The sequence below is a fragment of the Mycobacterium neglectum genome (assembly GCF_002591975.1).
GTDB lineage: Bacteria > Actinomycetota > Actinomycetes > Mycobacteriales > Mycobacteriaceae > Mycobacterium > Mycobacterium neglectum.
Genome location: NZ_NVQE01000006.1, coordinates 112606 through 167018, shown reverse-complemented (window position 1 = coordinate 167018; position 54413 = coordinate 112606). Strand labels below are relative to the sequence as shown.

Genomic DNA, 54413 nt, shown 5'->3' with positions numbered 1-54413 from the left:
CTGGTGATGACGACACCGGTGATCGAATCCTTCTCCGCGACAAGTCGTTCGACGGCGTTGTGCATCGACTCGGAGTAGTGCTCGTTCATCACGTTCGCCGAACCGGTCGGGTCGTCCAGCGTCAGGGTGACGATGCCGTCGGCATCCTTGTCCCACGCAATGGTGTTCTCTGCCATGGTCTTAAACCCTCTCGATGATGGTGGCCACGCCCATGCCGCCGCCGATGCACAGCGTGACGAGCGCACGCCGCGCATTGCGACGCTCGAGCTCGTCGACCATGGTTCCGGTGATCATGGCGCCGGTGGCGCCCAGCGGGTGGCCCATCGCGATGGCGCCACCGTTGACGTTGAGCTTCTCGTCGGGGATGTTCAGGTCCTTCTGGAACTTCAGCACCACCGAGGCGAACGCCTCGTTCAGCTCGAACAGGTCGATGTCGTCGACGGTCAGCCCGGCGCGGTCCAGCACCTTCTTGGTGGCAGGCGTCGGGCCGGTCAGCATGATGACGGGATCGGCACCGCTGGTGGCCGTGGCCACGACGCGCGCCCGCGGGGTCAGGCCCTGCGACTTGCCGGCTTTCTCGGAGCCGACGAGCACAAGGGCCGCGCCGTCGACGATGCCGGAGCTGTTGCCGCCGGTGTGGACGTGGTTGATCCGCTCGACGTTGTGGTACTTCTGCAGCGCCACGTCGTCGAATCCGCCCATTGCGCCGACGCCGTCGAACGCGGTCTTCAGCTTGCCAAGACCCTCGAGGGTCGTGTCGGCGCGCATGTGCTCGTCATGATCGAGGATGACCAGACCATTCTGGTCGCGCACCGGGACGACGGACTTGGCGAAGTAGCCGCCCGACCACGCCGCGGCCGCCTTCTCCTGGCTGCGCAGCGCGTAGCGGTCGACGTCCTCGCGGGAGAAGCCCTCGATGGTCGCGATCAGGTCGGCGCCGATGCCCTGGGGGACGAAGCCGATGCGGTAGTTGGTCTCGGGGTCGGTTGCCCAGGCGCCGCCGTCGGAGCCCATCGGAACGCGGCTCATCGATTCGACGCCGCCGGCCAGCACCAGATCGTCCCAGCCGGAGCGCACTTTCTGCGCTGCGGTGTTCACGGCCTCGAGCCCCGACGCGCAGAAGCGGTTGAGCTGGAATCCGCCGGTGGTCTCGGGCAGCTTGGCCACCAGCGCCGCCGTGCGGGCGATGTCGCCACCCTGGTCGCCAACGGGCGACACGACGCCGAGGATGAGATCGCTGATCAGGTTCTCGTCCAGGTCGGGAAAGCGGGTGCGCAGCTCGTCGATGAGGCCGACGACCAGGTTGACGGGCTTGACCTCGTTGAGGGCGCCGTTCTTGTTCTTACCGCGAGGCGTGCGAATGGCCTCGTAGATGAAGGCTTCTTCAGACATGAAGATATTTCCTGTTCAGATGGGGTTATGGGATGCCTGCCCACATGGGCGGTTGTCCTCTGCGCGCCAGCCTAACAGCCCCACCCAACCGGGTGGTTGGGAGGTTGGTCACTCCTCCGGCGCGTCACCGGTCAGCTGCGTGATGCGGATTATCGCGAATTCAGCAGGCTTCACCGCCGCCGCGCCGACAAGGCAGACCAGCCGTCCGTTGTCGATGTCTTCCTGAAGTCATTGTGGTGCGATCACAACGCACGAAAAATGCCTCTTCTTGTTTGGTGCCCATCAGTGCCCCGGTCCTCCAAACGGTGATCAGGAAATCTTGGATGGTGGTCCGGATCGAGGCCCACAGCCGCTCATCGTTCGGCTCGAACACCGCCCACTGCGTCCTCGTCTCGATCGATCGCTCAAGGTATGCGAAGAGGCGCCGGACGTTGGCGTATTTCCACTCGGGATCGGGACCCACGCCTCCATCCTGGCCTCGGGGTCAGGCGACGTCCAAGGAATCGAGCTCGTCGAGTGCCGGGTAGTCGATGTAGCCGACGGGCTCGGGCGCGTAGAACGTCGCGACGTCGGGCTCGTTGAGGTCGGCGCCCCGGATCAGGCGATCGATCAGGTCCGGGTTCGCGAGGTAGGCGCGGCCGACCGCGACGGCCCCGACGACGTCCCAGTCGACGAGGTTCTCCAGCTCGCAGAAGTTCGTCTCGACGCCCCGCGGGGTGTTGAGCACGAGCGTGCCGTCCCACAGCGAGCGGACGACGGCGAAAGCGGGCTGCGTCGGCTCGACCACCAGATGCAGATACGCAAGGCAGAGCGGCGCGATGCGGTTCAGCAGCGCCTCGTACGCCGACACCTGGTCGACCTCCCGCATATCGCCCGCGCTGTTTCCCGGGGAGATCCGCAAACCGACACGGCCTGCGCCGATCTCGTCGACGACTGCTTCGACCACTTCGGCCGTCAAGCGGGCACGGTTGTCCGCCGAACCGCCGTAGATGTCGTCGCGGCGATTGGTCACATCAGAGAGGAACTCGTGCAGCAGATAGCCGTTGGCGGAATGGATCTCGACTCCGTCCATCCCGGCGTCGACAGCACGGCGGGCAGCGGCGCGGAAGTCCGCGACGATACCGGGAAGCTCATCCATCCGCAGCGCGCGCGGAATGGGAAGCGGCTTCTTACCTGTCGGCGTGTGCGTGGTCATGTCGGCGGCGATCGCCGACGGCGCGACGGTTTCGCCGCCGCTGATGTCGGGGTGGCCCATCCGGCCGACGTGCCACAACTGCACGAACATGCGACTGCCCTCGGCGTGCACCGCATCGGCGATCTCCGCCCACCGCCGCTGATGCCGATCGGTGAACATGCCAGGTGTGTTCGGGTAGGCGCCGTTGGCTGCCTGCGAAACCGCCGTCGCCTCGCTGACGATCAGACCGGCGGATGCGCGCTGGGCGTAGTAGAGCGCGGCCAACTCCGACGGCGTCGCATCCGACTCTGCGCGTGAACGGGTCAGCGGGGCCATGAACAACCGATTGGCGGTCGAAACCTCGCCGATCATCGTGGGACGCAGCAGTGCCGAATTCTCGTCGAGAGTGAACGCCATGCCCGCCACAGCGTCGCGAGCGGCGGAATCATTCCCCGCCACGTGCTCAGGTGACAGTCAGCGCCGCGCGCATCATTTCCTGATCACCGCCCTGACACGGATCTCGACGTGCATGTCGGGCGCCCCGAGGACCGTCACCCCGGTCTGGGTCCAGATCGGCGACCGATCCCCCATCCGCGCACGGTACTGCTCGGCGAAGACGTCGTTGTGTTCCGCGCCTATGGTGTCGGCGCCGGCAGCGACCTTGTGATAACTGTTCACGTGGACGACGTCACGCCAGGTGGCACCGGCAGCCGCAAGCACCGTCTCGACGTTGTCAAAGGCCTGGACGATTTCGGCCTCGAGGTTCGCGGCGATGTTGATGTCGTCATCCCAGCCGCCCTGGCCGGAGATCTCCACGACGTCTCCGATTCTGACGGCCTGGCTGTAGTGCAGCATCGAATGCAGCTTCGCGCCGGCACCGGGTGTCACGAAGAACTTCACTGGCGTCTCTGATTTGACTTCACTCATGAAGTCAAACGTACATGCAATCACTTCACGCGTAAAGTAATGCGGATGGCGAGGACGGACGAACCGCGCTGGCTCACGCCAAGCGAGAAGGAGGCGTGGACCGGGCTCGTCTCGCTCGTGCTGCTGCTACCGAGGGAGCTCGAGGCGCCGCTGCGTAAAGTCGATCTGACGCTCTTCGAGTACTTGACGCTGAGCCACATCTCCGAGGCGCCAGATCGCCGAATCAGGATGAGCGAGTTGGCATTCCTGGCAAACGGCTCGCTGTCGCGGTTGTCCAACGTCGTCAAGCGGTTCGAGCAGCGCGGCTGGGTGACGCGCTCGCCCGACCCGGACGACGGCAGGTACACGATCGCCTCGCTCACCGACGCGGGCTACCGACTCGTCGTTGAAGCGGCCCCAGTGCATGTGCGAGCCGTCCGGGAACTGGTGCTCGACCCGCTGACCGATGCCGATCAGCGGGCGTTGACGCGCATCGCCTCGAAGTTGCGAGCCGTCCCGCCTGAATTCGCCTGAGAGAGGACCGAGAACATCACGATATTTTGATCGCGATGCGGATCCTCCAACATGTCGCAGGACAGGCTGAGGTGGCCGAGTTCGGGGTGGTCGAGCTGCTTGATCATGTGCGTCTTGGTGACGATCGCGGCGTCATCCCAGAGTGCCGCGAACTCGGCGCTCTCGGCGAGCAACTCGTCGACCAGATCGCGGGTGAGCGGGTCCCGCGGGTAGCGGGCGAGCGTCGCGCGGAGTTGGCCTGCCACCACTCGCGAGAACTCCTCCGCCTCGGTCATGCCGTAGTGCGGCTGCACTCCGGGCGGAGGCAGGAAGTGCCGTCGCGCGACGTTCCGCTCTCTCGGCGCGAGCGCGCCGAAGTCCTCCATCAGGACGACGGCCTCCGCGTTCCACGCCAAGACGTCGAAGCGCGCGCTCAGCACGATCGCGGCGGTCGAGCCCAAGCCCTCGACGAGCTTCGCAACACTCGGCGCGACCTCCATGCTGGGCGCGCTGTCGAGCGGCACGCTGCGTCCCACCAGGTGGAAGAGGTGGCGGCGCTCGTCGGCGCTCAGGCGAAGAGCGTCGGCTATCGCCGCGATCACCTGCTCTGACGGCGCAGCGCCTCGTGCGCGTTCCACGTTGGTGTAGTGCTCGACCGAGATGTGCGCCAGCTCGGCGACCTCGGACCGTCGCAGCCCAGTGGTGCGGCGGCCCTGCGCGCTCAGGCCGAACTCCCGCGGATCACGACCGTCCCGAACCGCGCGCAGGAACCTGCCCGCTGCCTGTCCGTCCATCACTCGATGGTGGCACGCCGGTCACCATGCGACGAGTTCTCCCTGATCGCTAAGGAATTGACCGGTGGGTACCTCGTCCGCGAGTGCCAGCGCGACGATACCCGCGGCACCCTCGGCCGGATCCCCTGCGCCCGGGGTGGGAGCGCCGCGGCTGAGGCCCGTCTTGCGATAGCCCGGGCTGACCGACAGGACCGGAATGCCTTCTACTGCAAGCTCCTTGGCATACATGACCGTGAGCATGTCCAGTGCCGCCTTTGACGCCTGGTAGGCCGCGGCGGCGACGTCGCTGTGCGGCCAATCGGGATCGTTGACCAGTCGGGTCGATCCCAATTCGCTCGACACGTTCAGGATCCGTGGCCGACCCGACGCCCGCAACGAGGGCAGTAGTGCGTTGGTGAGGGCGACGACGCCCGCGACATTGGTGTCGAAGGTCGCCAGCATCTCCGCGCGGCTCGCCTGCGAGGGCGGCAGACCCTCGCCGACGATTGCGGCGTTGTTGACCAACGCGTCGAGCCGTCCGTAGGTGTCGGCGATGTGCTTGGCCGCGGCGGCGATCGTCGCGTCGTCGGTGACGTCGAGCGCGATGGTGTCCACCTCGAGGCCGTCGTCGGTCAATTGGGCCGCGGCGGCGGCACCGCGCGCCGGATCGCGTGAGCCCAGCACTACGCGGGCGCCGGCGCGCGCCAGCTGCTGGGAGACGTGGAAACCGATGCCCGCGTTGCCGCCGGTCACCAGAACGATGGATGAGTCAGTGTTTGTCATGCCTCGAGCACACCGCAGAATCGGCTGCTTCGGGAGGCATGAGATGTACCCCCTCGGCGCGGAATAGGCTTGCGACCCATGACGGTGAAGCGGCTGGCGCCCTATGCGGTCACGATCTTCGCGGAGATGTCAGCACTGGCCGCGCGCATCGGTGCCGTCAACCTCGGCCAGGGGTTCCCCGACGAGGACGGACCGCCCGCGATGCTCAAGGTCGCCGAAAACGCGATCGCCGAGGGCGTCAACCAGTACCCGCCCGGCCTGGGCATCGCGCCACTGCGCGAGGCGATCGCCGCGCAGCGCGAGCGGAACTTCGGAACCGAGTACGACCCCGACACCGAGGTCCTGGTGACGGTCGGCGCCACCGAGGCGATCGCCGCCGCGGTCATGGGTCTGGTGGAACCCGGCTCCGAGGTGTTGTTGATCGAGCCGTTCTACGACTCGTACTCCCCCGTGCTCGCGATGGCAGGGTGTGAGCGGCGGGCAGTGCCGATGATTCAGGACGGGCGCGGCTTCGCAATCGACGTCGACGGCCTGCGCCGCGCCATCACGCCCAAGACCAGGGCGCTGATCGTCAATTCGCCGCACAACCCGACGGGCATGGTCGCCTCGGATGCCGAGCTGCAGGCGCTGGCACGCCTCGCTGTCGACAAGGATCTACTGGTCATCACCGACGAGGTCTACGAGCACCTGGTATTCGACAATCACAAACACCTCCCGCTGGCCAACTACCCCGGCATGGCCGAGCGCACCATCACCATCTCCAGCGCGGCGAAGATGTTCAACGTCACCGGCTGGAAGATCGGTTGGGCATGCGGCCCAGCCGAACTCATCGCGGGGGTGCGCGCAGCCAAGCAGTACCTGACGTACGTCGGCGGGGCGCCGTTTCAGCCGGCGGTGGCCCACGCACTCAACACCGAAGACGCGTGGGTGGCCGCGCTGCGAGATTCGTTGCAGGCCAAGCGCGACAAACTGGGTTCGGCGCTGGCCGACATCGGCTTCGAGGTCCACGACAGCTTCGGCACCTATTTCCTGTGCGCCGACCCGCGCCCATTGGGCTTCGACGACAGCACGCAGTTCTGCACGCAGCTTCCCGAGAAGGCGGGGGTGGCCGCGATCCCGATGTCGGCGTTCTGCGACCCAGAGGGTCCGCATTTCGCGCAGTGGAACCATCTGGTGCGGTTCGCGTTCTGCAAGCGCGACGACACCCTCGACGAGGCGATCCGCCGGTTGTCGTCGATGCGACGTGAGGGGCGCCATCTGTGACGATGGACGGGTGGTACAACCCGGCAGGCCGATAGCGCCGACCCTCCTGGCCCGGATCGACGATCTGTTGGCGGGCGTAGCGGCCGACCTCGAGACCCGATACCCCGGTGACGGCGACGCTCCCCAACCCGTACACACCGTGTATGTCAGCGCCGCCGATGCCACCGTCGACTCCCCGGCACAGTGGGGTGCGGCCGCCGGCGAACTGCTCGACGCCCACATCGACCTCCTTGTGGAACTCGGCGGCGAGGGCCCAGTCGCGGCCGTGCGACGGCGGTTGTCGTCCGCGCCGATCCAGGACCTGCGACTGGATTTCGAAGACGGTTACGGACGCCGGCCCGACGACACCGAAGACAGTGACGCTCGGCGCGCGGGGCATACTCTCGCAGCGCTGGGCACCGATCTGTGCGGTATCCGCATCAAGGGCCTGACCTCCGCCGAACGCAAACGCGCCATCCGCACCCTCGAGCTGGTACTCGACGCCGCCGGACGTGTCCCGTCGGGCTTCGTGTTCACCGTGCCCAAGGTGCGGGCCGCCGAACAGGCCACCGCCGCGGTCTGGCTCTGCGAGGCGCTCGAGCAGGCGCACGGGCTTGCCGACGGCACCCTGCGATTCGAGTTGCAGATCGAGAGCCCGCAGGCGATCCTCGGCGCCGACGGCACCGCCACCATCGCAAAGGCGCTACACCGCAGCGGCGGTCGATGCCTCGGATTGCATTACGGCACTTATGATTACAGTGCCGCATGCGGCATTGCGCCGCAGCAGCAGGCGCTCGATCATCCGGTTGCCGATCATGCGAAGGCCGTCATGCTGGCCGCTGCGGCACAGACCGGCGTGCGGGTGGCCGACGGGTCCACGCAGGTAATGCCCGCGGGCACCGGCGAGCAGGTCCGGTCGGCACTCCGTCGCCACCACCACCTCGTCACCCGGTCGCTGGAACGCGGCTACTACCAGGGCTGGGATATGCATCCAGGACACCTCGTCACCCGGTGGCTGGCCACGATCACGTTCTTCCGGGCGGCGCTCGCGGCGGCCGGACCTCGTCTGCAGGCCTACCTCGACCGCCGCGGCGGCGCGATCGTCGACGAGCCGGCCACGGCGGAGGCGCTGGCGACCGTCGTGCTGCGCGGGCTCGGCGTCGACGCGTTCACCCTCGACGACGTGCTCGCCGTCGCTCCTGGCGCCGACATCACCGTCCTGCGAAAGCTGAAGGAACGCACACTGTCATGAGCGACTCGGCACCGGATTTCACCTGGCTCCCCGACCTGGCGCTGCGTACGGCGGGCGGCGCGGTCGTCTGGGCCAACGACGATTCGTTCGCCGAGAAGGAGAACCTGATCAAGCCGGGGCCGGCGAAGTATCAGCCGGCCACGTTCGGACATCGCGGGCAGATCTATGACGGCTGGGAGACTCGACGCCGCCGCGAACCTGGCTTCGACGAAGCGATCGTGCGTCTCGGCGTGCCAGGGTTGATCCGCGGTGTGGTCATCGACACGGCGTGGTTCAAGGGCAACTTCCCACCGGAGGCATCGCTGGAGGCACTGGAGGTCGACGGTTATCCGACCGCGGAAGAGCTTGCCGCTGAACCGGGTTGGGTCAGCCTCGTCGAACGCGTCAAGATCTACGGCGACAGCCGAAACCCGTTCGAGGTGTTATCCGATCGGCGTTGGACCCACGTGCGGCTACGCATCTACCCCGACGGCGGCGTGGCACGACTGCGCGTCCACGGCGAGGGCAGGCCGGATCGGCGATTCCTCGGCGTCGGCCCCGTCGACCTGGCTGCACTGGAAAACGGCGGGCTGGTGCTTGATTGTTCGAACCGGTTCTACAGCTCGCCGCAGAACCTGATCTTCCCCGGGCTCGCCAAGGTCATGGGCGACGGCTGGGAGACCGCGCGCCGACGCGACGGCGGCAACGACTGGGTGCACTTCCGGCTGGCGGGGCCCGGCCGGGTACGGCTCGTGGAGATCGACACCTCCTACTTCACCGACAACTGCCCCGCAGCGGCAGCACTGAAGGGGCTTGACTCCCAAGGCGAATGGGTGGAACTGCTCCCCCGCACCGCGTTGCTGCCAGACACCCGGCACCGTTTCCTGGTCGATGTCGAGGCGACCGTCTCCGAAGCCCGACTGGATATCTACCCCGACGGCGGCCTGGCCCGGCTACGGATGTTCGGTGATCTGCTGTGATCGATTATCCCCGCGATATGGTCGGCTACGGTGCGCACCCACCCGACCCGCAGTGGCCTGGCGATGCCTTGATTGCCGTCCAGTTCGTGCTCAATTATGAAGAAGGGTCGGAGAACTGCGTCCTCGATGGTGATCCGGGTTCCGAGACATTCCTGTCCGAAATCACCCCCGCCGAGCCGTACGGCAATCGGCACATGAGTATGGAGTCGCTCTACGAGTACGGCTCGCGCGCCGGGTTGTGGCGGGTGTTGAGGATTTTCGAGGATCGGGGGCTGCGGCTGACGATCTTCGCGGTGGCCCGCGCCATGCAGCGCAACCCCGAAGCTGTCGCTGCCTTCCTCGAACTCGGCCATGAGATCGCCTGTCACGGGCTGCGGTGGAAGTCCTACCAGCTGATCGGCGAGGACACCGAGAGGGCGCACATGGCCGAAGCGGTCGCCATCCTGACCGACCTCACCGGCACCCATCCGCTCGGCTGGTACACCGGCCGCGACTCGCCGCACACCCGCGACCTGGTCGTCGAGCACGGCGGCTTCAGCTACGACTCCGACTCCTACGCCGACGACCTGCCCTATTGGGTGCAGGTACGCGATAGGGACCACCTCGTGGTGCCCTACTCGTTGGACACCAACGACATGCGCTTCGCATCCCCGGCGGGATTCGCCAACGGCGACGAGTTCTTTGCGCACCTCCGCGACGCGTTCGATGTGCTCTACGCCGAAGGTGTTGCGGGCCAACCGAAGATGCTGTCGGTCGGCCTGCACTGCCGTATCGTCGGACGCCCCGCGCGCTCTAAGTCACTCGAACGTTTCCTCGACCATGTGCAGTCGCACGACCGGGTATGGGTGGCGCGGCGCATCGAGATCGCCGAGCACTGGCGCGCTACTCACCCGCCGAAGGTGTAATCCTTCGGTAGCGGTGCGGCGAACTCGCCGCGCTTCGAGGTACCCAGGCCCATGGCGACCAGCGACTGCACGGTCAACGTCGCGGCCGTGACACCGTCGACCACGGGCACGCCCAATTCGGCAGAGATCGGCGCGCACATGTCGGCCATTCCCGCACATCCGAGCACCACGACGTCGGACCCGTCGGATTCGACCGCGTCCCGGCACGCCTCGGTGATGATCTTGCGGGCGTCGGGATCGGTGTCGAGATCGAGCACCGCAATCTCGCACGCGTGGATGCCCCGGCAGAACCGTTGCATTCCATAGTGTCCGGCGAGATCGGCGGCGCGCCCCAAGGTGCGGGCCAGCGTGGTCACCACGCTGAACCCTCGGCCGAGGTGACTTGCGGCGTGCATGGCCGCCTCCGCGATGCCGATGACCGGACCTCGTGCGATCTCCCGGGCGGCATCCAGGCCAGGATCACCAAAGCAGGCGATCACGTACCCGTCGACACCCTGCTGCTCGCCGCGCTCGATCGCCCGCAGGAGCCCGGGCACACTCATCGCCTCGTCGTAGTGACTCTCGATCGACGGCGGGCCGCATTCGGAGGTCACACCGGTGACCGAGGTGCCGGGTGCGACGACGGCGCGCGCACACTGCTCGATCGTGGCCGTCATCGCCTCGGTGGTGTTGGGGTTGATGGCCCAGATCTGTGTCACGACACCGATTCTGCAACCAATGCGTCCCGCCGCGCCACCAGGTAGTAGAGCACGAACGCCACCCCGCACCCGATGAACCAGCTGTACTGCGCCGCGGTGTGCATACCCGTCACCGAACCACCCAGCAGAACCGGGATCATGGCCAGCACCGCGCCGACGACGGTGGCGAGTACAGCGACTCTGTTGAAGCCCTTGGTGTACCAGTACTTTCCGCCCTCGTCCATGGTGAAGAGGTCATCGACGACCACCTTCTGCTTGCGCACCAGGTAGTAGTCGGCGATCAGCACGCCGAACAACGGACCGATGAACGCACCGAGGGTTTCCAGCGTGTAGTGGATGACCTCGGGATTGTTATAGAGGTTCCACGGTGTGATCAGCACTGAACCGACGGCGGCGATCATGCCGCCCGCACGCCAACTGATCCGTTGCGGGCTCACGTTGGAGAAGTCGAATGCCGGGCTGATGAAGTTGGCCACGATGTTGATGCCGATGGTAGCGATGGTGAATGTCAAGGCCCCCAACACGATTGCGAATGTGCTGTCGATGCGGGCCACCGTCTGGACCGGGTCGGTGATCAGTTCGCCGAACACGGGCAGGGTCAGCGATGCGGTGACGACCACCAGGACCGAGAACACCAGGAAGTTGACCGGAAGGCCGAGGAAGTTGCCGCGTTTCACCGCCTCGAACGACTTGCCGTACCGGGAGAAGTCACCGAAGTTGAGCATCGGCCCGGAGAAATAGGACACCACCAGTGCGATGGCGCCGAGCATCACCGGCAGGGACGACCATCCGGTATAGGTGACATCGCCCAGGTTGAGGTCGATTGCACCCCATCCCGCTTTGACTATCAGATAGCCACACAGGATGAACATCACGACGTAGACGGCGGGCCCGCAGAAGTCGATGAACTTGCGAATCGACTCCATACCGCGCCAGAACACGCAGGCCTGCAGTACCCACAACAGCAGGAAGCTGGACCAGCCGAGCAGCGAGAGGCCGGCGAACCCGTAGTTCTCGACCTCCGCATACGGCATGAGCCCCGGAAACAGCTTGAGCAGCACGATATCCAGGGCCGCCGACGCCAGGTAGGTCTGAATGCCGTACCACGCCACGGCGATCAGGCCGCGAATGATTGCCGGGATATTGGCGCCAAGGACGCCGAACACTGACCGGCAGATCACCGGATAGGGCACGCCCGCGACCTGGCTGGGCTTGGCGACCAGGTTGCAGAAGAAGTACACGATCGTGATACCGACCAGCAGCGCCACTAGGACCTGCCAACTGGCAAGGCCGAGGGCGAACAGGCTGCCCGCCGTCACGTAGCCGCCGACGCTGTGGACGTCGGACATCCAGAACGCGAAGATGTTGTAGGAGGTCCACGTCTGCTTGCCGAGAGGCGCGAGGTCCTCGTTCGTCAGGCGTGGGTCGTAGCCCGGTTTGATGACGCCGCCGCCGACCGGGTGGCCGGATGCTTCGACGAGATCACCCGCGCCGATAACCGCGCCCGGCGGCAGGTCCTTCGAAGTCTGTGGTGTGTCGAGGTCGGTCATGCGCGGACGCTATCCACGACGTATTGCACAGGTATTTCCTGCGAACTACCTGGCTATTGCGCAGAAGATATATTCGGCGAGACCAGCAGGCCCGTGTCGGTCGGCAGAGTGGCGATCACGGAGTTGAGTCGCTGCGCATGCAATTCGGCTGTGGTGAGCAATTTCTCGACGTCGCCGGCGAGGAACAGCTCGACCATCCGGTCATGGTCGGTGTGCAGTGCCGTCCGCTCATCCGGCGTGACGTGGACCATCGACTGCACGGGTTCAGTGACGTTCCAGGCGGACTCGAGCATGTGCAGCAGCCGGTATATGCGTGACGGGCGAGTCAGCGCGAGATGAAACTGCCGGCTCTGCCGGTGGTAGGTGACTGGATCGTCGTCGTGAATGGCCCGTTGCAGAACGTCGTGAACGGCCACGACGGCGGCGCGGTCCTCGTCGGACGCGTTGGCCACCGATGCGGCCAGCGCCGCCGCCTCCAAAGTCTCACGCACGATGTACATCTCGCGCAGTTCCTGCGGGGTCAGCTGGGCGACCGCGTAGCCGAAGTTACTTCGGTGAGCGACGAGTCCCTCGCCGATCAACGTCTTCAACGCCTCTCGCACCGGGATCTGACTCACGCCGAACAGGTCGGCGACCTCAGCGAGTGGAATCGGCGTGCCGGGCAGGACGGCGCCGTCGAGGATCACGCGGCGCAACTCGTCGAGGATCGCCTGTTGTGACCGGCCCGGGGTGTCGACGGTCAACCGGTCGACCAGTACCGAATGGCGCCGCATCCGATCACGGTAGGCAGTGCTTATTGCGTCGATGTTGCGTGCGGCAGGGTTAGACGGCGCCGCCGGTCGTCACGCGCTTGCGCAGACATTCGGTGGCGACGTCGAGCACCATCTTCTTCGCCCGCCGGATGAGGAACGCGGGAACCGGCGCCGCCAGATCGAGAATGATGTCGAAACGAACCCGCGTCCGGTCCTCGCCCACCGGAGTGAGGTTGTACTCGACGTGCTGACCTCGCTGCTGCACGGTTTCGGTCGCGTCCCAGACCATCCAGTCGTCGCCCCAGTGGTACTCGAGGAGTTCCTTCTCGGTGATGCCCATGATCCGAAACGTCGCCTTGACGTGGTGCGGCCTGCCGTCCGGATAGCGATCCAGGACTTCGGTGTGTTTGTGCACCGGCGACCACGACGGGACGTCTTCGACGTCGGCCAGCGCCTCCATGATCGCCTCGCGCGGTGCCTCGAACACCACCTCTCTGGATGCGCGAACAGTCATAGTGGCAAATCATAGCTACCTTGTGTGCCTTATGTAATGGAATTTGCAGCAAATTTTACTACCAGCCGATCCCATCGAGGGGCGTGGCGGCCTGCGGCGGCATTCCCACCGGACCTGCCGGGGTTCGGGAAAAGCGCGGTGCCGGAGCCGCCTGCTCGACGCCGTGGGCCGTCAACACCGTCGAGCGCGCCAGCAGGTGCTCGTTGCGGGCCGCTTCTGTCCAGGTGAGCACGGGTGTGACACATGCGTCGGTGCCCGCGAAGACGGCGGTCCATTCGTCGCGGGTCTTGCTCGCGAACCGATCGGTGAAGATCCTGCGCATCTCGGGGTAGGCCCCCGTATCGAACTGGTTGGGCACCTCATCGGGCGACAACCCGAGGCCTTCGAGCAGATGCGCGAAGAACTGCGGCTCGATGGAACCGACGGCCAGGTAGCCGCCGTCGGCGGTTTCGTAGGTGCGATAGAACGGTGCGCCGCCGTCGAGCATGAACGATTCGCGCTCGTCTTTCAGTGTGCCCCCGGCTTTTATCGTCCACATCATCTGGGCCAGGATGCTGACGCCGTCGACCATCGCGGCATCGATGACCTGACCCTGGCCTGATCGCTCGCGTTCGTAGAGCGCGGTGACGATGCCCAGCAGCACGAGCATCGACCCGCCCCCGAAGTCGGCCACCAGATTCAACGGTGCGACCGGCGGCCGGTCACGAAACCCGATGGCGCTCAGTGCTCCGGTTTGCGACAGGTAGTTGATGTCGTGGCCCGCGGTCATCGCCAGTGGGCCATCCTGGCCCCAGCCGGTGATCCGCGCGAAGATCAGTCGCAGGTTGACGGCAGCGCAGTCGTCCGGCCCGATGCCGAGACGTTCGCAGGTGCCGGGGCGGAAGCAGTCGAGCAGCACGTCGGCCTTGGCAGCGAGGTCGAGCAGCGCCTGCGGATCCTTCTTGACGTCGAGGTCGACCGTCCGCTTTCCGCGGTGCATCAGGTCGATGTTCTCCGCAGGCATCTGAAGTCCGCCGGGACGTCGCACCCGAACGACGTCGGCACCGAGATCGGCGAGCACCATCCCGGCGTGTGGTCCCGGCCCGATACCGCCGAGTTCAATGACCTTCACCCCGGCCAGGGGACCCGTGTTCGTCACGGGTGGACGGTAGCTCAGCCGCCCTTTTTCACCTTGAGTACCTGCTTGCGCAGGCCATCGGTGGCGGTTTCCATCGCACCCTTCATCGCCCGCTTCAGCACGAACCCGGGCATCGGCACCGACAGGTCGATGGTGATGTCGAACTTGACCTTGGTCTTGTCCCCGTCAGGCGTCAACGTGTACGACGCGTCCTGCGCCTTCAGCTGACCCGCGGAGATCAGGGTCCAGCTCGCCTTGTTGTCTGTCCAGGTGTACTCGACGACCTGTTCGTCGGAGATTCCTGCCGACTTCACCTTCATTTTGACCCGCCGCGGCCTGCCGTCGTCGTATGACTCAAGGATCTCGGCGCTCTGATACTGCGACGACCAATCTGGTGTCGACTCGACGTCGGCGATGACGTCGAGGATCTCCTCGGCGCTTGCTTCGATCACGACCTCGCGGGAATCGCTGGTAGCCATGGCGTGACCATAGCCGGATACGGTTGACCACATGGAACTTTGGGAGCTTTCTGCGCGCGAACGCATCCGCGACAGCCTGGCCCGCTACAACTGGTCCGGCGACGCGATGCGACTGCCCGAGCTCGCCGAATCCTTCTGCGAAGACGGCGAGCTCGAGCTTCGGGGCGGTGTGCCGGTTCGGGGCCGAGCGGCCATCGTCGAGTTCCTCGGTGGCGCAGTCGCTTCACCGAATGCGGTGGCCCGGGAATCGGGCATGCGGCGCATCGTTCGCCACAACGTGACGAACATCCGGTTCACCGAGATGACGTCCCAGCGGGCGCGGGTCGCCTGCTACTTCACCGTGTTCACCGAGGTCGGACTCGACCACTACGGCCGCTACCGGGACCTCTTCGTGCCAGTCGGCGAGCACTGGCTGATACAGCACCGTTTCGTCTCGACCGACTGGCACGCACCGGATTCGACGATGGCCGGTTAGGCCGAACTCGGTAGGCTCACCAACTATGAGTGATGCCGTCGATCCGACCGTCCCGCCGAGCGGCACCGGGTGTGTGGAGTGCGATGAGCACGGCGGGTGGTGGGTACACCTTCGCCGTTGCGCCGCGTGCGGCCACATCGGTTGCTGTGACGACTCACTGGCCCGCCACGCTTCGGCGCACTGGCGCACTACCGGGCATCCCATCATCAGGTCCTTCGAACCGGGCGAGGACTGGTTCTGGAACTACGACACCGACCAGTATTACGACGGGCCCCAACTGGCGGCGCCCGAGTGCCATCCCGAGGACCAGCCCGCTCCCGGGCCGGCGGATCGAGTCCCCGCGGACTGGATGACTCAGCTTCAGAGTCGGTCCGACTGAGTTTGGGTATCCGGCGGGCATGAGCAAAACGAACCCCGAAAAGCCCGACACCGCCGAAACCGACTCCGGCCCCACCGGTGCGGACGACGATGTTGAGAGCGACCCGGCCAAGGGTGCCGATGAGGCTGCCGACTGGTCGGATGAAGGCGGCGCGACGCCCAGCGGACCTGCCGCCGAGGACTAGAGCGCTCGACCCAGCATCGTGACCGTGCGGATTTCTCCGCCTATGTGGCGTGTTGCGCCCGAAACCGCACAGTCGCCAGCCGGACGTCCTACTTCGCGTCGGCCAGCGCCTGCTTGGCAGCGTTGTAGCCGGGTACGAATGTGATGCCGGGTCCGCCGTGGCAGCCAGCACTGGCGAGGTAGAGGCCGTCGATCGGGATCGGTTGATCGACATAGCCTTTCGGCCCGGGTCGGTTCGGCCCAATCTGGTCGGGGTGGATCAGCCCGTGGCAGTAGTCGCCGCCAGGCGCACCGAACATGGTGCCCATGTGCTTGGGAGTGAAGGTGGTGTGCTTGAGGATCAGGCGCTCGAAATTCGGCGCCAGCCGGGTGATCTTGTCGATCACCCGCTGCCCCATGTCGGCCTTCATCTCCCCGTAGCTCGACTCCGACTCCTCGATCGGGAACCACAACGAGAACGCCGACGCCGCGTGCTTGCCCTCGGGCGCCAGACCCGGATCGTTCACCGACGGTATCTGCAACGCAATGGACGGATCGGCCGGCACGATTCCGCGCCTGCAGTCCTCCCACTGCTGTTGCAATTCCTCAGGAGTGGAGAAGATTCCAATGTTCGACTGCATCACCGGATCGTTGAGCAGTTCGTAGGGTGCGGCGAATTCCGGTATGCCGTCGAGCGCGAAGTGCATCTGCAGATAGCTGCCGCGGTGGTCCTGGCCCGAGAAGCGTTCCCGAACGTCGGCGGGCAGCGCGGAAGGGTCGACCATTCCGTTCACGGTGAGGTCCGGCGCGATGCCGGAGATGACGATGGGCGCGGTGATGATCGAGCCGTCCTCCAGCCGAACCCCGCTCACCCTGCCGTCAGCGACCTGGATCTCCTCGACCTTTGAGCGCAACCGCAGTTCGCCGCCCGCTGAGGTGAACAGGTCAGACAGGTGTGACGTCAACGCGCCGATGCCACCCTGCAGTTTCTTGACCAACAAGGCATTCTCGTCGGGGACAGCGAACCCGTAGGCCAGCGCCGCCGCGGTGCCCGGTGTCGCAGGTCCGCGGTAGGTGGTGTTGCAGGCGAGCAGCGAGAGCATGCCTCGCAACGCGCCGTGCTTCTCCCTGTCTGGCAGGTAGCGATCGATCACATCGGTGACCGATCCGAAAAGGAGATCCGTGATGGTCGAGCGTTCGAATTCGTTTGTCGCACAGGCGTACATCTCGTCAAGCGTCTTGGGCGGCTGGCCGGCCTCGAATCGGCCCAGGGCACGCGTCGGCGCCTGGCACCACGCCAGCAGACCGGCCATCCCGTTGACAGCCTCGGCGCCGTGCACCTCGTTGATATGCGTCATCAGCTTCATCGGGTCGGTGTAGTAGACGAGCGGCTCGTCGCCGACGCCGCGCAGCGACACCGACATCACATCGAGGTCGACGGTCGGCAGTTCGTCGAGTCCGAGTTCGCGGCTGACCACGGCCGAGGTCGGAATCTGCACCGAACCCGCGATCTCGAAATGGAACCCGTCGAACAACTCGACGGTGGAGGCCATGCCGCCCGCATAGAGCTTGAAATCCAGGCAGAGCGTGCGCAGCCCAGCCTTCTGGAGCAGTGCGGCCGCGGTCAATCCGTTGTGACCCGCGCCGACGACGATCGCATCAAAGTCAGCCATGCGCTGAGGCTGGCACGCACTCCACGTTTTGTCAATATTGACAAAACTTTCAGCCAATCCCCTTCGCCAAGGTGTCGAGTGCCGCCCGGGTCAGCCTCGACAGCTCGGGCAGCGAGCGTTCCTGGCTCAGCATCCAGACCTCCATCGCACCGAAGACCGCCGCCGCGATGCACCGCGCAGTGACGGCGATCTGCATGCGTTCGTCGGTGCCGGGCTCCGGCGGGTTCTCCTCGCCGAGGCGGCTCTCGATCACCGCGGCGAAGTCGGCCTCGACCTGCCGCATGTGCCGCACGATCCGGTCGGGTTCGATCTCCTCGGCACGAAGGGAGGCGGTCTGCGCGACGGCCCAATCGTCGTACGGCCGAGCCATCATCGCCGAGTGCACCGAGTCGAGGATCGACTCATCGGGAGTGCGCGCCGCCAATGCCGTCCTGAACCACTGCAGACCCGCGTAGTCAGCGAACAGCAGATCGTCTTTGGACGCGAAGTGCCGGTAGAACGTCCGTAGCGATACCCCGGCGTCGGCCGCGATCTGCTCAGCCGACGTGTCCTCGACCCCTTGCGCGAGGAACCGCACCACCGCCGCCTGCCGCAGCGCCTCACGGGTGCGCTCGCTTCGTGCCGTTTGCGCGGGACGGACCATGGGGAGAAAGTACCGCACAAGTTATGTCATTATTGACAAAACTTGAGTCCGTGGTGACACTGCCTGCTTATGGTTTCGCTGATCGTCCACCTAGTCCTCGGGTTCGCGACGATGGCATTCATCGTCAAAACGAACCCGTCGATCTTCGCGCGCTCCGCGTCCGGCCCGCAGGTAACCGGGCTCGAACTCTTCTACTACATCGCGGGTATCGCGTCGGTGGTACTCGGCTATTACTTCAACAACCAGTACGTCGCCGAGTACGCGCCGCCCGGCGGACTGCACAACTTCATCTGGGGCCCAGGAAGCTGGTGGGAGTTCATCACGCTGGGATATGCCAACCCCGCCGCGAGCTCGGCCAGCCAGGATTACACGATCATGAGCCTGCTGCTCTTCCCGCTGTGGTCCATTGTCGACGGCCGTAGGCGCGGCATCAAACACGCATGGCTGTTCTGCGGCTTCATCCTGTTCGCCAGCTCCGCATTCGCCTGGGCGGCCTACCTGGCCGTCGCAGAGCGCCAGCACAGGCACCAGCAGCTTGGAGCGCCTGTGCAATCCACGGTCTGACATCGAACGGCGGCCTACAGTCGACGGATGATCACAGACGATCTGCGTGAGCGCCGCCTCGATGTCATCCGGGAACACATGGACACCGAGGTGACCAAGGAGTTCGACCGCACCCTGGCCACCTTCAAGAACCATTCAGGGGGCCGCGCGCACTACGAGATCATGGCCACCGGTCAGGTGTTCGACGGCGACGACGAGGTCATGGGCTACTACCGGACGACGAGAACAGCCTTCCCCGACCAGCGTCACGACAACGTGGTATGCCACGTCGCCGATGATGCGGTCATCGTCGAATTCGACTTGCTGGGAACCAATCTCGGCGAGTTCTACGGTCTGCCGCCGACCGGCAAGACGTTCCGCGTGCCGATAATCGCGGTGTTCTACTTCGACGACGACCGCGTCGTCAATGAGCGCATCTATTTTGACTCAGCAAGCCTCGTCACACAGATCGGGCGCGGCGAACTGCTCGCCCTGGCGGGATCGGAAGAACTGTGAAGGTCCACCATCTCAACTGCGGGACAATGCGCGCGTATGGCGTCCCGCCGATCGTCTGCCACGTCCTGCTCGTCGAGACCGACAACGGCCTGGCGCTCGTCGACACCGGATACGGGACGCACGACTGCGACGACCACACCCGCGTCGGGCCGACGCGGCACCTCTTCAAGCCGGCGTTCGACCATGGCGAGACGGCACTGCGCCAGGTCGAACGGCTCGGGTTCACCCGCGACGACGTCCGGCACATCGTCATCACGCATTTCGACATGGACCACATCGGCGGTATCTCCGACTTTCCCGACGCGCAGATCCACGTGACGGCCGCCGAAGTACTTGGTGCTGTGCGTGAACCGTCCTTCAGGGAGAAGATGCGCTTCCGCCCGGCCCAGTGGGCGCACGGACCCAAGCTCGTCGAGCACAATCCGGACGGCGAGAAATGGCGCGGATTCGCCGCAGCCAAGGAACTTGACGCAATCGCACCGGGAATCGTGCTGGTGTCGCTGCCGGGGCACACCCGGGGACACGCATGTATCGCCGTCGATGCCGGGCACCGTTGGGTGCTGCACTGCGGGGATGCGTTCTACCACCCCGGCACGATCGACGGGCAGTCAAAGGTGCCCGGTCCGATCAAGGTGATCGAGCCACTGCTGGCCTTCGATCGAAAGAAGGTGGCAGACAACCACGCTCGCCTCACCGAGCTGTACCGGCGGCAGGAGCCCGACCTGCTGATGGTCTGTGCCCATGACGCGGAATTGTTTGAACACGCGAAGGCGACGGCGTAGCCATGCGCGCCGTCGTCATCACCAAGCACGGTGACCTATCGGTGCTCAAGGTCGAGCAGCGGCCCGATCCGCCGCCCCCTGCGACCGGCCAGGTACGGATCGCGGTGCGTGCGGCGGGAGTGAACTTCGCCGATCATCTCGCCAGGGTCGGCCTGTACCCGGATGCCCCCAAGCCGCCGTGCGTGGTCGGGTATGAGGTGGCGGGCACGATCGAGGCGGTCGGCGAGGGCGTCAACGCGTCACGTGTCGGCGAACGAGTACTCGCCGGAACGCGTTTCGGCGGCTACGCCGAGATCGTGAACGTCAAATCCTCCGACACGGTGGCACTGCCGGACACGATGACCTTCGAGCAGGGCGCCGCCGTCCCGGTCAACTACTCGACGGCGTGGGCGGCGCTTCATGGGTACGGTTCGCTGCGCGCCGGCGAACGTGTGCTCATCCACGCAGCAGCGGGTGGTGTCGGGATCGCGGCAATCCAGCTCGCCAAACCCACCGGGGTCGAGATCCACGGCACCGCGTCACCCGGCAAACACCAGGTGCTCCGCGAAATGGGCGTCGACCGCACCATCGACTACCGCCGTGATGGCTGGTGGAAGGATCTGCCGCCGTACGATGTCGTGCTCGACGCGATCGGCGGCACCTCGCTGCGCCGCTCTTATGACCTGCTGCGGCCCGGCGGCAGGCTGGTCGCCTATGGCATCTCGTCTCTTCAGCAGGGCGAAAAGCGTTCCCTGCGTACCGCTTTACCGCAACTGCTTCCGATGGTGCGCGGGTTCAACCTGACCAAGCAGCTCTCGGAGTCGAAGGCCGTCATCGGCCTCAACATGCTGACGCTGTGGGACGACCGCGGCACGCTCGAACCCTGGATTGGTCCGCTGTCGAGCGCACTGGCGGACGGTTCCGTGTCGCCGGTTGTGCACGCCGCCGTGCCGTTCGACAACGCGCGGGAGGCGCACCGCATCCTCGCCGCCCGCGAGAACATCGGCAAGGTGGTGCTGGTCCCCTAGCTAGCTCGAGGCGCGCTTTCGGAGGACAGTCTGCAGCCGGCCGAGCACGTCGTAATAGTGCGTCGGCGCCACACGCGCCAGTACGTCGAACATGTAGGCGTCAGGTCCTACGAGGATCCGCGCCTTTCCATACTCCACACCGCGATGAATGATCTCGGCGGCCTTGTCGGGCTGCGTCATCGTCATATTCGCAAACTCCTCGGCCATCTGGTCCTGGGTGCGGCCTCGACCATCGGGATCTTTACGCATCCGGCCGTTGCGCACGATGTTGGTGTTGATGCCGCCGGGATGCACGGTGATGGCGGTGACCCCGGTTCCGCGCAGCTCGTGCCGTAGCGAGTCCGTGTAGCCGCGGACGGCGAACTTGGCTGCACAGTAGGCACTCTGGGTCGGCATGCCGACGAGCCCGAACACGCTCGAGGTGTTGACGATCACCCCCTCGTCTTGTTGGACGAGGATGGGCAGGAACGCCCGCGTGCCGTTGACCACTCCGTGGAAGTTGATGTTCCACAGCCAGGCGTCGTCCTCGGGGACTGCGTCGAGCACGCTCGACCCGACGGCCACGCCCGCGTTGTTGAATACCGCGCCGATCGGCTGCGGCGTCCAGTCGCGTACCTCGGCCGCGAAATCTTGCTGCGCGTGCGCATCACTGACGTCGAGCACCCGCAGGAGGGCTGGACCGCGCAACGACGCCTCGGTTTCCTTCAGACCCGCCTCGTCGACATCGGCGATGGCCACCGGGCAGCTGTGCGCCGACAGCCGTTGCGCCAGAGCCCGGCCGATACCCGATGCCGCGCCGGTGATGACCACGGTGCGGCCACTTATCGTCCTGCGCCGCTTGCTCATACGTTCTCCTCGCGTTCGATGGGCGTCAGAGCTGCACCGCGGGGGGCCGCGAATCCAGCCCGAGTGAAGTGCTCGGCGATAAGGTCGACCAATCGGTCCCATGCCCCGACGGGCAGATCGTGGCCGAGGCCGACGATCGTCTCCAGTCGCGCACCGGGTATTGCGCGGGCGGTCGCGGCGCCACCGGTCGGGTGGACCATGCGGTCGCGGTCGCCGTGGATGACCAACGTGGGAACGTCGATCTCCGCCAGCTCCGCTGTGCGGTCTCCGGACGCGAAGATGCCGGCCAGCTGGCGCGCGATGCCCGCCGGGCTCGGATCACGATCGAACGCGGTGCCCGCATACGCGCGCACCGCCTGTTCGTCGAACGGGAAGCCGTGTGATCCGATGTGCGAGAAGATGTTCGCGGCGCGATCCATTTCCTCAGCACGGGTTCGCGGCGGCTTTGACATCAACATCCGGCGCCAGGTGGACAACGCGGGCCGGCCGAGCCGGCGGGCACCCGTCGTCGACATGATCGACGTGAGGGTGCGCACCCGACCCGGGTGGTGAGCGGCGACCGTCTGCGCGATCATCCCGCCCATCGAGACGCCGACCAGGTGCGCGTCGGGATATCCGAGCGCATCCATCAGACCGACGGTGTCTCGCGCCATGTCACCGAGGTGGTACTGCTGACGGGGATCGCCACCGCGGAACATCGCCACTGGGTTGGGCGGCCGATATTTCATGTGGGTGGAGCGACCCGCGTCGCGATTGTCGAATCGCGTGAGGTGGTAGCCGCGTCCCACCAGCTTTGCCACGAATTCGTCTGGCCACGAATGCAATTGCCGGCCTAGGCCCGCGATCAGGATCACGGGCGGATCGCTGGTGTCGCCGGCCTGGTCGTAGCACAGTTCGATACCGCGGCCGACGTCGACGACAGCCTCGTTGGCCATCACGCCGATACTCGCGCGGCGTCGGCCGAACGCGCCTGCGGGGCCGCGGCGCGGCGCCGGTACACGACTGCCCTGCCGCCGCGCCGGGGCGCAGTGGCCACACCACGCGAGTGGCGGCGCTCACCGGGGGCGTAAGTGGTGCCGAACTCGAATTCACGGATCAACGTTCGCAGTGTCACCGTCATCTCCATGTTGGCGAACGCGGCTCCGATGCAGCGTCGGATGCCGCCGCCATAGGGAATCCATGCATAGTTGTCCGGCGGATTGCCGATGAACCGATCGGGATCAAAGGCCGCTGCGTCGGAGAACGCGGTCTCGGTCAGGTGCGCCAGCGAGATGCTGGCCATCACCACGTGACGCTCAGGAATGACCCAATCTCCCATACGAATTCGTGTCTTGGTCACGCGTGCCGTGCCATTGATGACGGGCCGGGTCCGCTGGACCTCCCAGATGGTGGCCTGCACGAGTTCGGATCCGCCGCCGTCGACCTCGGCCTTCAGCCGGGCCAGCAGACGCGGATGCCTGCGCACCCGCTCGACCGTCCACGCCAAGGTGGTGGCCGTGGTCTCGTGCCCCGCGGCCAGCAGCGTGAGCAATTCATCGGCCACGTGGTCGTCGGATATCGGTGAACCGTCCTCATACCGCGCCTGCAACATCAGCGACAGGACGTCGGTGCGGTCCTCGAACGCCGGGTCGCTGCGGATATCCGCGATGAGGCGCGCGATGATCGCGTCGTAGCGCCTGCGGTTGTCGGCCAGCTTCCGACCGGGGCTTCGCGGACCGAAGTCCCTGCGTACTACCGGCGGCATGACCGCCAGCCTGGAGGCGTACAACACCATCGAAGGCAGCGCATCGCGTAGTTCGTCCAGCGCAGCCCCTTCCGCTCCGAACACCGCACGCAGGATCGCGTTGAGGGTGATGCGCATCATCGAGGGCATGGTCTCGAACTCCTGGCCCTCGGGCCACGACTCGATCTCGCGCATGACCTCTTCTTGGACGATCGCCTCGTAGCCAACCATCCGCTTGCCGTGAAATGGCGGGACCAGGAGCTTGCGGCGCTCCCGATGCTCGGCGCCTTCGAGGCTGAACGTCGAGCCCGGGCCGAACATCTCGCCGAGCACGCCGGCCCGTGCGATCAGGTCGGGCTTGGCCGTGAACAACTCCTTGACCAGTGCGGGATCACCGACGACGACGGTGGGGCCGAAGATCGGCAGATTGAGCGTGAAAGTGGGGCCGTACCGCTTGGACAGTGCGGCGATCGCCTTGTCCCGGGCGGCGAGAAATCCCACGCCCTGTAGCAGCTTGGGTATGCGCGGCGCCGGTGGTAACCGCACCGGATCGGTCGTCAGCTCAGCCATAATCCCTCCGTGGTACACGATGGTACCAACGAAAAACGTAGGCGGTCACGAAGAAAAGAGCAACCCTGTGGGACCGAGCGCAAAGGGCGGGATCGAACACAACGGGAAGGATCAAGGCAGACCGCTCTGAAGTGGCCAGGGCCGGGATCGAACCGGCGACCTTCCGCTTTTCAGGCGGACGAGATAGCCACTGACCTGCGGTTTATTTGATTCTGTGCGTCGTATGCGCCGCATTGAGCTGCGCTGACGTATTCAGTCTGTCCGGCGAACGGACATAAACCGGACACGGTGCTTGCGCTCCTGACCAGGAGCTTCGGCGCTACCGCTTGCCTTGCGAGGGGCGTCGGGGCCTCCGGTGCGACAAAGGGCGCCGCGTCGCCCCCGCCTGAGCCGCCCCACGGTAGTTCGCCTCATCCAGGATGCGAGTTAGACGCTCACGTGCCCGGCGCGGTCCGACGCAAGCTGCGGCTTGCCGATGTCCTTGCCTACCGAGAGGAGCTTCACGCCCGGCGCAACCGGTTCATCGCCGAGAGCTCGGAGGAGTTCGCGGATGCCGACGCCGAATTACTCGCCGAATTACTCGCCGAATTACTCGCCGAGGCGAAACGTAGCGTTGACCGTCCGCGGCGTCTGAAAGACTCGCCCACGTGTATCGCGCCGCGTAGGACCTCGCTCTGACAAGTTCCTAGAGGCCGAGGTTCGGGTGTTCAGTTTCTGAACGCCCGAGGTCGGATCTACCGACATCCATGCACGGCAAACGGCGTCATAGCTTCCACGGCACCACGTTGCCAGTGCAGGCTCATGCAACTGAACTGTTCGGGTTAAGAGTCGGTTCCGTTGGCAACGGAATACCTTTATACCGCGAACACGCGCGAAGTTCACTCAGCCCGTATGCCGGATGACATGGGCAGATTCACCTCGTTCGGGTAAGTCCCTTGTTCCGCAACCATCGGAACAGGTATGTTTTCCGAACAGGAGATACTCATGACTGAACCAATCACCGCACCTCCCGGCACGGAGGCGGAGATCTTGACCGAGTGCACCGAACTACTCCGCGATCGTCTACCTGACGACTGGCGAGTCGACATTCAGAGACCGCCGATGGACGCCGCCATAGACGCGATCCTGGCACTCACGGCACCCTCGGGTGAGCAGGTTCGATTCCTCGTAGAGGCGAAGAGGCTACTCGTCGGCCGCGACGTTCCCAGGGTCTCGGAACAGTTGCAGTGGGCAGCAGATCGCGAGCTCATCGACACCAAGACCATGGTCATGTCCCGATACCTCGCGCCCCCAGTTCGCGAGCGGCTGTCGCAGGGGAACATGTCGTTCATCGACGCCACCGGCAACATCTTGATCCAGTCGTCACGTCCCGCACTATTCGTTCGCGACCGAGGCGCCGATAAAGATCCATGGCGAAGCCCAGGCCGGCCGCGCGGATCGCTGGCAGGTGAGCCCGCCGCTCGTGTAGTCCGGACACTCATCGCAACGCGGGGGCCATGGTCGGCACGCGATCTCGTCGGCGCGTCCGGGGCATCCACCGGCGCAACGTACCGGGTGTTGGAGTTCCTTCAAGAAGAGGGGCTGGTGCAGAAGATGGGAACGGCCTACGTCCTGAACGACTGGCCAACCCTCCTACGCCGATGGAGTCGTGACTACAGCTTCTTCCGCACCAACCGCACATCGAGCTACATCGAGCCTCGCGGCCTAGAAGCGCTACAGAGCAAAGCCGCCAACTCTCAGTACTCGCACTACGCAATAACCGGAACGATCGCGGCTGCGCAGTGGGCGCCTTACGCTCCCGCCCGCGCGGCGATGGTCTACGTCGATGATGCGGCGCGCGCAGCAAAAGAATGGGGCCTACGGCCAGCGGATAAGGGCGCGAATGTGATTCTCGCCGAACCTAAGTACGACGTCGTGTTCACCGGAACCGGTACCAATCGCGACGGTGCGGTCATTGTCGCGATTGAACAGGCGGCAGTAGACCTACTCACGGGTCCGGGCCGAAACCCCTCCGAGGGAGAGGAACTCATCTCATGGATGGAGCGCAACGAAAGTGATTGGCGCCGTGGATGATTTACTCATCAAGGCCCGTTCAGCCCTGCTGGACGCCCTCGAAGCCCTGGCCGAGCAACACGATTCGATCGTCGTGGTCGGCGCGCAGGCCATCTATCTGCACAGTGGTCACGCAGACGTTGCGATCGCCGAGGCAACGAAGGACAGCGACCTGGCGGTCGACCCGCGGGGACTCCCCGAAGAGCCACTTCTTGAAGAAGCGATGAAACGAGCTGGCTTCTACCCGAACGTGAACGGGCAGCCTGGAGCATGGCTAAACCCGGCAGGCATCCCGGTCGATCTGATGGTTCCAGATGCTTTGTCGCAAGGCGGTAGGTCTCATCGCGGTGCCCGGATCCCACCCCACTCCAATCAAGCAACAAGGCGGACCGTCGGGTTGGAAGCCGCCGTTGTGGACAACGAGCTCCGTACGATATCTGCGCTCAACCCTGACGACACAAGGACTTTCGAAGCCCGAGTTGCCGGGCCAGCCGCACTCTTGATTGCGAAAGTCCACAAGATCCACGAACGGCACAACCAACCTGACCGCCTCAACGATAAGGACGCTCACGACATCTACCGCCTGCTTGTGGCAACAACCGACACGGCGGCACTCGGCTCAAGCTTTCAGCGTCTACTGTCCGACCCGATCTCCAAGACGGTGGCCGAGCAGGCCCTCGATTGGCTGCGTCCTCTTTTCGCCGACGGCCCCGATGCACTTGGTTCGGTCATGGCCGGTCGCGCAGAGGAAGGGATCGGAGACCCTGACCTGGTGGCCGCCTCTGTTGCCGCGCTTGCAGCCGATGTGCTCGCAGCCGTTGCGGATGCGTCCAGGTAACCACCCAAGAGCGAGGGATACGTGCGTCGTGCTCGGCGAGGAATCGTCGCAAGTCTGCGGGCAGGGTTTTCGTGAGCTCAGCAGATCCGCCTTCCTCCTGGTCGGTGAACCCACCGATGAACACGGGGAAGTGCAGCCTGTAGGCCAGTTGCACGACAAGCACGGGATCAGCAACAGCGCGAGTCGAGGTGCTCACGGACAACCGCGAGGTCCCGTGCGCGGTCACGGGCGATCCGCTTCGACTTCACCATGAAGGCGGACTTCTCGATCACGATGAGCTGCATCCCGTGTTCGGGGATCTCGGTGCGCTTGCGTTCGTCGTAGCGGCGGCGTTGCTCGGCGCGGCGGACCCCGGAGACTGTCTGGCGCCGGTCGAAGAACTCCACCGCTTCTGAGTGCTGCTCCTCCTGGAACTCCACGACGAGCCGCAGGCTGGGCCAGTATCCGTCGACGGGGAGCTCCGTACCGCGCGGTCGCGACGGTGACGGGTCTCCGCGGAGCCAGTCGAACCGCTGCTGGCGGCGGCCAAACACACCGAGGACCTCGTCGCACAGGTCGAGGACGTAGTGCTCGTCGGAGTCCGCGCGGCTGGCCATTGCGCGATCATCGCACCGGTACTCACCCAGTTGCCCACACCCCGCAGAATCACGCCGCGTGCCGCCCAGAGCAGTCACCACCGAGCAATACGCTGATCGGTGGATCCGCGGCCGATCACGCTGAGCGACATCGACACGACCCGTGCGCTTCGCACCGACGACGAGCTTCTTCGCCTCGTCGCGGCGATCCACGGCTCCAGGCCCGAGGCCCGAGGCCCGAGGCCCGAGGCCCAGTAGACGAACTGGCTGGAGTGGAAAAGCACCTTGGACCTCAGCACCGCCGCGGGCAAGTTCGCAGTTGCCAAGGCGGTCCTCGGGTTCGCCAACCGGTCCGTCGAAGATGCTCGGCTTCACTGCGGCGGCGTCGCCTACATGATGGTGGGTGGAACCCGGCGCCGCGGCTGGGATCCCTGCCATCGACCACGCCAACCTCACGCCGGGGATCAAGACGTGCGCATCCACCCCCGCCGTTACGTCACCCAATGGCGCGATGCTGCGCTCCAACAACTGGCGTCGGCACACCCACTGGAACAAGGCCCTCAAGAAGATAGAACCGGCTCCGCAGACCATCCATGATCTACGCCACACCTACGCAAACCTGCCTCGAAAATCGGGCGCAGACCTTCGATACGTCCAGAAACGATGGGTCACTCCACCGACCGTGACCGCGAACATCTATAGCGACCTCTACGCCGACGAGCTGGACAAGGTCGCAGCCAACCTAGATCTGCTTCACGCGACCGAGATTCACACACACAGAAGACCGAAGAACAGGACGAATCGAACTGACAACCGAGTGCAAGACCCGTGTCGATGCAGGTAAAGAATGGTGGCCAGGGCCGGGATCGAACCGGCGACCTTCCGCTTTTCAGGCGGACGCTCGTACCAACTGAGCTACCTGGCCGGAAGGCACCGGCCATATCGATCACCGAATGCCTCGCCAATAGTGGCGACCCTGACGGGACTCGAACCCGCGACCTCCGCCGTGACAGGGCGGCGCGCTAACCAACTGCGCCACAGGGCCTTGCTTTTGCGGCTCCAGCGTACGGTGCCGCGCGTACCCCCTACGGGATTCGAACCCGCGCTACCGCCTTGAAAGGGCGGCGTCCTAGGCCGCTAGACGAAGGGGGCCAAGCCGAATCTCTCCGGGGTACTCACAACGCTGTGACGCTGGGAGCTTGGATAGCTTAGGTTACCGGGACCCCAATCCTCAAACGAGCCGCCCGACGGCACCCAGTATCCTGTTGCCTCACGCCCCTCTAGCTCAGTTGGTAGAGCTACGGACTTTTAATCCGCAGGTCGTAGGTTCGAGCCCTACGGGGGGCACTTAAATGTCGGGCCCCGAAGTTAAGGTCCCGGTCATGCTCACCAAACGGTGCCCACGTTGCAGTCAGGATCGTCGCGCGTTCACGGGCACCTACTGTGCGGACTGCCGCAGAGAATATAACCGGGCGTACTACCGGCGAACGCCTGAGAAGAACACACATCGTCGCGCTGGCAAACGGAAGGCCATCGCCGCCGCCAAGGCTTACGTCCAGCAGTACTTGCTAACCCACCCGTGCGTCGACTGCGGCGAAAGTGACCTAGTAGTCCTTGAGTTCGATCACGTGACAGGGGACAAACTCCGTGATGTCGGATCTATGGCGCGCACCGGCTGGAATTTGGCCGCTATACAAGCCGAGATCGGCAAATGTGAGGTTCGCTGCGCTAACTGCCACCGACGCGTCACAACCCGCCGTCGAATTGGATTAACCGCCTGACCCAGCAGCGCTGCGTCACGCGAATGACGCCTCCCAATATGCGGGGAAGAAATGTCTGCCGAATGGCAGCGGCCCTCTCGTCGCCCGCGTAATCGCGACAGAGGAAACCGCAGTAATCTCACGGTGTGTTCTACCAGCAGGCCCGGCGCTCGTTCTGGCGGCGCCATCCCGTCATCACCGGCGTCGCCGCGCTGGTGACGTTCTGGTGGCTCGCGAACGGTTGGTATGAAGCAGTAGCGGTGACGGCGATCGTCGGTCTGCTCTTGTTCGTCAGCCGCCGCAGGAAGGCACTTGCCATCCGCGACGCCGGCCTGCGCGCCCGTGCCGACTACGAGTACCGACTGAGCCTGCGCGGGGATCAGCGAGGCGTGTTCGGCCGCTATCCCCCGGTTCAGGCAGGCTGGTTCCCGGACCCGCAAAACCGTTGTCAGATACGATATTTCGACGGCGTGATGTGGACGCCGCACGCCGTAGGCCGCTAGCGCTCAGACCTTCGGGGAGTAGTAGTGCGGGTTGTCGCGGTACTCCACGGGCGGCAGATTGCGTGCCGGCGTTTCGACCAACGGCGAGTCCGCAGGCAACCGGCCACTGGCCCGGTCCCACGCAGATCGCTTGCGCGGGTGCATCATCATGCGCTTGGGCAGCAGCTTGACGACCCGGTACACGACCTTGCCGAACAAGCGGTGCAGCCGCTCCTGACGTGGCGTCCAGGTGTAGCCCATGAGCTCTCGCACCGCCGGGTCGAACAAGCCGACTGTGGTGAAGTTGAAGAACCTCTGCATCCCCGCGATGTTGAGTTGCCACAGCCAATCGGGCATCCACTGCAGCGAGGGATGCTTGGTCATCGACGAGAGATCGAGCACCTCACGCGCGGCCCAGTTGTTCTCCAACACGTTGTGGCACATGTGATCCCAGTACTCCTGGAATTCTTCCCACGTCTTCGGCACCGGCCGCATGCTCATGCCGTACATCCGGTACCACACGATGTGCTCGTCGAACAGCTGGCGCTTCTGCGCCTCGGTGAGGCCACCGCCGAGCCATTCAGCGGCAAGCAGCGTCGACTTGAAGAACGTCGCGTGCGCCCAGTAGAAGACGTCGGGGTTCAGCGCGCTGTAGCGGCGGCCCTGATCGTCGACACCCTTGATCCCGATGTGATAGTCACGGACCTGTGCCCCGGTCTTGGGCGCGCGGTCGCCGTCGAACACCACGCCCCCGATGGGATAGACAGACCGGTAGAGCCGCGGCATCCGCTCCATGAAGAAGATCGAGTGCTGCTGGACGGCGGCGCCCAACTGCGGATGCATGTTCTGCATCGAGCCGGCCCAGGGACCTTGGAGCATCCCGGTCCAACGACCGAAGTACTTCCACGTCAGCGAGTCGGGCCCCAGCGGCTGCGGCAGGGCGTCATATCCATCCGACGAAACGGGGCACCCCGCCCCCACAGGGGCGGCCGCACTGTTCACGGGGCAGGCAGCGGACGTATCTTGAGTCACTGATGAAGCTTCCCATCCAGTCAGAATCACCTATTCTGACTACATACGTTGTCACAATGGAGTCTAGGAGGGTTGTGCCTTCGGGTCAACGACGCGGCCGATGGTCCGGCGTGCCACTGCAGGACCGCCAGGCGCTGCGCCGCGACGAACTGATCGCCGCAGGCGTCGCACACCTGGGTGGTGCCCAAGGTCCCGCCCTGACGGTGCGCGGGGTTTGCCGATCGGCCGGTCTGACCGAGCGCTACTTCTACGAGAGCTTCACCGATCGTGACGAGTTCGTCCGCGCGGTCTACGACGACGTCTGTGCGCGCGCGATGGCCACGCTGACAACGGCGAACACCCCACGCGCCGCGGTGGAACAGTTCGTCGCGCTGATGGTGGACGATCCGGCGCGCGGACGTGTACTGCTGTTGGCGCCCGAGAAGGAGCCGGTGCTGACCCGCTCGGGTGCCGAATGGATGCCGAGCTTCATCGAACTGGTGCAGCGCAAGCTGACTCGCATCGGCGACCCGGCGCAGGCGGCGATGGTCGCCACCGGGTTGATCGGTGCGCTGACGGCGTTGTTCACCGCCTACTTGAACGGAAGACTCACCGCGACGCGCGAGCAGTTCATCGACTACTGCATCGAGATGCTGCTGAGCCGGGTGTCGAGCTACTGACACTTGCGCGTCGGAATAGCGGGCGACCAGCGCCAGTGGGGCTTGTGTTGCGAATGCGACACAAGCCCGCGCCCAACTTGAATGTCACCGGGGGACACAGATATATTGAGTGCTACCAACAGGTACAGATAACTTGGGAGGGGCTCATGTCGAAAGACCTGACCGACCTGCAGCTGCTCACAGAGCTCGAGCCAGTGGTCGAGAAGAACATCAACCGACACCTGACCATGCGTAAGGACTGGAATCCGCACGACTACATCCCGTGGTCGGACGGCAAGAACTATTACGCACTCGGCGGCAAGGACTGGGACCCCGACGAGTCGAAGCTGTCCGAGGTCGCCCGGGTGGCGATGCTGACCAACCTGTTGACCGAGGACAACCTGCCGTCCTATCACCGCGAGATCGCGATGAACTTCTCGATGGACGGGCCGTGGGGCTTCTGGGTGAACCGGTGGACCGCCGAGGAGAACCGGCACGGTATCGCGCTTCGTGACTACCTCCTCGTTACCCGTTCGATCGACCCCGTTGAGCTCGAGCAGCTGCGCATCGAGCAGGTCACCCGCGGCTTCTCCCCCGGCCAGAACCAGCAGTTGGAGGGCGACGCTGATCTTTTCGCCGACTCCCTGTTCGACTCCGTCATCTACGTGACGTTCCAGGAGCTGGCCACCAGGGTGTCGCACCGCAACACGGGCAAGGCATGCAACGAGACCGTCGCAGACCAACTGCTGCAACGGGTTTCGGCCGACGAGAACCTGCACATGATCTTCTATCGTGACGTCTCGGCTGCTGGGTTTGATATGGCGCCCAACCAGGCGATGCACTCCCTGCACAAGGTGCTGACCAACTTCAAGATGCCCGGGTACACGATCCCGGACTTCCGGCGCAAGGCGGTCACCATCGCCTCCGGTGGCGTGTACGACCCGCGGATCCACCTCGACGACGTCGTGATGCCGGTGCTCAAGAAGTGGCGGATCTTCGAGCGCGACGACTTCACCGGCGACGCCGCCCGACTGCGCGACGAACTCGCCGTGCACATCGAGGAGCTCGAGGAAACCTGCGTGAAGTTCGATATCGCCAAGCAACGCAGGCTCGAGCGCATCGCGAAGGTGGCCGAGAAGAAGGCTGCCAAGGATCTTCTGGTGGGGTCATCAGCGTCCTAACCGACGCTCGCCCCGCGCTGCAGATCGGTCCCATCGCGCTACGAAGCCCGGTCGTGCTGGCGCCGATGGCGGGTGTCACCAACGTCGCCTTCCGCACGCTGTGCCGTGAATTGGAGCTCGAAAGGGCCGGAACGGTCAGTGGGCTCTACGTGTGCGAGATGGTGACCGCGCGGGCCTTGGTCGAGCGCCATCCGGCGACCATGCACATGGTCACCTTCGCCGACGACGAGACCCCGCGATCGCTTCAGCTCTACTCCGTCGATCCACACAACACGTATCTCGCGGCGAAGATGATCGCCGACGAGGGCCTGGCCGATCACATCGACATGAACTTCGGCTGTCCCGTCCCCAAGGTCACCCGTCGTGGGGGCGGTGCGGCGCTGCCGTTCAAGCGCAAGCTCTTCGGGCAGATCGTCGGGGCCGCCGTGGCCGCGACGCAAGGCACCGACATCCCCGTGACGGTCAAATTCCGGATCGGAATCGATGACGCTCATCACACCCATCTCGACGCGGGCCGGATCGCCGCCGAGGAGGGCGCGGCCGCCGTCGCACTGCACGCGCGCACGGCCTCGCAGCGGTACTCCGGCGAAGCCGACTGGATGCAGATCGCAGCGTTGAAACAGCACGTCACGACGGTTCCTGTGCTGGGCAACGGCGATATTTTCGAGGCCACTGACGCGCTGGCGATGATGGATGCGACGGGCTGCGACGGAGTCGTCATCGGCCGCGGCTGCCTTGGTCGGCCATGGCTCTTCGCCGAATTGTCGGCGGCTTTCGCCGGAACACCCGTGGCCACCCCGCCGACGCTGGGCCAGGTCGCGGCGATCGTCATGCGCCACGGCGAACTCCTCGCCGCCCATTTCGGCGAGGACAAGGGCATGCGCGACATCCGTAAGCACGTCGCCTGGTACCTGCACGGCTTTCCCGCCGGCGCCGACCTGCGGCGGTCATTGGCGCTGGTCAAGACGTTGAAAGAGCTGCGAACGCTGCTCGATGGCCTCGATCCGGACATCGGCTTCCCGGCGGCGGCGACGGGGCCACGGGGACGGCAGGGGTCGCCCGCGGCGGTGTCGCTGCCCGAAGGCTGGCTAACAGACCCCGACGACTGCACGGTTCCGGCGGGCGCCGAGGTCATGAACTCGGGAGGTTAGGTCGTCTCACAGTCGTCTCTCACCTGAGACGACTCTGACATCACATCTCTCAGGATGTCTCAGTACGATATGAGTCTCGTCCGTAAAGGGCTCCAGCGTCGGGGCCACGCAAGGTGCTGTCACCTATAGGGGAGCGCTGCGTACGTCGGGGCGCAACGTCGCGCACGGCGGTAGAAGAGTCGGAGGCCGGTGGAACGATGAGTGACGGCGATAACGCCACTCCCGGCCGTCATGGCCGGGGTGACTCGTCGGCACCTGATGGCCCATCCGACGCCTACGAGTGGCTTACCCGAAGCGCTCCGCCATTGCCAGGCGCCGCGCCGTGGGAGCGCTCCGGCATCGCTGAAGACGACGCACAGCCCACCTCAACGCCCAACAACCACACCGACGGGATCACGGTCGCCGACCTGATCGCGAAGCTCAACGGCGATCACGCCGTCCCGTCGGAACTGAAGCGCCACCGGCCCGAAAACAGCACCCCGCCTGCTGCGCCACAACCACCGCCGCCACCGCCGACGGAAGTCATCGATGCCGTACCGGCGTCCACGTGGTACGAGCGGTCCGACGAGGTGGCGGACGACGACAGCTTTGATACCGAGATCATCCCCGCCATCGCGGCGCAGGCCTCCGAGCTGCCGGATCTGACGTTGACCCACCAGGTCGACCGCGTGCCACCGTCACACATCGGCAGGAGCCGCAGACAGACCGATCAGCATCCGCGCCGCCGCCGCAAGTCGATGGCGGCCGGCCGTGCCATCACCGCAGTGCTCGCGGTGCTCGCCCTTGCCCTCACCGGTGGCGCGTGGCAGTGGCAGTCGGCAAAGAACAACATGCTCAACCGGATCTCCGCGCTCGATCCCGAATCACGCGACATCGTCGACGCGAACGCACAGTTCGGCGACGAGAACTTCTTGATCGTCGGCGTGGACAGCCGCATGGGCGAGAACGTCGACATGGGAGCGGGCACCACCGATGAAGCCGCCGGCGCGAGGTCGGACACGGTGATGCTGGTGAACATCCCCGCCAACCGTGAACGCGTTGTGGCGGTGTCGTTTCCGCGCGACCTCGCCATCGAGCCCATGAAGTGCGAGCCGTGGGATCCCAAGACCGGCGAATACGGCCCGATCACCGACCCGGAGTCACCGATGTACGGGGCCGACGAGGTCTACACCGAGTACAAGCTGAATTCCGCCTATGCCGTTGGCGGACCGAAGTGCTTGGTGAAGGTCATCCAGAAAATGTCGGGCCTGTACGTAAACCGTTTCATGGCGGTCGATTTCGCGGGATTCTCGAAGATGGTCGATGCGCTCGGCGGTGTTGAGGTGTGCAGCACCACCCCGCTGGAGGATTACGAGCTGGGCACCGTACTGGCCAACCCGGGCCGGCAGATGGTCGACGGCCACACCGCGCTCAACTACGTGCGGGCCCGCCAGGTCACGACGGAGACCAACGGCGACTATGGCCGCATCAAACGTCAGCAGCTGTTCCTGTCCTCGCTGTTGCGCTCGATGATCTCCAGGGAAGTGTTCTTCTCGCTGTCCAAGCTCAACAACGTCGTCAACATGTTCATCAACGACAGCTACGTCGACAACATGGACACCAAGGACCTCGTCACGCTTGGCCAGTCGGTTCAGGGCATCGCAGCGGGCCGGATCACCTTCCTCACCGTGCCGACCACGGGATACATGGACGAGTACGGCAATGAGCATCTCCGTGAGGAGGACAACGAGGCCATCTTCGACGCGATCATCAACGACGATCCGCTGCCCGAGGAGAAGAACGCCAACAACACCCCGGTACCAGGCACCCCCGAGAGCCAGACCGAGACACCCAGTCAGGACGCCGCTGCCCCAACCGAACTCCTCGACACGATCACGACGGACCCGAACGACATCACCGTGCAGGTGTCGAATTCGACCGCCGAGGACGGGCTGGGCGCGACCGCCGCCGGCGAACTCCAAACGCATGGGTTCAACGTCATCACGCCCGACGATTACCCCGGTCCGCTGGACACGACGACGGTCTTCTTCTCGCCGGGCAACGAACAGGCCGCCGCGACCGTCGCGTCGGCCCTCCCCAACTCGACCATCGAACGTTCCACCAACCTCGGCGACGTCGTACAGGTGGTGCTCGGCACCGACTTCTATTCGGTGACTTCGCCGCCCACGAGTGGATCTCACGTGCAGGTCCACGTCGCGCACGGCACCAATAGCACTGCGACCGATCTGCCCGAGGATCTCACGGTCACCAACGCCGCGGACACCACCTGCGAATAGTCCCGCCTGCAAGGCGAAGTCGGCGTTTGGGCATACGCCATTCACCTGGCGTTCACCCTGCACGTCGTGACGTTACTGCCGCTCAGAACGTAGGGTGGACGTATGCGAACCGCGTACCACGACCAGTTGGATCAGCTGTCTGAACAGCTCGGCGACATGTGCGGACTGGCAGGCGCGGCGATGGAGCGTGCAACCCAGGCCCTGCTGCAAGCCGATCTCGTTCTGGCAGAGCAGGTGATCGGCGACCACGAGCAGATCGTCGCGATGAGCGCACGCGCCGAGGAGGCCGCATTTGTGCTACTCGCCCTGCAGGCGCCCGTCGCAGGAGATCTTCGCTCCATCGTCACCGCGATCCAGATCGTTGCCGATGTCGACAGAATGGGCGCCCTGGCCCTGCACGTCGCCAAGATCTCCCGCCGCCGCCATCCGCAGCACACGCTGCCCGAGGAGGTCAACGGCTATTTCGCTGAAATGGGCCGGGTAGCAGTCGAATTGGGCAACAGCGCGCAAGAGGTGCTCGTCACCCGCGATCCGGAGAAGGCGGCACGGATCAATGAAGAAGACGATGCGATGGACGATCTGCACAAACACCTTTTCACCGTGCTGATGGACCGTGAGTGGAAGCACGGGGTCACCGCCGCGGTCGACGTGACACTGCTGTCCCGGTTCTACGAACGATTCGCCGACCATGCGGTCGAGATCGCGCGTCGAGTCATCTTCCAGGCCACCGGGGAACTCCCCGGGGAGGACCAATTAGCCTCGCGCTGAGGCCATTCCAAGCGAAAAGGCCCCCGAGCGATCGGGGGCCTTTTGCGTGTCGACTCGCTTAGCCGAAGCGGCCGGAGATGTAGTCCTCCGTCGCTTTCTGCGTCGGATTCGAGAAGATCTTCTCGGTCACGTCGATCTCGACGAGCCGACCCGGCTTACCGGTGGCCTCGAGATTGAAGAACGCCGTCTGATCGCTGACCCGCGCCGCCTGCTGCATGTTGTGCGTGACGATGACAATTGTGTAGTCCTGCTTGAGCTCTGAGATCAGATCCTCGATCGCCAGAGTCGAAATCGGATCGAGCGCTGAGCAAGGCTCGTCCATCAGCAGCACGTCCGGTTGCACTGCGATGGCACGCGCAATGCACAGTCGCTGCTGCTGCCCGCCGGACAGACCACCGCCGGGCTTGTCGAGTCGGTCCTTGACCTCGTTCCACAGATTGGCGCCTCGGAGCGACCTTTCGGCCACCTCGTCGAGCGTCTTCTTGTTGCGTGCGCCCTGCAGCTTCAGCCCGGCCACCACATTGTCGCGAATCGACATGGTGGGGAAGGGGTTCGGCCGCTGGAACACCATGCCGATGGTCTTGCGGACGCTCACCGGATCGATGCCCGAAGCGTAGATGTCCTCGCCGTCCAGCAGCACCGAGCCTTCCACCCGGGCACCGGGCAGGACTTCGTGCATGCGATTGAGGGTGCGCAGCACCGTCGATTTTCCGCAGCCCGAGGGGCCGATGAAGGCTGTGACGCTTCGCGGTGTGACAGACAAACCCACGTCAGCGACGGCGTGGAACGAACCGTAGTAGATGTTGAGATCTTTGAGATCCAGCCGCTTGGCCATGAGGCTCCTAAACTCTGTTCCGCGTCAGGTATCGGTTGACGAATGCAGCGCCGAGGTACAGCGCCGCGATGATCAAGATGAGGGTCAGCGCGGCACCCCACACGCGCAGCGCGCCTGCCGCTTCTGGATTGACCAGTTCGGTGTAGATCAGCAGTGGCAGTGACGCCATGTTGCCCTCGAGTGGATCCATGTTGATCGATCGGCTGTAGCCGACGAGCACCAGCACGGGGGCTGTTTCGCCCATAACCCTGGCAAGGGCCAACAGGATGCCGCTGATCATTCCAGGCAAAGCGGTGGGCACGACGATGCGTGCAATGGTCTTCCATTTCGGAATGCCCAACGCGTACGACGCTTCTCGCAACTCGTCAGGTACCAGCTTCAGCATCTCCTCTGTGTTGCGCACAACGACGGGAAGCATCAGCAACACCAACGCCAGCGAGACGGCGAGGGCGCTCTGCTCGAATCCCAGGGTCGCAATCCACAACGCGAAGATGAAGAGCGCGGCCACGATCGACGGCACACCGGCGAGAATGTCGACCATGAACGTCGTCACCTTGGCGAACCGGCCCCGACCGTATTCGACCAGGTACACGGCTGCCATGACGCCCAACGGCACGGAAAGCACGGCGGCGATCGCGGCCTGGATCAGGGTGCCGTAGATCGCGTGATACACCCCGCCTGCCATCTGTTCCGGCAGCACGCCGGCAAGTGAGTGGCTCCACCACGTCGAGGACGTGATCGCGGTGATGCCCTTGGCCAGCACCGTGTAGATCAGCCAGACCAACGGGATCATCGCTACCACGAAAGATGCGGTGAAAAGTGTTGTCGCGAGGCCGTTCTTGAGCTTGCGACTGGTACTCACCGGGTGGAAGGTGGGAGCCTTTACCGGCTGGTCGAGTGTTGCCGTCATCCTCCGCTAACCCTTCCGCCGGCCGCCGCCCGGGCCAGTGCGTTGACGATAAAAGTCAGCGCGAAGAGCACGAAGCCTGCGGCGATGTAAGCGCCTGTCGGCAGTGGGGCACTGAACTCCGCTGCCGCCGAGGCGATCTTGGACGCGAACGTGTAGCCGCCGTCGAAGAGCGACCAGCTGCCGGCCTGAGCAGCGGTGCGCAGGATGATCAGGATCGCGATGGTTTCACCGAGCGCGCGTCCCAGGCCGAGCATCGACGCCGCGATCATGCCGCTTCTGCCGTAGGGAAAGACCGTCATCCGGATGACTTCCCATTTGGTCGCACCGAGGGCCTGCGCGGCCTCGACGTGACCGCGTGGGGTGAGCGCAAAGACTTCGCGGGTGACCGACGTGATGATCGGGAGAATCATGACGGCGAGCACAATTCCCGCGGTGAAGATGGTTCCACCACCGGCCAGCGACACGTTGCCGTCCGAGAACAGGAAGAACCAGCCGAGGTTCTCATTGAGAAACGTCGCCACCGGTGTGAGCCACGGGGCCAGCACGAATATGCCCCACAGGCCGAACACGATCGAGGGCACCGCCGCCAACAGATCCACCAGCATTCCGAACGGCCGTGCCATCCGCTTCGGTGCATAGTTCGTCAAGAACGCCGCAATGCCGATCGCGATGGGCACGGCGATGATCAGAGCGAACACCGAGCTGAGCACCGTCACCATGAACAGGTCGCGGATTCCGAAACGCAGGTTGTCCGAGTCGCTGGTGAGGAACTCTGTGCTGAAGAGGAAGTTGGCCTGATTGGCCTGCAGCGACGGGATCGCCTTGATGATCAGGAAAAGCGCCATCAGAGCGATAGCACCGATGATGGTCGCACCGGCAGCGATCGCGATGGACTTGAAGACGGTGTCACCCCAACGTCCGTCGCCCTGCCTCAACGCTGATCCCTTCCCGGGTTTGGTCGACATTTCGGGATTATCCCCGCCCGGCTGTGGGCTCGCCGGCTTTACCGACGAGCCCACAGCGGTCGAATCTGGTGTCACAGCCATGGGTTGGTGACGACTACGTGGTCGCGTTGATGGCGTCGACGGCTTCGGTCAGCCGCGTCTTGAATGCCTCGGGGATCGGAATGTAGCCGTTTTCCTCGAGACCGGTCTGGCCGTTCCCGAGAGCCGAGTGCATGAACGCCTTGACCGCGGTGGCCACCTCGGCATCGGGATACTGCGAGCACACGATCTCGTAGGCCGCCAGCATGATCGGGTAAGAACCCGGTTCGGTCGGCATGTAGAAGGACGTGGTGTCGAGCACCAGATCGTTGCCCTCGCCCTTGAACTTCACGCCGTCGATGGCAACGCCCGCCGTCTCGGTGTTCAACTCGACCGGTTCCGGCCCTGCAGAGGTGATGATCTTGGCGATGGAGAGGTTCTGCGCCTTGGCGAACGACCATTCGTTGTAGGTGATCGACCCCGGAGTGCTGGCGATCGCCGCGGACGTGCCCTCGTTACCCTTGGCGCCCTCGCCAACGCCGCCGGCGAACGACTTGCCTGCGCCCTTGCCCCATGCTCCGTCCGACGCCGCGTCCAGGTACTTCTGGAAGTTGTCCGTGGTACCGGATTCGTCGCTGCGGAAGATCACGTTGATCGGCTCGGCCGGCAGCGATGCGCCCTCGTTGAGCGCCGCGATCTCGGGAGCATCCCAGGTCTTGACCGTGCCGTTGAAGATCTTGCCCAGAGTGGGTCCGTCGAGCACCAGACCATCGACGCCGGTCACGTTGTAGGTGACGGCAATGGGTCCGAACACCGCGGGCAGATTCCAGGCGTCGCTGCCGCCGCACCGCTCCTTCGCCCGGTCGACCTCGCCCTTCTCGGCACTGAGTGGCGAGTCGGAGCCGCCGAAGTCGGTCTGTCCGCCGAGGAACTCCGAGACCCCCGCGCCCGAACCACTCGAGGTGTAGTTCAGCGTGAAGCCGGGGCAGTCCTTCTCGTAGGCGTTGATGAAGCGCGTCATGGCGTTGGCCTGCGCCGAGGAACCGCTGGCCTTCAGCGACTCCTTGCCGCCGCAGTCACCAGTCGCCGCCGAACCCGAGCCATCGGATCCCGCTTCCGAAGAGGTGTTGTTGTCGCTGCCACAGGCCGACAGCAGCAGGGTGCCGGCAGCCAGCAGGCTCACCGCAGCACCAGTTCGTTTGGCCTTCACGAAACTCCTTTGTGAACCAGGTAGACGCTGGCACGGGCCGACTGGCCCTTGCCGTGACACAAGTCGCGTCAAGCAGACCCATCGCTGCTCGGCTGTGAACCTAAGCGCACGTCGTTAATCGATTCCCTACGGATAGTGAACGGAAGATGAACCAGCCACGGGTTCATGGCGACATTTCAACTGGAGGAGTTGACGTAGCCGATTCCTCTCAGTACTTATTGAGTCAATGACTACTGAGGTAAATCGGGACTTGGCACAACGCACAGCCATTTTCGCCGCGCTGGCCGACCCCGCCCGGCTGACGATCGTCGACCACCTGCTGAATGCGGACGCGTCCCCCTCAGAGCTGCGCGCCATCCTGTCGATGTCCTCCAACCTGCTCGCGCATCACCTCGCTGTGCTGAAAAGCGCCGGCGTCGTACGACAGAGCCGGTCAGAAGCCGACGGGCGGCGCACTTATCTCAAACTCAACCATTCGGCGCTCGACGGTCTTGTCCCATCAGCCCAACATCGGGCTCGTCGCGTCGTGTTCGTCTGTACTCACAACTCGGCCCGCAGCCAGCTTGCTGCTGCGATCTGGAACCGCCGCAGCGAATTACCCGCTACCTCGGCCGGCACGAAACCCGCGCCACAGGTGCATCGCGGCGCAGTGGCAGCGGCAAGGCGCCTCAACTTATCGATGCGCGCAACCAAGCCGCGCTATCTGGGCGATGTCCTGGCCGCCGACGATCTAGTGATCGCGGTGTGCGACAACGCACATGAGGAACTTCCTGCCGAACTACCCCGCATCCACTGGTCCATCAGCGATCCAACCTGCACCGCCGTCGCGGCGGCGTTCGACGAGACCGTCATTGAACTCACCTCCCGTATCGATCATTTCGTCCCCCATGTTCAACCCGCTTAGTCCAGGAGAAGTCATGACCGACAACATCATTGAACACAATCAGAAATTTCGTCACGATCTCTCTATCGACCAGCGGTTGGCGATGAAGACGGCTGCCGGGCAATTGCAGAAGGAGTTCGACGGCGTATTCGGGGCCGAAACCATCGAAAGGTTCCTCCACTCGTCCTATGACCAATTTGCCGGCCGGGCGACGGTGCCCCGTTTCCTGCCCTTGTTGGCCGAACGGTTTGCGCGGCAACGCCTCCGGGCGTTGGCCAAGGTCGAAGGAAAGTCACACGACGGGAAGCCAACTGTTCTATTTCTTTGCACCCATAACGCCGGTCGGTCGCAAATGGCGATGGGGTTCTTCACTCATCTCGCCGGTGATGCGGCCGTCGCGTGGTCCGGCGGCTCTGAGCCCGGCGAGCTGGTCAACCCGGCGGCTATCGAGGCCATGGCGGAGCGCGACATCAATATCTCTGGCGAATACCCCAAGCCGTGGACGGATGAGATCGTGCGGGCGGCAGACGTCATCATCACGATGGGCTGTGGCGATGCCTGCCCGATATTTCCCGGCCGCAGATACGAGGAGTGGGTCCTCGATGATCCGCACGGGCAAGACGTCGCCGCCGTTCGCCCCATCCGGGACGAGATCGAGCGTCGGGTCCGAGCGCTGCTGGCTGAACTCGAGGTTCCGGTAGATGCGTAGAACTCAGGCGCTCAGCCGTCGACAGTGAGTTGGCGGGCGTGGAAGTTGAAGTGCTTGCCGGGGTATCGGTATACGTCTTCCAGCGTCATGTAATCCGTGAAGAATGGGTCCCATCCGGTTGGGAAATGCATGCCGCGACGCAACGCGTCGGCGCTTTCCGTCGCAAGGTTTCGATCGATCGACGCAATGACGCGATCGAGCTTGGCGCCCATACGGCGGCGGTTGTAATAGAAAGCGGCTGCGCATGAACCGTAATAGTTGATCGGGTGGAACGGCGTGGTTGCGGCGTTGAGCATTCGAGCAAAGACGCGGCTGACAGCTTCGGGCAGGCGGCTAAGTAAGCGCACAAGAAACAGCAGCCGCTGCACGAGCATGTAGCCGAACACCATGTGCAGTAACAACTGCTCGTTGTTCCAGCGTGTCCCCTGCGTTGGCTTGTGCCAAGCGCCGTTGCGTTCGGCGTCGGCAAGCAGACCATGAAATTCGGCGCGTGCCCTCGCTAGGTCCGCCGACATCGCTGCCCGGTCGATTGTGCCACCGTTGGCCACACAGAGAATCGTCCAGCACGGAGCGGCTGACGGCAACCGTGTGCGGTGTTCATGCCCGGTTCGGCATCACTAGTCACTCGGCAGCTTCAGCCTTTAATCTGGCCTGATGTCATTCGGACGATGAGGGAAGCGACGCGGCCAGCGATGTCGTCTCGGACGTGGCGCATACGTTCGATGCCGTCGATGCCCCGGTCGGATGGTTCGTCGGTATCCCAGTTCTCGAGCTGCACCCCCGGGACAGGTGCGACCTTCGCTTCGCGTCCGAGGGTAATGACGAGGTCTACGCGCTCCAGCAGGTCATGGTCGATCGGTTTCGGCCTCTCGCTGCTGATATCGACACCCAGCTCGAGGAGAGACGCTGCCGACAGCGCGTTGATCTCCCCACCGGGGTTGGTGCCCGCTGAGTACACGTCCACCGTCTCGCCCGTCGCCTGCCGCATGAGACCGGCTGCCATTTGCGACTTGCCGCCATTCTTGACGCAGACAAACAACACCGAGGGCCTTGCCCCGTTACTCAATTCACTACCTTTCGGTGCCGACAGCAGTCGACGGCTTGACGGCAGCAGAGTGGTTGCCTCCGAAACGCTTTCGCAGCGCCAGAGATACGTAGACCAGCGCGACTAAGACCGGGACCTCGATGAGCGGGCCGACCACTCCGGCCAGCGCCTGGCCGGAAGTGGCCCCATACGTAGCGATCGCCACAGCGATCGCCAATTCGAAGTTGTTCCCTGCAGCGGTGAACGCCAGCGTTGTGGTGCGTTCATATCCGATGTGAAGCAGTGCACCCAACAGGAAGCCGCCGCCCCACATGATGGCGAAGTAAGCCAAGAGGGGCAGGGCGATTCGCACTACGTCCAGCGGTCGGTTGGTGATCTGTTCTCCCTGCAGCGCAAAAAGAATCACGATGGTGAAGAGCAGTCCGTATAGCGCCCACGGCCCTACCGCGGGCAGGAACTTGGACTCGTACCATTCACGGCCTCTTGCCTTTTCGCCGAGCCGCCGCGATAGATACCCGGCCAATAGCGGGATTCCCAAGAAGATCAGGACGGACTTGGCTATCTGCCACGGCGATGTCGAGATGGTGGTCTGCTCCAGCCCCAGCCATCCGGGCAGCACCGACAAATAGAACCAACCCAGTACCGCGAACATCACGACCTGGAACATCGAGTTGAGCGCGACCAGCACCGCGGCCGCCTCGCGGTCTCCGCAGGCGAGGTCATTCCAGATGATGACCATGGCGATGCAACGCGCCAGGCCGACGATGATCAAGCCCGTGCGGTATTCAGGAAGGTCCGGCAGCATCAGCCACGCCAACGCAAACATCAACGCCGGGCCGAACACCCAGTTGAGAAGAAGCGAACTGATCAGCAGTTTGCGGTCGCCGGTGACAGCGTCAAGCCTGTCGTAGCGGACCTTCGCCAACACCGGATACATCATGATCAGCAGTCCGAGCGCGATAGGGAGCGAGATTCCGTCGATCTGCACCTGGTCCAACGCCGTGTTGAGTCCCGGGATCCAGCGGCCCAGCAGCAGGCCGGCGGCCATTGCGATGCCGATCCAGACGGGTAGGTACCGATCCAGCGTCGACAACTTCGCCACGACCGGCGGCGCGTCTGGATCAGTCGGCGCAACCTTGTCGGTCATGCCCGCGCCCCAACCGCGTGCGCCACATCGGCACTGACACTCAACAACGACGACAACGAGGCGAGGGCCTCGGGCACGACGGTGTAGTACACCCAGGAGGCGCGCCGCTCCGACGTAAGCAACCCTGCGTCGCGCAGAACCTTCAGGTGGTGCGAGATCGTCGGCTGCGACACCTCGACGCCGGGCGAGATGTCGCACACGCACGCCTCGCCGCCCGCGTGGCTTGCCACCGAACTCAGCAGGCGCAACCGCACCGGATCGGATAACGCCTTGAACTTCGCGGCCGTTTCGGTCGCTTGAGCCGTCGTCAACGGTTCCCGGACCAACGGCTCAAGCGCACAACAGTCCTCCGAGGACCTGGACTGATTCGACATACATCGATATTGACAGATATCGAATCAGCGAGCAAACCAGCGGCATACAACCGCGGGGCGGATGATCCTTCTAGCAGCTCACTGCCCGTAGGCGGTGTCGACCGACGACACCTCGAAACCCAGTCGCTCATAGGTCTTTACCGCCGCGGCGTTATCTGCCTCGACGTAAAGCATCACCGCAGACCGAGAACTCGCTGACAGCGCCGCGGCGAGGTGATGCAGTCCGATGAGGGTCAGCGCCGCACCAAGCCCCCGGCCCTGCGCGGCCGGGTCGACACCGACGACATAAACCTCGCCCAGATCGATGTTGTGCACCTTCGTCCAATGGAAGCCCAACAGTTTTCCGGTGGTCTCGTCGACGGCCAGGAAGATCCCCTCAGGGTCGAACCATGCTTCGCGGCGGCGCTCTTCGACGTCGGCGGCGGTCCAGCCACCCTGCTCGGGATGCCAGGCGAACGCGGCATTGTTGACGCGCAACAGTTCGGCGTCGTCGGCCGGTCCTGAATAGGTGGCGATACGCACGCCATCGGGGACGGTCACCTCGGGCAGGTCAGTGAGCGGCCGTCGCATCTGCAGCAGTTCCCGCACGACCGTCAGGTCGAGTGACGCGGCGGTGGCGCGGGCGGCCTCGATGTTGCCGTGCGCCCAGATCCGGGCGCCCTTTCCGCCCTCGGCCAGCCCCTGCCGCGCCATGGCCGAACCGATGCCTCGGCGTCGCGCCGATGGATGCACGACGAGTTCGGCCATCGCCGGTGCCTCGTCGTCGGCCGGCGCCAGGTTTAAGTACCCGACTATGTTCCTCCCGCTGTCCTCGACGGCGACGAGGTGCCGGGTGCGGTCGTGGGTCAGCTCTCGCAGAACCTGATCGCCGACGGGGGCGACACCGTCGAGCCCCTCGGCTGCAGCCACGACCTCGCGGATGCGGTTCTGATCGTCATCGGACAGACCGGTCCGCCAGATGGTTTCCGGACGAGTCACTGACTGCCGAGCGGATCGGCAAGCGGCTCGGGCACGGCGTCGAAATCATCAGCAGGGTCGCCCACGACTCCGGGGTCCTCGGAAACGTCGGAAGCCGGTGCCGGTGTCCGCCCGCGCGCGGGCCGAACCGCCTTGTAGCCGACGTTGCGCACGGTGCCGATCAACGACTCGTACTCGGTGCCGAGCTTGGCGCGAAGACGTCGCACGTGCACATCGACCGTGCGAGTGCCGCCGAAGAAGTCGTACCCCCAGACCTCTTGCAGCAACTGCGCGCGGGTGAACACCCGGCCCGCATGCTGTGCGAGGTACTTCAGGAGCTCGAACTCCTTATATGTGAGGTCTAGCGGCCGGCCGCGAAGCCGCGCGGTGTAGGTGCCTTCGTCGATCACCAGCTCGCCCAGACTGATCTTGCCGACGTTCTCCTGGTTGGTCGCGCCGACGCGACGACCGACCAGCAGCCGCAACCGCGCATCGATCTCGGCGGGCCCGGTGCCCGGAAGCAGAATCTCGTCGAGACCCCATTCAACGTTGATGGCCACCAGGCCGCCCTCGTTGACGACGGCCACCACCGGTACCGAGGTTCCGGTGGTGCCGAGCAGGCGACACAGGCCGCGCGCGGCGGCGAGATCCGTGCGCGCATCGACGATCGCCACATCCGCGTTGCCGGCTTCCAAGAGTGATGAAACCTCGGTCGGCGCCGTCCGCACATTGTGGGCGAGCAGCGCCAACGATGGCAGGACTGACTCCGGATGGGGATCGACGGTCAGTAGTAACAGATCCAACTGGCCCTCCAGCAGCGACGGGGACCTCGCCTGGACAACAATGTCGGTCGGTGACTTCCCAGATTCATCCCTGACATATGGCCGTTACCCGGCCGTAAGTCATCTAACGATAGCGCGACACCTGCGCATCGGCTGTGCCAAGGCGGTCTAGTCGGTGTCAGTGGGCAAGAATGTGCGAGTGCGAAAGCTGCTGATCGGTCTCCTGGCGACCGCGACCGCCGTGGCCCTCGGCGCCGTCGGAGCCGATTTCGGCGCGGCGATATACGCCGAATATCGTCTGGCGAGAAGCGTGCGAAGTGCCGCTGACCTGGCCTGGGACCCGTCGGTGGCGATCCTCGGGTTTCCCTTCATCCCGCAGGCCGCCAATCGCCATTACGACGAAGTGGAGATCCGGGCCGTGGGGGTCAGCCACCCCGTTGTCGGGAAGGTCTCGCTGGAAGCAACCCTGCACTCGATCGATCTCTTGGACACGTCATGGCTGGTCAGCCCGGAGGCCAAGCTCGGGGTCGGCAAGGCGGAGAGCCGCATCATCATCGATTCCACCCACGTCGGGCGGTTCATGGGCATCCCCGACCTGCTGGTCGAGGCACCGACGCGGGAAAGCAACGATTCCACCGGCGGCACCACCGAATCGGGAATATCGAGCAATCGCGGGGTGGTGTTCACGGGGACTCCGAAGTCGGCCGGCTACGACGAGCGAGTCAGCATCGCGGTCGACCTGTCGACCGTCGGGCCCGACCAGACCACCCTGGTCCTGACAGCCACCGACGTGCTGACTGGCGCCGGCACCGCTGACCAGCCCGTTCCCGACGACAAGAAGGACGCGGTGCTCGCCGCGTTCTCCACCAGCCTGCCCGGCCAGAAGCTGCCGTTCGGGCTCGCACCCACCGCGCAGGGTGCGCGCGGCTCGGACCTCATCATCGAAGGCATCGCCGAGGGAGTAACCCTGGCCCTGGAAGGGTTCAATCTGTCGTGAGCACTTCGTGGGTATTGGTGACCGTCGTGCTCGTCGGCGCACTCGGACTGGCATATGTCATCGGCAGGCTGCTCACACTGCGCGCGGGGCTTCTCAAGGCGAGCGACGAGGCCGCCAACGTGGACACCAGTGACTTGGGACTATCGGCGACGGGGCCGACGGTTCTGCATTTCAGCGCAGCCTGGTGCGGGCCGTGCGACGGGGTGCGGAAGGTTGTCGATCAGGTCTGCGCCGAATTGCCAGGGGTCGCGCACGTGGAGATCGACATGGACGCCAATCCGGAAGCGGCCAGGCGGCTTTCGGTGTTGTCGCTTCCCACCACGATCGTCTTCGACGCCGACGGGCGGCCGCGTTTTCGCACCCATGGTGTTCCCAAGCCTGCTGACCTGCGGTCCGCACTGGAACCACTGTTGGCTTGATCACCATGTCATTGGGTAAGCTGTCGCTCGTGTCCGCCCGCCTTGAGCCCATGCTCACCAAGCGCCGCGCAGTCGATCTGTGCCGCGTCGCGGGTTGTTGCTGTTGTTGTTGTAGCTGCTGAGTAGCCGCGCCGGTCTTTCGCGCCGCACTCGGGAGCGGCCCCTTGTGGCCTGCCCTCCCTCCAGCCAGCCCATCCATGCAACAGGAGCACTTTGATGTCGACCACAACGAGCACCAGCGCCCGACCTGACCAGGTGGACGTGCGGGGTCCGCGGTTCGCGGCATGGGTGACCACCGCCGTGCTCATCGCCACGCTGTTGGTGTCCGCCGTCAGCCCGGTAGGCGCCGCCGTCATCCTCGGTGTGCAGACCGTGGTGTTCGCGATCGGCGCGTGGCGCGGGCCGCGGCAGCATCCCTATGGCCTGATCTTCCGCGCCCTGGTGGCTCCCCGCCTCGGACCGGTCACCGAGCTGGAGCCGGTGCCGCCGCTGAAGTTCGCCCAGCTCGTCGGGTTTGTGTTCGCAGCCGTCGGCGTCGTCGCATTGGCCGCGGGAATTCCGCTGCTCGGCCTCATCGCCACCGGGTTCGCGCTCGTGGCGGCCTTTCTCAACGCGGCCTTCGGCATCTGCCTCGGCTGCCAGATCTATCCGCTCGTCGCACGGTTTCGCATTACACCTGACAAGTTCCCGCCACCACGCCCGCACCCCGCATAACACTTCAAACAGCAAGCAACCGAGAGGATTTCCTACATGGCACGCTCCGACGTCCTGGTCACGACCGACTGGGCCGAGAGCAATCTCGACGCGCCGAACACCGTCTTCGTTGAGGTCGACGAGGACACCTCCGCCTACGAGGGCGGCCATATCGCCGGCGCCGTCAGGCTCGACTGGAAGACCGAGCTGCAGGACCAAGTCAAGCGTGACTTCGTGGACCAGCAACAGTTTTCGAAACTCTTGTCGGACAAGGGTATCGGCAACGACGACACGGTGATCCTGTACGGCGGCAACAACAACTGGTTCGCCGCCTACGCGTATTGGTACTTCAAGCTGTACGGCCACGAGAACGTCAAGCTGCTCGACGGCGGACGCAAGAAGTGGGAGCTCGACGGTCGCCCCCTCGTGACGGATGTGCCGGACCGGGCGTCGACGACGTACACGGCCAAGGCGCCCGACAACAGCATCCGCGCGTTCCGTGACGAGACCATCGACGCGATCAACGTCAAGAACCTGGTCGACGTGCGCTCGCCTGACGAGTTCTCCGGCAAGATCCTGGCGCCCGCTCACCTGCCGCAGGAGCAGAGCCAGCGTCCAGGCCACATCCCCGGTGCGATCAACGTGCCCTGGAGCAAGGCGGCCAACGAAGACGGCACCTTCAAGTCCGACGAGGACCTCGCCAAGCTGTACGCCGAGGCCGGACTCGACGGCGAGAAGGAAACCATCGCGTACTGCCGAATCGGCGAGCGTTCGTCGCACACCTGGTTCGTCCTGCAGGAACTGCTTGGGCACCAGAACGTAAAGAACTACGACGGCAGTTGGACAGAATACGGCTCCCTGGTGGGTGCCCCGATTGAGTTGGGAAGTTGATATGTGCTCTGCACCGAAGCAAGGACAGACGCTGCCTGCCGGCGTTGACCTGGAGAAGGAAACCGTAATCACCGGTCGCGTCGTCGACGGCTCCGGTCAGAGCGTCGGTGGCGCATTCGTGCGCCTGCTGGACGCCTCTGACGAGTTCACGGCCGAGGTCGTCGCATCGGCCACCGGTGACTTCCGGTTCTTCGCCGCACCCGGCACCTGGACCCTGCGCGCGCTGTCCCCAGCGGGCAACGGCGATGCCAGCGTCGCACCGTCGGGCGCCGGCATCCACGAGGTCGACGTCAAGGTCGCCTGACCTTCTCCGCTCGGTCGCGGAGAGTCGTCGGCGGTTGTGCGGCTAGACTTTCTGCCGTGGTGCTGCTCTTCGAGATCCTGCTGATCGCTGCGGTGGTGGTCATTACCTGGTTCGCCGTGTACACGATCTACCGCCTCATCACCGACGAGTCGTGACTTCCGGCGACGACGCCGTCGCGGCCGCGGCCGAGCGCGCGAAAATCACCGCGGCCCGGAATATCCCGGCCTTCGACGACCTTCCGGCTCCGCCCGACACCGCGAATCTCCGTGCGGGCGCGAACCTCAACGACGCGTTGCTTGCGCTGCTCCCACTCGTCGGGGTGTGGCGCGGGGAAGGTGAGGGCCGCGGATCCGAGGGCGACTACCGCTTCGGCCAGCAGATCGTGGTCAGCCATGACGGCGGTGACTATCTGATCTGGGAGGCCCGATCGTGGCGAATCACCGAGGCCGGCGAATACGAGGGCCCCTCGTTGCGTGAGTCCGGATTCTGGCGGTTCATCGACGACCCTGCCGATCTCACCGAAAGTCAGGCGATAGAGCTGCTGCTGGCCCATTCGGCCGGCTACGTCGAGTTGTTCTACGGCCGCCCCTTGAACCAGTCGTCGTGGGAGCTGGCCACCGACGCGTTGGCGCGCACCAAGTCCGGGATGCTGGTCGGTGGCGCCAAGCGGCTCTACGGCATCGTCGAGGGTGGCGATCTGGCTTACGTCGAGGAACGCGTCGATGCCGATGGTGGCCTGGTGCCGCACCTTTCCGCGCGGCTGTCTAGGTACGTCGGCTGATGCGCCTGTCATGGTTGGCCGTGGCACAAATCCTGGTCGCGACGGGCATCCTGGCCGGGTGTGCGTCGAATCCTCCCGCCGAACAATCGACCACCGAGCAGTCGGAGGTCGCGCCGACCGGACACGGCTCGCTGGCGCAGTGCCTCGGTGAGCACGGGGTGCCCGCAGCGCCTGGCCCGATGGCCGGACCGCCGCCGGGCGTGGACCCCGACGCGTGGAACGAGGCCATGCAGACCTGCTCGTCCCTGGCCCCCGGTCCGGCCGGTTAACCGAGTACGGGCGCGCTGCCCGCATCGGCCAGCCACTCGTGTTCCAGGCGCGACAGCGTCCCGTCCGAACGCAATCCGTCCACGACGGATGACACGCACCGGGTGAGCGGACTGTTCTTGTCGAGCACGATGCCGAACTGTTCCATGCTCTCCGCCTCCGCGGGAAGCTGTCCGACGATCCTCCCGCCGAGCAGTTCGCCTGCTACGGCGAACGCCGTCGGAAGATCAGCGACCAGGGCGTCGATCTCCCCGGTGCTCAAGGCCAGCTTGGCATCGGCGTTGGTGTTGTACACCTCGACGGGGCGCTCGCCCCCGACCGCAATGGCCGCGGTATGACTGGTCGTGCCGACCTGCACACCGAGCTGTGTCTTCTTCAGATCGCCGATGCTGCGCATACGCGCCGCCGGTGAGGTGTCCGTCGTGACGACAACCTGGGTGACGTCGAAATAGGGAGACGAGAAGTCGACGGACGCCTTGCGTTGGTCCGTGATCGAGAACTGAGAAAGATTGGCGTCAAACGTCTTCGGACCCGCCTCCAAAGCTCCGTTGAACGGAACCCGTACCCAGCGCACCTCTTCGCGGGAGTAGCCGAGGCTTCCCGCGACGGCGAACGCGAGCGCGCTTTCGAACCCCTCACCGTTCGTCGGGTCATCGCCCATGTACCAGGGCGGGTAGGCGGGCTGATCGGTACCGACTGTGAAGATGCCGGGATAGAGCGTCGACAGCGAATCCTTGGTGCAGTTTCCAGGGCCTGCAGAGGCGCTCTGGTCGACGGTCGGAGCGCAGGCGGTACCGGTCGCCGACGTGGCTACGGCCAGCAGGGCCGCCAGCCACCACCTTTTGCCCATGTGCCGCATCATCGCGCACGGATGGAGACGACGCCAACACCAGGGACGCCCTGGATATGGTGCGGCCCCCGAGCCGTTGTTCCTGGTTGGACAAAACCGAAGGGCTCGGGGGCCGGGTGACTGCGGGGAATTCGCCAGCGCGCGCAGGCGGATGATCCCCTGGCGCTGCTAGCTCGCAGCCACCTCACATGTCCATAAGTCAATCAATTTCTCGGACCACCTCCTTCCCTGTGTACGAGCGACGGTACTCGCGCACAAAGAAGGCGACAACCGATTTTTCTCGGTTCAGCGCTCAGCGATCACAGACGATTGCAGCGTCGACGAGTTCGGTGATTTCGCCCGCCAACGGGGCGGGCGGCAACGGCTTTCCGTCCAACGTGTGGACCCGCGCAGCGAGCGTGATGCTCGATACGAGCCAAACTCCCTGCGCTGCAAGCAGATCAGCGGGCCGCAGAGCTCGGTAGTCGCAGTCGTATCCCTTGTTGCGGGCTACTTCGAACAGCGCCTGCTGCGTGGTTCCGCGAAGGATCGGATACCACGGCGGCGGAGTCAGCAGCGCCGGAGTGCCGCCGAGGTCGGTGGCGACCACCACCGTCGAACGCGGCCCCTCCAAGATCAGCCCGTCGGAGCCGACGAAGATCACGTCGCCTGCGCCGCGCCGTTCGGCGTGCCGCAGCGCGGCCATGTTCACCGCGTAGGACAGCGTCTTGGCACCCGCGAGGAGCCACGGCATCTCGGTCGCACCGTCGGCCGGCAGGCCGCGCGCCAGCGTCAGCGCCGCGACCCCGCCGGCGCGCGCGTCGGCCACCCGGGCAGGCACCGCGCCGATGGTCGCGAACGCTGTGCACGGTGAGCCGCTGCTGGATGTCGCCGGCCCTCCGGCTCCGGTCTCGCGCCCACGGCTGTAGACGAGCCGCAGCACTCCCTCGCCTCCGCCATCGGCAAGCCACTGCTTGACCGCCACGCTCACCGCCACGCGCCAGCGTGGAAGATCCGGCGCGGGCAGGTCCATCATGGTCGCCGACTGCGTGAGCCGGCCTAAATGGGACTCCAACAGGCAGGGCCCGCCGTCGCGGATCAGAAGCGTCTCGAAGATTCCGTCACCACGGACAGCCGCAAGGTCGTCGGCGTGCAGCAGCGGGGCCTGCGGGTCGTGCAGTTCTCCGTCGAGCGTGACCAGGACTGCAGGTTGGCTCACCATGGCCAAGAAGCGTAGCGCCGTAAAGTCGAGGTATGTCAGCCGTACCTGCCCCCGACACCGGGCCCGACGCCGCCGCCGTCTGGCACCACGGCGATCCGCTGGGAGAACAGCGGGCCGCGATCGATGAGGCCGTCCTGGTGGACCGTTCACAACGTGCCGTGATCACCCTGACCGGCGGTGACCGCAACACCTGGCTGCACAGCATCTCCACTCAGCACGTCAGCGACCCCGCCGACGGCACCGTGACCGAGAACCTGAGCCTCGACGGCCAGGGTCGTGTGGAAGATCACTGGATCCAGACGGAGTTGGGCGGCGTCACGTACCTCGATACGGAATCGTGGCGCGGCGAACCGCTGACGGCCTATCTGCGCAGGATGGTCTTCTGGTCCGACGTGGTCGTCGAACCCGCCGATCTGGCGGTTCTGTCGCTGCTCGGCCCGCGGCTGGCGGACCCCGCCGTGCTCGAGGCGCTCGGCGTTGCTTCGCTACCGGCCGAAATGACGGCCGTGGCGTTCCCCGACGGTGGTTTCCTGCGCCGGATGGCCGGTCGCGGTATCGAGCTGGACCTGGTGGTGCCGCGGACGGCGATCGCCTCATGGCGCGACCTGCTCGTGGCGGCCGGGGTGCGCCCCGCGGGCGTCTGGGCTTACGAGGCGCACCGCGTCACCGCGTTGCGGGCCAGGCTCGGGGTCGACACCGACGAGCGCACGATTCCGCATGAGGTCGGCTGGATCGGCACGGCGGTTCATCTGGACAAGGGCTGCTATCGCGGTCAGGAGACCGTCGCTCGCGTTCATAACCTGGGCAAACCACCGCGGATGTTGGTGCTGCTGCACCTCGATGGATCCGGGGATCGGCCGGTGACCGGTGACCCGATACTTGCCGGCGGACGAGCCGTTGGCCGGCTCGGCACCGTGGTCGACCACGTCGACGAGGGGCCGATCGCCCTGGCACTGCTCAAGCGGAGCCTGCCCGCCGACACCGAACTGACCACCGGCGGCGAGTCGACGGTGGCCGCTGTGATCGACGCCGACTCGATGCCGCCACCCGATGCGACGGGTGCGGGACGCCTCGCGGTGGAACAGCTACGAGGC

General features: G+C 64.9%; 62 protein-coding genes, 5 tRNA genes and 3 pseudogenes (2 of these 70 only partly in view). 35 read left to right on the top strand and 35 right to left on the bottom strand.

What is annotated here, in order from left to right; all coding sequences use genetic code 11:
- The 5 genes from CSQ99_RS07750 to CSQ99_RS07730 all read right to left on the bottom strand — a co-directional run.
- Positions 1–176, bottom strand: partial view of a 3-hydroxyacyl-CoA dehydrogenase NAD-binding domain-containing protein gene (locus tag CSQ99_RS07750; RefSeq protein WP_099038465.1) — the 5' end (the start) only. Its footprint begins 1969 nt before the window's first position; the window shows 176 of its 2145 coding nt (coding positions 1–176); the start codon lies at positions 174–176; the stop codon falls past the left edge of the window.
- 4 nt (positions 177–180) lie between these two features.
- Positions 181–1392: an acetyl-CoA C-acetyltransferase gene (locus CSQ99_RS07745; protein ID WP_099038464.1), complete on the bottom strand. Its 1212-nt coding sequence runs from the start codon at positions 1390–1392 to the stop codon at positions 181–183.
- A gap of 160 nt (positions 1393–1552) precedes the next feature.
- Complete coding sequence (locus CSQ99_RS07740; protein WP_218014582.1) at positions 1553–1855, bottom strand: phage tail sheath C-terminal domain-containing protein; 303 nt, start codon at positions 1853–1855, stop codon at positions 1553–1555.
- Positions 1856–1876: 21 nt separating this feature from the next.
- Positions 1877–2983: an alkene reductase gene (locus CSQ99_RS07735; RefSeq protein ID WP_099038463.1), complete on the bottom strand. Its 1107-nt coding sequence runs from the start codon at positions 2981–2983 to the stop codon at positions 1877–1879.
- Positions 2984–3055: 72 nt separating this feature from the next.
- On the bottom strand, positions 3056–3493 hold the full coding sequence (locus tag CSQ99_RS07730; RefSeq protein WP_099038462.1) for a Rid family hydrolase: 438 nt from the start codon (positions 3491–3493) through the stop codon (positions 3056–3058).
- Between the two features lie 45 nt (positions 3494–3538).
- On the opposite strand from CSQ99_RS07730, the gene CSQ99_RS07725 reads away from it, so the two are divergent.
- Entirely contained in the window at positions 3539–4006 is a 468-nt protein-coding gene (locus CSQ99_RS07725; RefSeq protein WP_099038495.1) for a MarR family winged helix-turn-helix transcriptional regulator, read from the top strand.
- Here CSQ99_RS07725 and CSQ99_RS07720 read toward each other — a convergent pair.
- Together CSQ99_RS07720 and CSQ99_RS07715 are read right to left on the bottom strand one after the other, a co-directional pair.
- Positions 3946–4779: a helix-turn-helix transcriptional regulator gene (locus CSQ99_RS07720; RefSeq protein WP_099038461.1), complete on the bottom strand. Its 834-nt coding sequence runs from the start codon at positions 4777–4779 to the stop codon at positions 3946–3948. The two genes, CSQ99_RS07725 and CSQ99_RS07720, sit on opposite strands and share 61 nt — an antisense overlap.
- A 21-nt stretch (positions 4780–4800) precedes the next feature.
- Positions 4801–5541 carry an SDR family NAD(P)-dependent oxidoreductase gene (locus tag CSQ99_RS07715; protein WP_099038460.1) on the bottom strand — a complete coding sequence of 247 codons (741 nt, stop codon included), beginning with the start codon at positions 5539–5541 and terminating at the stop codon, positions 4801–4803.
- Positions 5542–5619: 78 nt separating this feature from the next.
- On the opposite strand from CSQ99_RS07715, the gene CSQ99_RS07710 reads away from it, so the two are divergent.
- The 4 genes from CSQ99_RS07710 to puuE are packed head-to-tail and all read left to right on the top strand — an operon-like array spanning position 5620 to position 9899.
- Complete coding sequence (locus tag CSQ99_RS07710; RefSeq protein WP_099038459.1) at positions 5620–6804, top strand: pyridoxal phosphate-dependent aminotransferase; 1185 nt, start codon at positions 5620–5622, stop codon at positions 6802–6804.
- Between the two features lie 10 nt (positions 6805–6814).
- Complete coding sequence (locus CSQ99_RS07705) at positions 6815–8035, top strand: DUF6986 family protein (RefSeq protein WP_245908785.1); 1221 nt, start codon at positions 6815–6817, stop codon at positions 8033–8035.
- Positions 8032–8994, top strand: a complete 963-nt coding sequence (gene alc, locus CSQ99_RS07700) for an allantoicase (protein ID WP_099038457.1) — start codon at positions 8032–8034, stop codon at positions 8992–8994. The genes CSQ99_RS07705 and alc overlap by 4 nt, the downstream gene beginning before the upstream one ends.
- Positions 8994–9899, top strand: a complete 906-nt coding sequence (puuE, locus tag CSQ99_RS07695) for an allantoinase PuuE (protein ID WP_099038494.1) — start codon at positions 8994–8996, stop codon at positions 9897–9899. Before alc ends, puuE begins: the two co-directional genes overlap by 1 nt.
- Here puuE and CSQ99_RS07690 read toward each other — a convergent pair.
- Genes CSQ99_RS07690 through CSQ99_RS07665 form a run of 6 tightly spaced genes read right to left on the bottom strand, consistent with a single transcriptional unit; the run spans position 9881 to position 15009 of the window.
- Complete coding sequence (locus CSQ99_RS07690; protein ID WP_176560925.1) at positions 9881–10555, bottom strand: aspartate/glutamate racemase family protein; 675 nt, start codon at positions 10553–10555, stop codon at positions 9881–9883. The two genes, puuE and CSQ99_RS07690, sit on opposite strands and share 19 nt — an antisense overlap.
- A 38-nt stretch (positions 10556–10593) precedes the next feature.
- Positions 10594–12147, bottom strand: a complete 1554-nt coding sequence (locus CSQ99_RS07685; RefSeq protein WP_099038455.1) for an NCS1 family nucleobase:cation symporter-1 — start codon at positions 12145–12147, stop codon at positions 10594–10596.
- Positions 12148–12200: 53 nt separating this feature from the next.
- Positions 12201–12920: a GntR family transcriptional regulator gene (locus tag CSQ99_RS07680; protein ID WP_099038454.1), complete on the bottom strand. Its 720-nt coding sequence runs from the start codon at positions 12918–12920 to the stop codon at positions 12201–12203.
- 49 nt (positions 12921–12969) lie between these two features.
- Entirely contained in the window at positions 12970–13413 is a 444-nt protein-coding gene (locus tag CSQ99_RS07675; RefSeq protein WP_099038453.1) for an SRPBCC family protein, read from the bottom strand.
- A 58-nt stretch (positions 13414–13471) separates the two neighbouring features.
- Positions 13472–14551 (bottom strand): CaiB/BaiF CoA transferase family protein, encoded by a 1080-nt coding sequence (locus CSQ99_RS07670; protein WP_099038452.1) that lies wholly within the window; start codon positions 14549–14551, stop codon positions 13472–13474.
- 14 nt (positions 14552–14565) lie between these two features.
- The gene (locus tag CSQ99_RS07665; protein ID WP_099038451.1) at positions 14566–15009 is read right to left on the bottom strand and encodes an SRPBCC family protein; all 444 of its coding nucleotides are present in this window, start codon (positions 15007–15009) and stop codon (positions 14566–14568) included.
- A gap of 31 nt (positions 15010–15040) precedes the next feature.
- Here CSQ99_RS07665 and CSQ99_RS07660 point away from each other — a divergent pair, with 31 nt between their 5' ends.
- From CSQ99_RS07660 to CSQ99_RS30920, 3 genes are read left to right on the top strand one after another with little or no spacing between them, the layout of a single operon-like run.
- Complete coding sequence (locus CSQ99_RS07660) at positions 15041–15484, top strand: nuclear transport factor 2 family protein (protein ID WP_099038450.1); 444 nt, start codon at positions 15041–15043, stop codon at positions 15482–15484.
- Positions 15485–15509: 25 nt separating this feature from the next.
- The gene (locus CSQ99_RS07655) at positions 15510–15863 is read left to right on the top strand and encodes a UBP-type zinc finger domain-containing protein (protein WP_099038449.1); all 354 of its coding nucleotides are present in this window, start codon (positions 15510–15512) and stop codon (positions 15861–15863) included.
- Between the two features lie 19 nt (positions 15864–15882).
- Positions 15883–16047 (top strand): hypothetical protein, encoded by a 165-nt coding sequence (locus CSQ99_RS30920; protein WP_176560918.1) that lies wholly within the window; start codon positions 15883–15885, stop codon positions 16045–16047.
- An 88-nt stretch (positions 16048–16135) separates the two neighbouring features.
- Here the strand turns inward: CSQ99_RS30920 and CSQ99_RS07650 are convergent, their stop codons facing one another.
- Positions 16136–17698 carry a phytoene desaturase family protein gene (locus tag CSQ99_RS07650; RefSeq protein WP_099038448.1) on the bottom strand — a complete coding sequence of 521 codons (1563 nt, stop codon included), beginning with the start codon at positions 17696–17698 and terminating at the stop codon, positions 16136–16138.
- Between the two features lie 49 nt (positions 17699–17747).
- The gene (locus CSQ99_RS07645) at positions 17748–18341 is read right to left on the bottom strand and encodes a TetR/AcrR family transcriptional regulator (RefSeq protein ID WP_099038447.1); all 594 of its coding nucleotides are present in this window, start codon (positions 18339–18341) and stop codon (positions 17748–17750) included.
- A 69-nt stretch (positions 18342–18410) separates the two neighbouring features.
- On the opposite strand from CSQ99_RS07645, the gene CSQ99_RS07640 reads away from it, so the two are divergent.
- Genes CSQ99_RS07640 through CSQ99_RS07625 form a run of 4 tightly spaced genes read left to right on the top strand, consistent with a single transcriptional unit; the run spans position 18411 to position 21189 of the window.
- Positions 18411–18905, top strand: a complete 495-nt coding sequence (locus CSQ99_RS07640) for a DUF2834 domain-containing protein (RefSeq protein WP_099038446.1) — start codon at positions 18411–18413, stop codon at positions 18903–18905.
- Between the two features lie 27 nt (positions 18906–18932).
- Positions 18933–19400 carry an ester cyclase gene (locus CSQ99_RS07635; protein ID WP_099038445.1) on the top strand — a complete coding sequence of 156 codons (468 nt, stop codon included), beginning with the start codon at positions 18933–18935 and terminating at the stop codon, positions 19398–19400.
- A complete protein-coding gene (locus CSQ99_RS07630) occupies positions 19397–20182 on the top strand; it encodes an MBL fold metallo-hydrolase (RefSeq protein ID WP_099038444.1) in 786 nt (261 codons plus the stop codon). Before CSQ99_RS07635 ends, CSQ99_RS07630 begins: the two co-directional genes overlap by 4 nt.
- Positions 20183–20184: 2 nt before the next feature.
- On the top strand, positions 20185–21189 hold the full coding sequence (locus CSQ99_RS07625; RefSeq protein ID WP_099038443.1) for a synaptic vesicle VAT-1 family membrane protein: 1005 nt from the start codon (positions 20185–20187) through the stop codon (positions 21187–21189).
- On the opposite strand, the gene CSQ99_RS07620 is transcribed toward CSQ99_RS07625, so the two are convergent.
- The 4 genes from CSQ99_RS07620 to CSQ99_RS07605 all read right to left on the bottom strand — a co-directional run bounded on the left by CSQ99_RS07620 (position 21190) and on the right by CSQ99_RS07605 (position 24525).
- On the bottom strand, positions 21190–22035 hold the full coding sequence (locus CSQ99_RS07620; RefSeq protein ID WP_099038442.1) for an SDR family NAD(P)-dependent oxidoreductase: 846 nt from the start codon (positions 22033–22035) through the stop codon (positions 21190–21192).
- On the bottom strand, positions 22032–22970 hold the full coding sequence (locus CSQ99_RS07615) for an alpha/beta fold hydrolase (RefSeq protein ID WP_099038441.1): 939 nt from the start codon (positions 22968–22970) through the stop codon (positions 22032–22034). The genes CSQ99_RS07620 and CSQ99_RS07615 overlap by 4 nt, the downstream gene beginning before the upstream one ends.
- Entirely contained in the window at positions 22970–24328 is a 1359-nt protein-coding gene (locus CSQ99_RS07610; protein ID WP_099038440.1) for a cytochrome P450, read from the bottom strand. Before CSQ99_RS07610 ends, CSQ99_RS07615 begins: the two co-directional genes overlap by 1 nt.
- 132 nt (positions 24329–24460) lie before the next feature.
- Positions 24461–24525: transfer RNA gene (locus CSQ99_RS07605), tRNA-Phe, on the bottom strand.
- Between the two features lie 185 nt (positions 24526–24710).
- Between CSQ99_RS07605 and CSQ99_RS07600 the strand changes: the two are divergent.
- The 3 genes and pseudogenes from CSQ99_RS07600 to CSQ99_RS07590 form a co-directional block, all read left to right on the top strand.
- Positions 24711–24937 (top strand): annotated as a pseudogene (locus CSQ99_RS07600) (excisionase family DNA-binding protein); the annotation flags it as partial.
- A 375-nt stretch (positions 24938–25312) separates the two neighbouring features.
- Positions 25313–26401 (top strand): helix-turn-helix domain-containing protein, encoded by a 1089-nt coding sequence (locus CSQ99_RS07595; RefSeq protein WP_176560917.1) that lies wholly within the window; start codon positions 25313–25315, stop codon positions 26399–26401.
- Positions 26394–27218, top strand: coding sequence for a hypothetical protein (locus CSQ99_RS07590; protein WP_099038438.1), 825 nt, complete (start codon positions 26394–26396; stop codon positions 27216–27218). The genes CSQ99_RS07595 and CSQ99_RS07590 overlap by 8 nt, the downstream gene beginning before the upstream one ends.
- A 167-nt stretch (positions 27219–27385) precedes the next feature.
- On the opposite strand, the gene CSQ99_RS31845 is transcribed toward CSQ99_RS07590, so the two are convergent.
- Positions 27386–27814: a hypothetical protein gene (locus tag CSQ99_RS31845; RefSeq protein WP_099038437.1), complete on the bottom strand. Its 429-nt coding sequence runs from the start codon at positions 27812–27814 to the stop codon at positions 27386–27388.
- Between the two features lie 99 nt (positions 27815–27913).
- Between CSQ99_RS31845 and CSQ99_RS31840 the strand changes: the two genes are divergently transcribed.
- Complete coding sequence (locus tag CSQ99_RS31840; protein WP_425437791.1) at positions 27914–28051, top strand: hypothetical protein; 138 nt, start codon at positions 27914–27916, stop codon at positions 28049–28051.
- 226 nt (positions 28052–28277) lie between these two features.
- A pseudogene (locus CSQ99_RS31835) lies at positions 28278–28603 on the top strand (site-specific integrase); the annotation flags it as partial.
- Positions 28604–28641: 38 nt separating this feature from the next.
- Here the strand turns inward: CSQ99_RS31835 and CSQ99_RS07575 are convergent.
- From CSQ99_RS07575 to CSQ99_RS07565, 3 genes are all read right to left on the bottom strand, one after another.
- Positions 28642–28718, bottom strand: a tRNA-Phe gene (locus CSQ99_RS07575).
- A 43-nt stretch (positions 28719–28761) separates the two neighbouring features.
- Positions 28762–28838 (bottom strand) — tRNA-Asp (locus CSQ99_RS07570).
- A gap of 34 nt (positions 28839–28872) precedes the next feature.
- Positions 28873–28945, bottom strand: a tRNA-Glu gene (locus CSQ99_RS07565).
- Between the two features lie 122 nt (positions 28946–29067).
- Here CSQ99_RS07565 and CSQ99_RS07560 point away from each other — a divergent pair.
- Both CSQ99_RS07560 and CSQ99_RS07555 read left to right on the top strand, forming a co-directional pair.
- Positions 29068–29140 (top strand) — tRNA-Lys (locus CSQ99_RS07560).
- A gap of 559 nt (positions 29141–29699) precedes the next feature.
- Positions 29700–30056: a DUF2510 domain-containing protein gene (locus CSQ99_RS07555; RefSeq protein WP_099038436.1), complete on the top strand. Its 357-nt coding sequence runs from the start codon at positions 29700–29702 to the stop codon at positions 30054–30056.
- 3 nt (positions 30057–30059) lie between these two features.
- Here CSQ99_RS07555 and CSQ99_RS07550 read toward each other — a convergent pair whose 3' ends face one another.
- A complete protein-coding gene (locus CSQ99_RS07550) occupies positions 30060–31067 on the bottom strand; it encodes an oxygenase MpaB family protein (RefSeq protein ID WP_099038435.1) in 1008 nt (335 codons plus the stop codon).
- Between the two features lie 74 nt (positions 31068–31141).
- Here CSQ99_RS07550 and CSQ99_RS07545 point away from each other — a divergent pair, with 74 nt between their 5' ends.
- From CSQ99_RS07545 to phoU, 5 genes are all read left to right on the top strand, one after another.
- Positions 31142–31726 (top strand): TetR/AcrR family transcriptional regulator, encoded by a 585-nt coding sequence (locus CSQ99_RS07545; protein WP_099038434.1) that lies wholly within the window; start codon positions 31142–31144, stop codon positions 31724–31726.
- A gap of 146 nt (positions 31727–31872) precedes the next feature.
- Complete coding sequence (locus CSQ99_RS07540; protein WP_099038433.1) at positions 31873–32886, top strand: acyl-ACP desaturase; 1014 nt, start codon at positions 31873–31875, stop codon at positions 32884–32886.
- A complete protein-coding gene (dusB, locus tag CSQ99_RS07535) occupies positions 32874–34037 on the top strand; it encodes a tRNA dihydrouridine synthase DusB (RefSeq protein ID WP_281258460.1) in 1164 nt (387 codons plus the stop codon). The genes CSQ99_RS07540 and dusB overlap by 13 nt, the downstream gene beginning before the upstream one ends.
- Before the next feature lie 197 nt (positions 34038–34234).
- Positions 34235–36313 (top strand): LCP family protein, encoded by a 2079-nt coding sequence (locus CSQ99_RS07530; protein WP_099038432.1) that lies wholly within the window; start codon positions 34235–34237, stop codon positions 36311–36313.
- 102 nt (positions 36314–36415) lie between these two features.
- A complete protein-coding gene (gene phoU, locus CSQ99_RS07525) occupies positions 36416–37081 on the top strand; it encodes a phosphate signaling complex protein PhoU (protein WP_099038431.1) in 666 nt (221 codons plus the stop codon).
- A gap of 58 nt (positions 37082–37139) precedes the next feature.
- Here the strand turns inward: phoU and pstB are convergent, their stop codons facing one another.
- From pstB to pstS, 4 genes are all read right to left on the bottom strand, one after another.
- A complete protein-coding gene (gene pstB, locus CSQ99_RS07520) occupies positions 37140–37916 on the bottom strand; it encodes a phosphate ABC transporter ATP-binding protein PstB (RefSeq protein WP_099038430.1) in 777 nt (258 codons plus the stop codon).
- A gap of 7 nt (positions 37917–37923) precedes the next feature.
- Positions 37924–38826, bottom strand: coding sequence for a phosphate ABC transporter permease PstA (gene pstA / locus CSQ99_RS07515; protein WP_099038429.1), 903 nt, complete (start codon positions 38824–38826; stop codon positions 37924–37926).
- On the bottom strand, positions 38823–39791 hold the full coding sequence (pstC, locus tag CSQ99_RS07510; RefSeq protein ID WP_099038428.1) for a phosphate ABC transporter permease subunit PstC: 969 nt from the start codon (positions 39789–39791) through the stop codon (positions 38823–38825). The genes pstA and pstC overlap by 4 nt, the downstream gene beginning before the upstream one ends.
- A gap of 94 nt (positions 39792–39885) precedes the next feature.
- Complete coding sequence (gene pstS / locus CSQ99_RS07505) at positions 39886–41019, bottom strand: phosphate ABC transporter substrate-binding protein PstS (protein ID WP_099038427.1); 1134 nt, start codon at positions 41017–41019, stop codon at positions 39886–39888.
- A 226-nt stretch (positions 41020–41245) separates the two neighbouring features.
- Here pstS and CSQ99_RS07500 point away from each other — a divergent pair, with 226 nt between their 5' ends.
- Together CSQ99_RS07500 and CSQ99_RS07495 are read left to right on the top strand one after the other, a co-directional pair.
- Complete coding sequence (locus CSQ99_RS07500) at positions 41246–41923, top strand: metalloregulator ArsR/SmtB family transcription factor (protein ID WP_099038426.1); 678 nt, start codon at positions 41246–41248, stop codon at positions 41921–41923.
- A gap of 13 nt (positions 41924–41936) precedes the next feature.
- A complete protein-coding gene (locus CSQ99_RS07495; RefSeq protein WP_099038425.1) occupies positions 41937–42611 on the top strand; it encodes an arsenate reductase ArsC in 675 nt (224 codons plus the stop codon).
- Between the two features lie 11 nt (positions 42612–42622).
- Here the strand turns inward: CSQ99_RS07495 and CSQ99_RS07490 are convergent, their stop codons facing one another.
- From CSQ99_RS07490 to CSQ99_RS07465, 5 genes and pseudogenes are all read right to left on the bottom strand, one after another.
- A complete protein-coding gene (locus CSQ99_RS07490; RefSeq protein ID WP_176560924.1) occupies positions 42623–43126 on the bottom strand; it encodes a DinB family protein in 504 nt (167 codons plus the stop codon).
- A gap of 119 nt (positions 43127–43245) precedes the next feature.
- A pseudogene (gene arsB / locus CSQ99_RS07480) lies at positions 43246–44803 on the bottom strand (ACR3 family arsenite efflux transporter).
- Positions 44800–45177 (bottom strand): ArsR/SmtB family transcription factor, encoded by a 378-nt coding sequence (locus tag CSQ99_RS07475; RefSeq protein ID WP_099038422.1) that lies wholly within the window; start codon positions 45175–45177, stop codon positions 44800–44802. Before CSQ99_RS07475 ends, arsB begins: the two are co-directional and overlap by 4 nt.
- 78 nt (positions 45178–45255) lie before the next feature.
- Positions 45256–46155 (bottom strand): mycothiol synthase, encoded by a 900-nt coding sequence (gene mshD, locus CSQ99_RS07470; protein WP_099038421.1) that lies wholly within the window; start codon positions 46153–46155, stop codon positions 45256–45258.
- Entirely contained in the window at positions 46152–46937 is a 786-nt protein-coding gene (locus tag CSQ99_RS07465; RefSeq protein WP_099038420.1) for a winged helix-turn-helix transcriptional regulator, read from the bottom strand. Before CSQ99_RS07465 ends, mshD begins: the two co-directional genes overlap by 4 nt.
- Before the next feature lie 178 nt (positions 46938–47115).
- On the opposite strand from CSQ99_RS07465, the gene lmeA reads away from it, so the two are divergent.
- From lmeA to CSQ99_RS07425, 8 genes are all read left to right on the top strand, one after another.
- Entirely contained in the window at positions 47116–47913 is a 798-nt protein-coding gene (gene lmeA / locus CSQ99_RS07460) for a mannan chain length control protein LmeA (RefSeq protein WP_099038491.1), read from the top strand.
- Positions 47910–48332: a thioredoxin family protein gene (locus tag CSQ99_RS07455; protein ID WP_099038419.1), complete on the top strand. Its 423-nt coding sequence runs from the start codon at positions 47910–47912 to the stop codon at positions 48330–48332. The genes lmeA and CSQ99_RS07455 overlap by 4 nt, the downstream gene beginning before the upstream one ends.
- Before the next feature lie 5 nt (positions 48333–48337).
- Entirely contained in the window at positions 48338–48454 is a 117-nt protein-coding gene (locus CSQ99_RS31830) for an Ms5788A family Cys-rich leader peptide (RefSeq protein WP_350310128.1), read from the top strand.
- Between the two features lie 94 nt (positions 48455–48548).
- On the top strand, positions 48549–49046 hold the full coding sequence (locus tag CSQ99_RS07450; RefSeq protein WP_099038418.1) for a DUF4395 domain-containing protein: 498 nt from the start codon (positions 48549–48551) through the stop codon (positions 49044–49046).
- A gap of 36 nt (positions 49047–49082) precedes the next feature.
- On the top strand, positions 49083–49916 hold the full coding sequence (locus CSQ99_RS07445; RefSeq protein ID WP_099038417.1) for a sulfurtransferase: 834 nt from the start codon (positions 49083–49085) through the stop codon (positions 49914–49916).
- Between the two features lies 1 nt (position 49917).
- On the top strand, positions 49918–50220 hold the full coding sequence (locus tag CSQ99_RS07440) for a DUF1416 domain-containing protein (RefSeq protein WP_027331945.1): 303 nt from the start codon (positions 49918–49920) through the stop codon (positions 50218–50220).
- A 151-nt stretch (positions 50221–50371) separates the two neighbouring features.
- Positions 50372–51001, top strand: coding sequence for a heme-binding beta-barrel domain-containing protein (locus tag CSQ99_RS07430; RefSeq protein WP_099038415.1), 630 nt, complete (start codon positions 50372–50374; stop codon positions 50999–51001).
- Positions 51001–51270, top strand: a complete 270-nt coding sequence (locus CSQ99_RS07425; protein WP_176560916.1) for a hypothetical protein — start codon at positions 51001–51003, stop codon at positions 51268–51270. Before CSQ99_RS07430 ends, CSQ99_RS07425 begins: the two co-directional genes overlap by 1 nt.
- Here CSQ99_RS07425 and CSQ99_RS07420 read toward each other — a convergent pair.
- Positions 51267–52118: an ABC transporter substrate-binding protein gene (locus tag CSQ99_RS07420; RefSeq protein WP_245908779.1), complete on the bottom strand. Its 852-nt coding sequence runs from the start codon at positions 52116–52118 to the stop codon at positions 51267–51269. The two genes, CSQ99_RS07425 and CSQ99_RS07420, sit on opposite strands and share 4 nt — an antisense overlap.
- 292 nt (positions 52119–52410) lie before the next feature.
- On the bottom strand, positions 52411–53319 hold the full coding sequence (locus tag CSQ99_RS07415) for an aminodeoxychorismate lyase (protein WP_099038412.1): 909 nt from the start codon (positions 53317–53319) through the stop codon (positions 52411–52413).
- A gap of 32 nt (positions 53320–53351) precedes the next feature.
- On the opposite strand from CSQ99_RS07415, the gene ygfZ reads away from it, so the two are divergent.
- Positions 53352–54413 carry the 5' portion of a CAF17-like 4Fe-4S cluster assembly/insertion protein YgfZ gene (gene ygfZ / locus CSQ99_RS07410; protein WP_099038411.1) on the top strand. It continues 12 nt past the right edge of the window, so only the first 1062 of its 1074 coding nucleotides appear in the window; its start codon is at positions 53352–53354; its stop codon lies off the right edge, out of view.

Bases quoted from the DNA above. Each gene is read 5' to 3' on its own strand.
- CSQ99_RS07745 (WP_099038464.1), bottom strand. From the start codon at position 1,392: ATGTCTGAAGAAGCCTTCATCTACGAGGCCATTCGCACGCCTCGCGGT.
- CSQ99_RS07735 (WP_099038463.1), bottom strand. From the start codon at position 2,983: ATGGCGTTCACTCTCGACGAGAATTCGGCACTGCTGCGTCCCACGATG.
- CSQ99_RS07730 (WP_099038462.1), bottom strand. From the start codon at position 3,493: ATGAGTGAAGTCAAATCAGAGACGCCAGTGAAGTTCTTCGTGACACCC.
- CSQ99_RS07725 (WP_099038495.1), top strand. From the start codon at position 3,539: ATGGCGAGGACGGACGAACCGCGCTGGCTCACGCCAAGCGAGAAGGAG.
- CSQ99_RS07720 (WP_099038461.1), bottom strand. From the start codon at position 4,779: ATGGACGGACAGGCAGCGGGCAGGTTCCTGCGCGCGGTTCGGGACGGT.
- CSQ99_RS07715 (WP_099038460.1), bottom strand. From the start codon at position 5,541: ATGACAAACACTGACTCATCCATCGTTCTGGTGACCGGCGGCAACGCG.
- CSQ99_RS07710 (WP_099038459.1), top strand. From the start codon at position 5,620: ATGACGGTGAAGCGGCTGGCGCCCTATGCGGTCACGATCTTCGCGGAG.
- alc (WP_099038457.1), top strand. From the start codon at position 8,032: ATGAGCGACTCGGCACCGGATTTCACCTGGCTCCCCGACCTGGCGCTG.
- CSQ99_RS07690 (WP_176560925.1), bottom strand. From the start codon at position 10,555: ATGACGGCCACGATCGAGCAGTGTGCGCGCGCCGTCGTCGCACCCGGC.
- CSQ99_RS07685 (WP_099038455.1), bottom strand. From the start codon at position 12,147: ATGACCGACCTCGACACACCACAGACTTCGAAGGACCTGCCGCCGGGC.
- CSQ99_RS07680 (WP_099038454.1), bottom strand. From the start codon at position 12,920: ATGCGGCGCCATTCGGTACTGGTCGACCGGTTGACCGTCGACACCCCG.
- CSQ99_RS07675 (WP_099038453.1), bottom strand. From the start codon at position 13,413: ATGACTGTTCGCGCATCCAGAGAGGTGGTGTTCGAGGCACCGCGCGAG.
- CSQ99_RS07665 (WP_099038451.1), bottom strand. From the start codon at position 15,009: ATGGCTACCAGCGATTCCCGCGAGGTCGTGATCGAAGCAAGCGCCGAG.
- CSQ99_RS07660 (WP_099038450.1), top strand. From the start codon at position 15,041: ATGGAACTTTGGGAGCTTTCTGCGCGCGAACGCATCCGCGACAGCCTG.
- CSQ99_RS07655 (WP_099038449.1), top strand. From the start codon at position 15,510: ATGAGTGATGCCGTCGATCCGACCGTCCCGCCGAGCGGCACCGGGTGT.
- CSQ99_RS30920 (WP_176560918.1), top strand. From the start codon at position 15,883: ATGAGCAAAACGAACCCCGAAAAGCCCGACACCGCCGAAACCGACTCC.
- CSQ99_RS07650 (WP_099038448.1), bottom strand. From the start codon at position 17,698: ATGGCTGACTTTGATGCGATCGTCGTCGGCGCGGGTCACAACGGATTG.
- CSQ99_RS07645 (WP_099038447.1), bottom strand. From the start codon at position 18,341: ATGGTCCGTCCCGCGCAAACGGCACGAAGCGAGCGCACCCGTGAGGCG.
- CSQ99_RS07640 (WP_099038446.1), top strand. From the start codon at position 18,411: ATGGTTTCGCTGATCGTCCACCTAGTCCTCGGGTTCGCGACGATGGCA.
- CSQ99_RS07635 (WP_099038445.1), top strand. From the start codon at position 18,933: ATGATCACAGACGATCTGCGTGAGCGCCGCCTCGATGTCATCCGGGAA.
- CSQ99_RS07625 (WP_099038443.1), top strand. From the start codon at position 20,185: ATGCGCGCCGTCGTCATCACCAAGCACGGTGACCTATCGGTGCTCAAG.
- CSQ99_RS07620 (WP_099038442.1), bottom strand. From the start codon at position 22,035: ATGAGCAAGCGGCGCAGGACGATAAGTGGCCGCACCGTGGTCATCACC.
- CSQ99_RS07615 (WP_099038441.1), bottom strand. From the start codon at position 22,970: ATGGCCAACGAGGCTGTCGTCGACGTCGGCCGCGGTATCGAACTGTGC.
- CSQ99_RS07610 (WP_099038440.1), bottom strand. From the start codon at position 24,328: ATGGCTGAGCTGACGACCGATCCGGTGCGGTTACCACCGGCGCCGCGC.
- CSQ99_RS07595 (WP_176560917.1), top strand. From the start codon at position 25,313: ATGACTGAACCAATCACCGCACCTCCCGGCACGGAGGCGGAGATCTTG.
- CSQ99_RS31845 (WP_099038437.1), bottom strand. From the start codon at position 27,814: ATGGCCAGCCGCGCGGACTCCGACGAGCACTACGTCCTCGACCTGTGC.
- CSQ99_RS07540 (WP_099038433.1), top strand. From the start codon at position 31,873: ATGTCGAAAGACCTGACCGACCTGCAGCTGCTCACAGAGCTCGAGCCA.
- CSQ99_RS07530 (WP_099038432.1), top strand. From the start codon at position 34,235: ATGAGTGACGGCGATAACGCCACTCCCGGCCGTCATGGCCGGGGTGAC.
- phoU (WP_099038431.1), top strand. From the start codon at position 36,416: ATGCGAACCGCGTACCACGACCAGTTGGATCAGCTGTCTGAACAGCTC.
- pstB (WP_099038430.1), bottom strand. From the start codon at position 37,916: ATGGCCAAGCGGCTGGATCTCAAAGATCTCAACATCTACTACGGTTCG.
- pstA (WP_099038429.1), bottom strand. From the start codon at position 38,826: ATGACGGCAACACTCGACCAGCCGGTAAAGGCTCCCACCTTCCACCCG.
- pstC (WP_099038428.1), bottom strand. From the start codon at position 39,791: ATGTCGACCAAACCCGGGAAGGGATCAGCGTTGAGGCAGGGCGACGGA.
- CSQ99_RS07500 (WP_099038426.1), top strand. From the start codon at position 41,246: ATGACTACTGAGGTAAATCGGGACTTGGCACAACGCACAGCCATTTTC.
- CSQ99_RS07495 (WP_099038425.1), top strand. From the start codon at position 41,937: ATGACCGACAACATCATTGAACACAATCAGAAATTTCGTCACGATCTC.
- CSQ99_RS07490 (WP_176560924.1), bottom strand. From the start codon at position 43,126: ATGTCGGCGGACCTAGCGAGGGCACGCGCCGAATTTCATGGTCTGCTT.
- CSQ99_RS07475 (WP_099038422.1), bottom strand. From the start codon at position 45,177: ATGTCGAATCAGTCCAGGTCCTCGGAGGACTGTTGTGCGCTTGAGCCG.
- CSQ99_RS31830 (WP_350310128.1), top strand. From the start codon at position 48,338: ATGTCATTGGGTAAGCTGTCGCTCGTGTCCGCCCGCCTTGAGCCCATG.
- CSQ99_RS07450 (WP_099038418.1), top strand. From the start codon at position 48,549: ATGTCGACCACAACGAGCACCAGCGCCCGACCTGACCAGGTGGACGTG.
- CSQ99_RS07445 (WP_099038417.1), top strand. From the start codon at position 49,083: ATGGCACGCTCCGACGTCCTGGTCACGACCGACTGGGCCGAGAGCAAT.
- CSQ99_RS07440 (WP_027331945.1), top strand. From the start codon at position 49,918: ATGTGCTCTGCACCGAAGCAAGGACAGACGCTGCCTGCCGGCGTTGAC.
- CSQ99_RS07425 (WP_176560916.1), top strand. From the start codon at position 51,001: ATGCGCCTGTCATGGTTGGCCGTGGCACAAATCCTGGTCGCGACGGGC.
- CSQ99_RS07420 (WP_245908779.1), bottom strand. From the start codon at position 52,118: ATGGGCAAAAGGTGGTGGCTGGCGGCCCTGCTGGCCGTAGCCACGTCG.
- CSQ99_RS07415 (WP_099038412.1), bottom strand. From the start codon at position 53,319: ATGGTGAGCCAACCTGCAGTCCTGGTCACGCTCGACGGAGAACTGCAC.